The organism is Stappia sp. (genome assembly GCF_048261845.1).
Lineage (GTDB): Bacteria > Pseudomonadota > Alphaproteobacteria > Rhizobiales > Stappiaceae > Stappia.
Genome location: NZ_JBLXFR010000013.1, coordinates 1 through 57,671, shown reverse-complemented (window position 1 = coordinate 57,671; position 57,671 = coordinate 1). Strand labels below are relative to the sequence as shown.

Below are 57,671 nucleotides of genomic sequence, written 5' to 3'. Positions count from 1 at the left end.
ACGCTGGCGACGATCTACGTGGCGCTGATCGCCCGCATGACCCGGGCCTCGATGCTGGAAGTGCTTGGCGAGGACTATATCCGCACCGCCCGGGCCAAGGGCGTGAAGGAGAAGATCGTTCTCTTCCGCCATGCCCTGCGCAACGCGGCGGTGCCGATCCTGACCATCATCGGCACCGGCTTCGCCCTGCTGATCGGCGGCGTCGTCGTCACCGAAAGCGTCTTCAACATTCCCGGCATCGGGCGGTTGACCGTCGACGCGATCCTGGCCCGCGACTACCCCGTCATCCAGGGCATGATCCTGCTGACCAGCGGCCTCTACGTCTTCATCAACCTGCTCATCGACCTGTCCTACACGCTGTTCGACCCGAGGATCCGCTACTGATGACCAGCATGTATCCGATCCGAACCGGTCCGCGCGCCGCCAGCCGGAGGACCGCCCATGCGCTCTGACACGCAACCCGCTTCCCGCCTGCAATGGCTCTTCGGAGCCGTCGCGCTGCCGGCCAACTGGCGGCTCGGGGCCGGGCCGATGCTTGCCGCCATCGTGCTCGCGGTGATCGTCGTCGCGGCGCTGCTCGCCCCGCTCATCGTGCCGCACGACCCGATGACGATGGACGCGGTGCAGCGCCTCAAGGGGCCGAGCGAGATGTATCCGCTGGGGACCGACGCCTATGGCCGCGACGTGTTCTCGCGCGTCGTCACGGGCGGCCAGGTGTCGCTCTTCATCGGCATCGGCGCGGCGTTGGTCAGCGTCCTGATCGGCCTTGTCATCGGTCTCGTCTCCGGCTTCTTCCGCCTGGCCGACGCGATCATCATGCGGATCATGGACAGCCTGATGGCGATCCCCTCGATCCTGCTGGCCATCGCGCTGGTCGCGCTCAACGGCCCGAGCATCTGGTCGGTAATGGCGGCGATCACCATCCCCGAGATCCCGCGCGTGGTGCGGCTGGTGCGCTCGGTCGTCCTTTCGGCGCGCGAGGAGCCCTATGTGGAGGCGGCGATCGCGCTCGGCTCCTCCATGCCGAAGATCCTCTGGCAGCACCTGATGCCCAACACGCTGGCACCGCTCACGGTGCAGGGCACCTATATCTGTGCCTCGGCGATCCTGACGGAGGCGATCCTGTCCTTCCTCGGCGCCGGCGTTTCGACCGAGATCCCGACCTGGGGCAACATCATGGCCGAGGGCCGGGTCTACTTCCAATTGAAGCCGTCGCTGATCTTCTGGCCCGGTCTGCTGCTGTCGCTGTGCATCCTGTCGATCAACCTGCTTGGCGACACGGCCCGCGACCTGCTCGATCCGCGCCTGAAGAAGCGGGAGGGATGACCATGAAATTCAAGTCCCGCAACTTCGACGACGTCGCCAGCGTCCTGGACATCACCGACCTGAGCGTCCGCCTTGCCGGCAACGCGAGCGCCGATCCCGTTCTCGACAGCATCTCGCTGAGCATCCGCCAGGGCGAGACGGTGTGCCTTGTCGGCGAAAGCGGCTCCGGCAAGTCCGTGACCTCGCTGTCCGTCATGGGCCTCCTGCCGAAAGGCGCGCTGGAGGTGACGGGCGGCCGCATCGCGCTGGAGGGGCGCAACCTCCTGGAACTGGGCCCCAATGCCATGCGCGACCTGCGCGCCAGCAAGATCTCGATGATCTTCCAGGAGCCGATGACCGCGCTCAATCCGGTGATGCGGGTCGGCGACCAGATCGAGGAAGTGCTCGACACCCACGCAAAGCTTCCGGCACGGGAGAAGCGGGCCCGCGTCCTCGACATCATGGAACAGGTGCACCTGCCGGACGTGGAGCGCATCTACCGCTCCTATCCGCACCAGCTCTCCGGCGGCCAGCGCCAGCGCATCATGATCGCCATGGCGCTGATCCTGGAGCCGCAGCTGCTGATCGCCGACGAGCCGACCACCGCGCTCGACGTCACCACCCAGCAACAGATCCTGAGCCTCATTTCCGAGATGCAGGAAAAGCACGGCACGGCGGTGCTGTTCATCACCCACGACATGGGCGTGGTGGCGGAAATCGCCGACACCGTGCATGTGATGAAGCTCGGGCGGATCGTCGAGCAGGCGCCGGTGGAGACGCTGCTGCGCGAACCGCGCGAGGACTACACCCGCGACCTCCTGCGCTCCGTGCCGAGCCTGACGCCGCGCCCCGCGCGCCCCGAGCCCGATGGCGGGGCGGTGCTCACCGTCGCCTCGCTGGAGAAGATCTATGGCGGGCACGGCGTCTTTTCCCGGCGCGAGCCGACCCGGGCGGCAAGCGAGGTGAGTTTCAAGATCCCGCGCGGCCGCACGCTCGGCATCGTCGGCGAGAGCGGCTCGGGAAAATCCACCGTCGCGCGCTGCATCATGCGGCTGATCGACCCGACCGGCGGCGACGTCAAGGTCGCCGGCATCGAGATCGCGCGCCTCTCCCGGCGGGCGCTCAGGCCGCATCGCAAGCATGTGCAGATCGTCTTCCAGGACCCGTTCCGCTCGCTCAATCCGCGCTGGACCGTCGGCCGCAGCCTGATCGAGGGGCCGCTCAACACCGGCACTGACAAGCGCGCCGCACTGGCCCGGGCGGCGGAGCTGCTGGCCCTTGTCGGCCTGCCGGACGACGCGCTCGAGCGCTATCCGCACCAGTTCTCGGGTGGCCAGCGGCAGCGCATCGCCATTGCCCGGGCGATCGCCATGGAGCCGGACGTGCTGGTTGCCGACGAGGCGGTCTCCGCGCTCGATGTCTCCGTGCAGGCGCAGGTCCTGCAGCTTCTGGACGAACTGCAGGAAAAGCTCGGCATCGCCATCCTGTTCATCACCCACGACCTGCGCGTCGCCGCGCAGATCTGCGACGAGGTGGTGGTGATGCAGCATGGCCGCATCGTCGAGCACGATGCCGCCGCCGCCGTCCTTGCCAGCCCCAGGCACCCCTATACCCGCGCTCTCATCGAAGCGGCGCCCGGCCGGTCCTGGGACTTTGCCAATTTCCGAGAACTGACGACCGCGTGACCCTGTCACTTCTTTTCGTATCTGGAGAAAACCCATGCCTGTCCTGCCGCAGATCGCCACCTACGCCAGCGAACTGACCGACATCCGCCGCGACTTCCACGAGAACCCGGAAATCGGCTTCGAGGAGGTGCGCACCTCCGGCATCGTTGCCGAACTGCTGCGCAAGTGGGGTGTCGACGAGGTTCACACCGGCATCGGCAAGACCGGCGTCGTCGGCATCATCAAGGGCAAGCGCGAGAGCGCACGCTCCATCGGCCTGCGGGCCGACATGGACGCGCTGCCGATGGATGAGCTGACCAATCTTTCCTATGCCTCGAAGAACCCCGGGGCCTTCCATGGCTGCGGCCATGACAGCCACACCACGATGCTGCTCGGGGCGGCGCGCTATCTTGCCGAGACGCGCGACTTCGCCGGCCGGGTGGTGCTGATCTTCCAGCCGGCCGAGGAGGGACTTGGCGGCGCCCGCGCGATGCTCGAGGACGGACTGTTCGAGAAGTTCCCCTGCGACGAGATCTACGGCATGCACAACAATCCGATGGCCGATCCCGAGACCTTCGGCGTCAAGCCGGGCCCGGCGATGGCGGGCGCCACCTTCTTCGACATCACCATCAACGGTGTCGGCAGCCATGGCGCCATGCCGCACCATTCCCGCGACCCGATCGTCATCGCCACCGCTCTCGTGCAGAACCTGCAGACCGTTGTCAGCCGCAACGTGCCGGCAACCGAACCGGCGGTGCTGTCTGTGACCCAGGTCCATTCCGGCTCGGCCTACAATGTCGTTCCGGACAAGGCGGTGATCTCCGGCACGATCCGCTATTTCTCCGACGAGATGCGCGACCTGATCCATCACCGCGTCGAAAAGCTCTGCGCCGGCCTTGCCCAGTCCTACGAGGTGGAGATCGTGCCGGACCTGCGCCCGATCTTCGACGTGCTGATGAACGACGCCGACCTTGCCGAGGCCTACCGGGAGGCCGCCGGCGAGATCGTCGGTCTTGAGAAGGCGACCGTGACCGAGGAACTGGCCACCGGCAGCGAGGACTTCGCCGACATGCTGAAGGTCGTCCCCGGCGCCTATTGCACGCTCGGCCACAAGGGCGACGTGCCGGTGCACAATCCCGGCTTCCTGCTCGACGACGACATGCTGCCGGTCGGTGCCAGCATCATGGCGCGCATTGCCGAGAAGCGCCTTTCCCTTTGACCGTGCCACGAATTTCGCGAAACACCTTTCAGGAACCGTCCCATGAACTATCTCGACCTGCCGTTTGACACCGATACGATGCTTGCCGGGCTGAAACCCTGGGTCGAGTGCGAGAGCCCGACCTTCGATGCCGCCGCCGTCGACCGGATGATGGACCTTGCCGCCTATGACCTTGCCGCCGTCGGCGCGGAGATCGAGCGCATCCCCGGTCGCATGGGCTTTGGCGGCTCGCTGCGCGCGCGCCTGCCGCACAAGGATTTCGGCAAGCCGGGCATTCTCGTCTCGGGCCATCTCGACACGGTGCATCCGGTCGGCACGCTGGCGAAGAACCCCTGGCGGATCGAGAAAGGGCGCTGCTACGGCCCCGGCATCCAGGACATGAAGGGCGGCAACTTCGTGACCGTCGAGGTGCTGCGCCAGCTGACGCTGGCCGGCATCGAAACGCCGCTGCCGGTCACAGTGCTGTTCACGCCCGACGAGGAGGTCGGCACCCCTTCGACGCGCGAACTGATCGAGATGGAGGCCCGCAAGAACAAGGTCGTGCTGGTGCCCGAGCCCGCCCATCACGATGGCTCGGCGGTGACCGGGCGCTTTGCCATTGCCCGTTTCAACATCCGCACATCGGGCCGCCCGAGCCATGCCGGCTGGGCGCTGAAGGACGGCCGCTCGGCGATTGCCGCCATGGCCCGCAAGATCCTCGAGATCGAGGCGATGACCACGGAGGACTGCACCTTCTCCGTCGGCGTCATTCATGCCGGCCAATGGGTCAACTGCGTCTCGTCCTTCTGCGATGCGGAGGTGCTGTCCATGGCCAAGCGCCAGCACGACCTCGATGAGGGCGTCAAGCGGATGCTGGCGCTGAGCGGCGAGGAGAACGACGTGGTCATCGAGGTGACGCGCGGCGTGACACGGCCGGTCTGGGAGCCGGACGAGGGCACGCTCGCCGTCTACGAGACGGCGCGCGGCATTGCCGGGGAGATCGGCTTCGACCTCACCCATTGCAGCGCCGGCGGCGGCTCGGACGGCAACTTCACCGGCGCGCTCGGCATCCCGACGCTGGATTCCATCGGCGTGCGCGGGGCGGGGCTGCATACGCTCAACGAGCATATCGAGATCGCCAGCCTGACCGAGCGGGCAAAGCTCATTGCCGGGCTGATGCTGCGGTTGAAGTAGGACGGCAAGAGCGACAAGGGGACTGGCGGAGAGGGATGTTTCCTCTCCCGCTCCTTGCTCGCTCGTCATCGCGGCAAGCGGCGGGCTGTCTCCCGCCAATTGCCTCGATGGCGGTTCGAGCGATGGGGTGTATTTTAGTTACATGGATTTGCGCAATTTAATACTTTTGTTTCTCTTATAGTTACTTGATTTTGTTTTTTCGGAATCATATATAAGCGTAATGTTGAAAAGCATCAAAAAATATTTATTTGGGCTCGACCGGGAAGCACATGTGTTTCCCGGAGTAGAGCCGTATTGAACAAGGCTTCAAGACGTTCTTGCTCCGGGTTCCTTCCATGGTTCCTCGTGCCGCGTCGTCGGCGATCTCCCCGGAGAGTAAGATGTCCAGAAGAATTCAGCTCCTCGCCTGTTTTCATTGCGGAGAACAGGTGCCGCGAGCCGCAGCGCGTTGCCTCAACTGTCAGCGTCCCGTGCAGCCTGCTAACAGGACCCTTTACGCGCGCATGGCAGAGCCCGCCACCATGACATCCGGCAGGACCGGACATGAGGTGTCGAGCCGAAAATGACCATGCGCAAAGATGCGGTGCTCCGTGTGGTCTGGCCAGGCCTGAGCACGGCGGTTTTCGTTGCGGGCCATTTGCTGCTTCGGCGCATTCCGGACATGTTCGATCTGGCTTCGCCTTCCCAGCTGCTGCATGTGCTGATAGGCGGCGGAGCCTATTTCTCCGCTGCCTGGCTCGGCGGGCGTCTCGTGGGCCTGGCGCTGGAGCGGACCAGTTCCCGCCGGCGCCAGGTGCCCAAGCTTCTACCGGAACTGATCTCCGTGGCGTTGTTCCTGGGCGCCAGCATTGCAACCGTGATGCTGGTGGTCGGGCAAAGCCTGAGCGGGGCGCTTGCCGGGTCCGGTCTGGTCATCGCGGTCCTCGGGTTTGCCTTGCGAAACACGCTTGCAGATGTCTTCTCCGGCATCGCCGTGGGCATCGAGGCCCCGTATCGCATTGCCGACTGGGTGGCCATAGACGACCAGACCAATGGACGGGTAATCGAGATCGGTTGGCGCACGACGCGGTTGTCGACGCGCGACAACACCTATGTGATCTTGCCGAACAGCCAGATCGCGCGACAGAAACTGGTGAACTACAGCGCTCCGAACCGGACCTACAGGGCGCGGGTGCAGGTCGTGCTCGATCACGGGATTTCGGTGGCCGACGCGAAGTCGCTCCTGACCGCGGCTGCGGCGCATTCGCCGATCATCGTCGCCACTCCCGAACCTGACGTGCGGGTTGCATCCTACGATGCCGACGGCATTCGCTACCATGTGCGGTTCTGGGTGCCGAGCTTTGCCGACGACGTGGATTGCAGGGATGCCGTGTTCAGCCAGATCGACAGCGCGCTGCGTGCCAGGGGGCTGCCCCTGCCGGTGGGCGGTCTGCGGGTATTCCCTGCCGATGCCGGAGGCGGGCGAGAGCTGCGAGCCGCGTGCTCCGGATCGGGCGTTGGAGGGCCTTCTTGAGGTCCTGCGAACGGCCTGCCGGGCGATTGCGTTCCGTGTCGCAGGCGCTTCGATGACGTGTTGTGAACGGTCGCCAGCCAAGGCGCGCCCCGGCTGGCGATGCAGTCAATTCAGCATTCGAGGCAAGGCCAGGGCCAGGATCGGCAGCGCGAGAATGAATGCAACGCGCACGAATTCCATCGCCAGGAACGGCATCACGCCCCTGAACGCCTCGGCGATGGGCGTGCCTTTCGACATGGATCCGATGATGAAGACGTTGAGGCCGACGGGCGGGGTTATCAGCCCGAGTTCGATGACGATGAGCGTCAGGATGCCGAACCAGATCTTCAACTCGTCCGATGTCATGCCGAACGGCGAGTCGCCCGCATCCACGTAGGGTCCGCCGTTCAGGGCGACGAGCGTCGGCCAGAGAAAGGGAATGACGATCAGGATCATGGACAGGGATTCCATGAAACAGCCGAGTATGATCAGGATGCCGAGCATGATGACAAGGACGAGCATCGGGTCGAGCCCGCTGTCGCCGACCATCGTCGCGACGGCAGACGGCAGTCCGGCCCGCGCAAAGAACGTCTTGAGCACCTCGGCTCCGAAAAGAACGAAAAAGATCATCCCCGTCGTCGTGGCCGTGTCGAGAACCGATGCCCGAATACCGTCTCGTGCAAGGCCGGTGCCCCGTGTCGCCTGTCGCCAGAGGCCGAAGGCCAGGATCAGGAAAACGCCAATGCTGGCCGCCGGCGTCGGCGTGAAGACGCCCAGTCCGAGACCGAAGATGATGACGAGGAAGATGGTCGAGACGGGCAGCATCGAGCGGATCGCCGCGCGGCGCTCGTCCCTGGGCATCGGGATGCCTTTCGGCGCCAGCTCCGGATTGATGCGCACCTGCAGCGCAATGACGAACACAAAGCCGAGAATGGCAAGGATGCCCGGAATGACCGCAGCCTGAAACATCGAGATGATGGATCCCTCGACCATGATGGCATAGACCACCAGCGCCACGGACGGTGGAATGAGGATGCCCAGTGTGCCGCCCGCCGCAAGCGCCCCCATCGACAGCCGCGGCGCATAATTCAGTCGCTGAAGCTCGGGCAAGGCCACCTTGCCCATGGTGGCCGCCGTGGCCAGCGACGAGCCGCACACGGCACCGAAGGCACCGCAGGCGCCGACCGCCGCCATGGCAACGCCCCCGCGGAACCGGCCGACAATGGCCTCCATCCCGCGGAAGAGATCGCCGCTGAGCCGGGCATGGGAGGCAAGGTAGCCCATGAGCACGAAAAGCGGCACGATCGAAAGGTCGTAGTTCGACAGGTTCGACCAGAGAAGCGACTTGAACTGTTTGAGGTACGGTTCGAAGCGCAGATATGGGTGAAATATGCTCAAGACCCAGTTGCCGCCGATCCCGATGATGATCATGGACAGTCCGACCGGAATGCGGATCGCCATCAGCAGAAACATGATCAGGAGTCCCGCCAGACCGATGATTTCACGCTCAAACATCGGTTTCACCCGTGATCTCGAGAGTTCCCGCCACCTGTGCGAAGCAGATGGCCGCCCAAAGCGCGAGCGCGAAGAAGCCGGGAATGAAGAACGGCCACTCCGTCCAGCCCAGAACCCGGCTGACGGCGCCATCGGCGCGGTTGTCGAGCATCGCAAGCGGTAGCCAGTACAGCAGGAAAAGCGCTGTCAGGCCCATTCCCGCGGCCCAGGTTCTGTCCATGGTTCGCCGGGCTGCCTGGGGAAGCCGCGCGGTGAAGAACTCGACCGCCACGTGCCCCATCCTGAGCTGGCAGTAGGGGAAGAAAAGAATGATGGCAGGGGCAACGAGCAGGGTGACGATGTCCTCGAAGCCCGGAAGACCCGACACGGAACCGCCCCACAGCCGGGCGATCTTGTCGAGCGCGAACCCTGCGGAGTTGACTGTGGTGACGGTCACGATGGCGAACAGGATGATGCCCCCGAGCATCGCCATGCCTTCTGCTGCACGCGTGATGAGCGACGTTGTTGTCATGGATATGATCTCCGCAGGGCGACCGATGCCGGCCGCCCTGGTTTGTTGCGCTCAGTTTTGCGGCATGGCTGCATTGACCGAGGCTTGGGCCGCCGAGACCAGAGCGGCGCCGTCGATGCCTTTTCCCTTCATTTCCTCGATCCAGCGATCGACGACCACCTGCGCGGCTTCGTCGAACCTGGCCGCCTCGTCTTCGCTCAGCTCGATGCGCTCGGCTCCGGCCGCATCGAGAGCCTCGATGCCCCGGTTCTCCATGTCCTCCCAGGCGGCGCCATATGTGCGGCCGGCCTCGACGCCCGAGTTCGCATCGATGATGGCCTTCAGATCATCGGGCAGGCTGTCGTAGCGGTCCTGGTTCATCGCCATCATGAAGACGGTCGTGCCAAACCGGCGGCCGCCCGGCATGTCCGAGACGAACTTGTCCATCTCCTGCAGGTTGATGACAGGCACGATCTCGTATGTGGTCAGGGCGCCGTCGACGACGCCCTTTGACATCGCCTGCGGAAGATCGGGAACCGGCATGCCGACGGGCTCGGCGCCCCATTCCTCGAGCAGCCAGGCGCCGGTACGGCTCGGCGTCCGCAGCTTCAGACCCTTCACGTCCTCGAACGACCTGACCGGACGCGTTGCCGAGTGGATCAGGTTGCCGTCATGGGCGTGCAGGAAGATGATTTTCAGGTTCCGGAAATCCTCTTCGAGAAGGTCGAAGCTCTTGTTCAGGGCGACCGACGTGGCTTCGGCGGACCCGCGATGCACCAGCGGCAGTTCGAAGACCTCGGAGCGAGGGAAGACGCCGGGCGTGTAGCCGAGCGCGGTCCAGACGACATCGGCGACACCGTCGCGGGCCTGCGTGTAAAGGTCGGTCGCCTTGCCCCCCATCGACATCGACGGGAAAATCTCGAAGGCAATGCGTCCGTCGCTTTCCTTGGCGACCTTGTCGGCCCAGGGCTGGATCATGCGCACATGCGCATCGCCGGTGGCGGGCAGGAAATGATGGATGGTCAGCGTCACGTCCTGCGCGGCTGCGGCTGTGGGAATCATCGCGACGACTGCGGCGCATTTCATCCAGGTCTTGAGTGCGTTCCAGTTCATATTGCGGCCCTCTGTTGCCATTTGTTTTTTCAGTGCTCGATGATCTCTTACGGATCTGCCTTTAGGCTTGGAGAAAACATGGCGCGACAACTGATGTATTTGGATCAGCTTTTCACTCGCGTTGCGTTTTCTCGAGATAGTTCTGCATCGCAAGCGCATTTTCGCTCGCGTCGATGAGCCTTTCGACGATGTCGTTCAGTCCGGCGAACTCGTCTGATGTGAGAGGCCCGAATTCGATGTCGTTGACCTGCCGCTGCACGACAGACAGTCGTTCAAGCTCGGTCCACCCCTCGTGGGTAACCGCGACATTCACGCGGCGCCGGTCGTCGGAACTGGTCGTCTTGCGGACCAGGCCCTTCTTTTCGAGCACCTTGACGATGCGGGTCACGAAGGTCCCGGAGACATGCAGGTGGTCGGCAACGGTGGCGATATTGACCGGCCCGAGCGACGCCAGATGCGCGATCGAGATCAGAACAGAGTATTCGACCCCGGCAAGACCAATGAAGCGGCCGTGACCGTTTCTGATCGACTCATGTCGGGCAAGAAACGCGAACAGGTTGTGTACAAGTTTCCGAAATTCAGCATCGCTTCCTCCCACAAGGAGTTCTGGCCGACTGATAGTAAGGGCAACTTCTTCGGGTGCCTTTGACTTGGTATTCATATCCATTTTCCTGTCGTCGAATGTCAGACGCCTTGATGCCGCGCGGTCGCGGCAAAAGTGCCCGAGATCATTGGGACCCCGCGTTTGAGGAGCCGCGAGTGCGGCAGGACCAGATATGAAGGACTTTGTTCGCGTCATAAAGATCATTCTTGACATAGCGAACTTAGTACGTCAATTAAGTTTTGTGATAAAGAACGTCGTTGTGGCGTTTGCAGAGTCCGAAACGGGGAGAACGGTTGTGGCCTTTATCAAGAATGGCGCCGATCACATTGAATCACTGAGGGATGGCCGCGCGGTCTATATCGACGGCGAGAGGGTGGCCGATGTGACCACGCACCCGGCATTCAGGAACTCGGTCCGCTCCGCCGCCGCGCTCTACGATTTCCAGGCAAGCCCCGAGAATGTTCAGGCCATGACATTCGATCCCGACGGGACGGGCGAGCGGCGTGTCAACCGCGCATGGTCCATTCCGCGTTCGCATGAAGAGATGATCGAGCGCCGCCAGGCACTGACCGCCTGGGCCGAATTGAGCTTCGGATACATGGGCAGGTCGCCCGACCACCTTGCATCGGCCCTTCTGGGCCAGCGCATCGGGCTGGATGTCTTCGCCCAGGGCGGCGAAGCGCGCGCCAGGGCATTCAAGGATTACTACGACTACATCACCCGCGAAGACCACTACCTGTCCTACGTCATCATCAATCCGCAGGCAGACCGGTCGAAGGACTGGGGGGAGCAGGCGGCGGATCTTGTTGCGCGTGTCGTCGACGAGGACGGCGAAGGTCTCACGATCCGCGGCGCAAAGATGATGGGCACCAGCACCGTCATGGCCAACGAGATTTTCGTCGCCAACCTTCAGCCGCTGCGGCCGGGCGAGGAGAACCTGGCGTTCTGCTGCGCACTCCCCATGAATGCCAGGGGTCTCAAGGTTCTGTCGCGCAAGTCCTACGAAGCGGCTTCGCCGAGCAAGTTCGACAACCCGCTCTCGTCCTCCTTCGACGAGAACGATGCGCTGGTCTACTTCGATGACGTGAAGGTGCCCTGGGACCGCGTCTTCGTGCATGGCGACGTCAATCTGGCCCGCGCGCATTTCCATGATACGCCCGGCCATGTCTATCAGAACTACCAGGCGCAGATCCGGCTGGTCACCAAGCTGAAATTCCTGCTGGGGATCGCACGCAAGGTGACGGAGACGATTGGCACGACCAGGATCCCGCCGGTGACCGAGAAGCTCGGCATCCTTGCCGCTCGTGTCGGCATGGTCGAGGCAGCGCTTTTCGGGATGGAGGCGTCGGGCCATCTGGTCAACGGTTACTGGGTACCGAACCGCCATCAACTCTACGCGGCGCAATGCGTCACACAGGCGCTCTATCCGGAGTTCGTCGCCGCGATCCGCGACCTCGCGGGCGGCGCCCTGATCATGCTGCCGTCCTCCGCGCGGGACTTCGCCAATCCGGAAATCCGCGCCATCATCGAGAAAACGCAGATTTCGGGTGCCTACGAGCCCGAAGGCAAGGTCAAGCTGCTCAAGGCGGCCTGGGACGCGATCGGGTCCGAGTTCGGCTCGCGGCACATCCAGTACGAGATGTTCTACGCCGGCGCGCAGTTCGTGACCGCCGGGCACAGCTTCCGCACATATGACTGGAAGCAGTCGGAATCCCTTGTCGACACGCTGCTCGACAGCTACGCACTCGACACCGCGCTCCCCGCGCCGCACGCGCAGGCCGTATGATGCGTGTCGGTATCCTCAATATCGGGCTCGTGGTGACCGGTGACCTGTCCGCGCCCCTGGCCGAAGCCGACACGTTGATCCTCAATGACGGGCGCATCGAATGCCTCGGCGCCGACGTCAGCGATGTCCGGCAATGCGACCTCGTCATCGATGCCAAGGGCACGACCGCTGCACCGGGCCTGATCGACAGTCACGTCCACATCACCTTCGGCGACTTCACGCCGCGCCAGAACATGGTCGGCTATCTGTCGAGCTATGTTCAAGGCGGGGTGACCACGTCGATCTCCGCCTCCGAAGTGCACGTGCCCGGTCGCCCGACAGACCGTATCGGGCTCAAGGCGCTGGCGCTTGCCGCACGCGGAAGCTACGAAAACTATCGCCCTGGCGGCATGCGGGTCCATGCCGGCTCGATCATCCTCGATCCCGCGCTCGAACTGTCCGACATGGCGGACCTCGCCCGGGACGGGCTGTGGCTCGCGAAGGCCGGGTTCGGCGCGTTCGATGACGCTTATGGGTATGCGCCATACATCAAGGCGGCCAAAGACGCCGGGATGATCACCACCGTCCACACGGGCGGGTCGTCCATACCTGGCTCGGGCGCAATTTCAGGCGATCACATCCTGGCGCTCGACCCCCATGTTTCGTTCCACGTCAACGGCGGGCCGACGGCGATGCCGGACGCGGATTTCAAGCGGCTGGCGACCCAGTGCGACGCCGCGCTGCAAATCTGCACCGCCGGAAATCTTCGCACCGCGCTTCTCTGCCTCGATGAAATGCGCAAGGCGGATCAGTTGCACCGTCTGCTCATTGCCACCGATACGCCGACGGGCAGCGGCGTCATGCCGCTCGGGATGCTTTACACGATCTCGCATCTGAGTGCGCTTGGCGGACTGCCGCCCGAGGAGGCGATCGCCTGCGCCACCGGCAACAACGCGCGGGTCTACGGCCTTGATACCGGGGTGCTGGCCGTCGGCAAGGCGGCCGATGTGATCCTGCTCGATGCCCCCGACGGGGGGACACAGTCCACCGCGCTTGCGGCGATCGCGCATGGCGACATCGCCGCGATCGGGGCCGTCATCACCGACGGTGTCCCGCGCATGGTCGGACGAAGCCGCAACACGCCGGCGACCACCAGAAAGGTGACGGTCGAGCGGACCACGATCCTTCAGGATTTCTCCGCAACCCCGCATTGAGCCAGCCCCGTATCGGGTCTGGCGACCCGTCGGCAACACCATCAGAACACCACCAGGGAGGATGACCAGATGACCCTCAAGATCCGCAAGATCCACACCAGTACGGAAACAACCTTCATCGAGGGCGGCAGGGAGGCGGCCCGGCCCCAGCGCTTCTATACGGCGGCCGCCGTGCTTCAAAATCCCTGGGCCGGACGCGGGTTCGTCGAGGACCTGCAGCCGGACATCCAGGCGATCGCACCGGCGCTGGGCGCTCTGCTGACGGACGAGATTCTCAAGCTTGCCGGTCACGCCGACAATGTCGAGGCGTACGGCAAGGCCGTGGTCGTCGGCTTGAACGGTGAAATCGAACACGGGAGCGGCCTGATCCACACCCTGCGTTTTGGCAACAACTATCGCAAGGCGATGAAAGCCCGCAGTTTTCTGGCCTCGACGAACATCCGGGCCGCAGCCGGCTGCCAGGTCTCCATGCCCCTGGCCAACAAGCATGACGAAGGCCAGCGAGCGCATTTCATGACGGTCCAGTTCACGGTCGCCGATGCACCGAATGCCGATGAAATCCTTGTTGCCCTCGGTGCTGCCGACAGCGGCCGCCCGCATCACCGGATCGGCGACCGCTACCAGGACCTCGAACTTATCGGTGATGTTGACATAACGTGAGAGATATCAAGATGATGCATGATCTTACATATCTTCGCCGTGCCTTCGGAACCTTTGCGACCGGCGTCACTGTGATCACGACCCGGTCCGGCGACGGGACGCCTCGCGGATTTACGGCCAACTCCTTCAGCTCGGTCTCTCTGGAGCCTGCGCTCCTGTCGGTGTGCGTCGCGAAATCCGCCTGCAGCGCAGACGTCTTCCATTCAGCACCAGGGTTTGGCGTCAACATCCTGTCCGCCGACCAGCGCGAGTTGTCGCAGCTGTTCGCCTCGAAAGACCCCGGGAAGTTCCGGGAGAGTGCCTGGCAAGACGGGCCGGCCGGCAATCCGATCCTCGACGGCGTGGCGGCCTGGTTCGACTGCACCACCGACAAGAGGATCGATGCAGGCGACCATTTCATGTTGCTCGGCCGCATCGAAGGGTTTGACCGGCGCGATTGCGGACTGCTCGGCTATGCAATGGGCGGCTACATCGATATCGGGAGTTCCCGGCACGCTGCCGGTGGCGCATCGTGAAAAGCAGGGTGGACACGAGACGCGCGCCGCTGCTCGCAGGCTTCATGTGCGATACCCGTGATGCTGAGGTGCCGGATGCGAACCCCATCAAGGTCACGAACCCTTTCGATGGCTCTCTGGTGGGGTTTGCGCCCGATCTGGGCGCGGACGAGCTGAAGGCGCGGATCGACGCGCTCTGCAGCGGACAGACGGGCTGGGCCGCGCGCACAGCCGGCGACAGGGCAGGGCGGTTGAAGGCCTGGCACGCTGCGGTTCTGGAGCGCGAAGAGGAACTGGCGCGCCTCGTCACACTCGAAGCCGGGAAACCGCTGGCCGAGGCGCGCGCTGAAGTTCGCTATGCGGCGGCCTATATCGAGTGGTTCGCCGAAGAGGCGCGCCGGACATATGGCGAGGTCATACCTGGCCCCTGGCCCGGCGCGCGGCTCATGACCGTTCGCCAGCCGGTCGGCGTGGTCGCCGCGATCACGCCCTGGAATTTTCCGCTGGCGATGATCACCCGCAAGGTGGCACCGGCCCTGGCCGCCGGTTGCAGCGTGGTGCTGAAGCCTGCCGAGGAGACGCCGCTATCGGCCATGGCGCTTCAGGAACTCGCCCTCGAAGCGGGAATTCCCGGCACGGTCTACACGACCTTCACCAGCCGCGACGCTGCGATGTTCGGCGACATCGTGTGCGACAGCCCGAGGATCGCCAAGCTGACCTTCACCGGATCGACGCGCATCGGCAGTCTGCTGCTCGGGAAATGCGCTCCGACGGTCAAGCGGGTGAGCTTGGAACTGGGCGGAAATGCCCCCTTCATCGTCTTCGACGACGCAGATCTCGATGCGGCGGTGGACGGGTTCGTGAAGGCCAAGTTCCGCAATGCCGGCCAGACCTGCGTCAGTCCCAATCGCCTGCTGGTGCAAAGCGGCGCAAGCAGCCGGTTTCTGGAACGGCTCATGGCGCGCCTTGCCGGGCTGCGTCTCGGCAATGGCCTTGCGGAGGGCACGGATCTCGGCCCGCTGATTGCCGGTTCGGCGCGGTCGCGTCTGGAGGCCTTGATCGAGGACGCCAGAGCGCTTGGCGCGCAAATCCTGCGGCCGTGCGAGGGAGAAACGGCAACGGTCATGGGTCCGGCCATCGTGCTCGGGGCGACGCCCGACATGCGGGTGGTGCGCGAGGAGATTTTCGGGCCGCTGATCCCGCTGCTGACCTTCGCCGGGGAGGCGGAGGCGCTCCAGATGGCGAATGCCACGGATGCCGGTCTTGCAGCCTATGTCTACACGCGCGACCAGGCTCGGGTCTGGCGGATGAGCGAGGGCATCGAGGCCGGAATGATCGGCATCAACACGGGCGCGATTTCGACGGAGGTGGCTCCGTTCGGCGGTGTCAAGCAATCCGGTCTTGGGCGCGAAGGCGGCCGTCAGGGAATGGATGACTACCTCGAGATCAAATATCTCGCGGTCTCGCACTAGCCGTTTTCTCAAGGCATGAATTTCAAGGAACCGGGGCTCTGCCCCGGTTTTTCTTTTGGGCCGGCCTCCCGGCACCGGCGCAGCCTCCCTGAACGACGTTCAGGGCGCGTCCGCGCGCGCAGTGCTGCCCGTGTGGGCCTCAATGCGAGATCGTCGGCGCTATATGTCATTGAGATTATTGGTCGGAGTGGCAGGATTTGAACCTGCGACCCCCTCGTCCCGAACGAGGTGCGCTACCAGGCTGCGCTACACTCCGAATCCATGTGCCGAAAGACCGCAAGGCGGTGGCGGCGAGCGTTTGACCGGGTCGGGTGTCCGGCGCTCGTCGATGGCGTGGCGGGTTCATATCACCACGATGGGGGCTCCGCAACCCCGTCATTGCATCGCTTTTTCATGTGCCTGTGGATGAGCTTGCCGGCGTGGCCGGATTGCGCCGGCACCTGATGCCCGATCCTGGCAGCGAGGTGACCCGATTGTTGAAACATGCGCTCGTGAGGGGCAACGCCTGCTTGCGCGGAACGAGCGCTCTCGCTATACAGGCCGCCTGTAAATTGGGGCGTCGCCAAGTGGTAAGGCAGCGGCTTTTGGTGCCGCCATTCGCAGGTTCGAATCCTGCCGCCCCAGCCAGCCCCGTCCAGCCGACCCCATCCAGTCCGCCCGATCCGGCTTGCCCCAACCGGCCTGCCCGATCCGGCCTGCCCGATCCGGCCTGCAAGACGCGCCGGGACCCTGGCGCATGGCAGACGGTGTCCGCCTGCAAGAAGTTCATCCCCTTTGAGGCTCGGGCGATCCTGCCAAGTGAGGGATGCATGCCCTGGGTCCAAAATTCGCAAGCACAACGGACGACCTTGCGACCATGCCTGTGCGATTGTGCCGAGGGCATGAAGCCACAGGTCCGGAAGGGCCGAAGGTGCGCCAAGCGGGCCGTCGACCCTTGGAACCGGGACGAGGGTCCCGCCTGGCGCGATCTTGCCGGAAACAGGATCGTGCACCCTGTTTCCGGCTTGTGAGCAGCCGTTGGCCGCGGTCCGGTTACTCGACGAGTTCGACCTCGCCGATCCGCCAGCTCTTGTCGAAGAACGGCTGTAGCGGGCTGTAGAGACGCAGGCACACGAACCAGCCCTTTTCAGGCATTGTCTGGATCCAGTTGCCTCGGCCAACACCGTCCGGCTGGGTCGGCGAGAAGTAGATCGTGGTCGAGCCGTCCTCATTGGCTTCCGCCGCCGGCGAAGGGTAGCTCTGGCTGCCGGCACGCGGGTATCTTTGCGGCGTGTCGAGCATCGAGCGGGTCATGTTGTCATAGACCGTCAGCGACCAGAAATTCTCCTCCGGGATGCCCTTCGGCAGGGTGACCTTGTAGGTCTTGGACCCGTCGAAATAGTTCCTGTCGGCATCCTTCGCCGCAATGAGGTACTGCGAGCCGACGCCCGTCAGTCGCATGGCCATCGCGGGCGTGATTCCGGTCACGCCGTAGAAGAATGCGGTGCGCGCGTCCATCTGCCGATAACCGGTCGGCGGGTAGGGCTTGGCGCCTTCCGACGTGATCTGGGGGATCGGCGTCTCGAACTTGTATCCGCTCTCGAAGAGCATGTTGAACCAGGACGAGTCCGGATAGTGGAACCAGTCCGGGTCACGAGGGTTCAGCAGCACGTTGCGCGATGCGGCATTCGCCACAGCCACCGCGTCCGTCATGATCTTCTTGAGGCGCTCGTCGGGTGCGAAGGGCTGCCCCTTCACGATGCCAAGCGCCGCGATCGGGCCCATCAGCTCGACATCAAGCGCGGTCGCGGGCTCGTCCTGAATCACCTCGTTCAGAAGCTCGAAATAGCTCCAATCGCTGGGCGGAAGCGTATTCATCACCTTCCCGGTCCCCTCGTGGAAGACGGTCGCCGGCGGTTCGGCGACCTTGCCGAGCCGGATGCCGCCTTCAAGAAATCTCGCGATCGAAGTGCCGACGCCGCCCGGTTCGTAGGGATAGACCTTGGTGGCGGATTTGATCACGTCGACGCTGGGTTTCGGGTCGCTCCCGTCCTTGAGGAACGAGCGGCCAAACCAGAGGATTCCGGTCGTCTCCGCATGGGCGATGAAGTAGCCGCCTTCCGGCAACGGGCCGTCATAGCCGGGGGGAACGATGAGGTACTTGCCGCCGAGACCGCGGTCGGGACCCGGGGCGCCCATGTCGGTCACCCAGCGAAACCAGGCGTCCTGCACGATGCCGAGGAAACCGGGGGGCGATTCGATCACCACCGGGCCGTCGCTCAGATCGAGCCAGCCCATGACGTAGATCGTGTCCGCGTTCGGCGTCAGGAACAGCGACTTCGCGTCCATCAGTTCGGAAAAGACCATCACCTCGTTCTTGCCGACGCCCACGTCCACCATTCCGCGGCGCAGGGCGCGGATGCTGACGCCGCGCATTGCGTCCGTGTAGGCGCGATAGGCATAGGTGAAGTCGAGTTGATCGTAGAGCGCCTGCGAGGTCGCGTCGGTCGGCACACCGTCTTTGAACTCGAACGTGCCGCGCGACGTTTCCACCACGTCGGGCGTCACGACAGACGCCGGGATCGAGGTGTCTGATCGAGCTTGGAGCGGGGAAAGCAGCAGGCAGACCGTGGCAATAGCGAGAAATGGTGGCTTGGACATGGGTCTTCTACCTATGGGTGGTGTTGATGATGAACAAATTCCGTCGTGAACTGGCTTTTGAAATGCCGTGAAAGCTTACATGGTTTTGATTTGATTGCATTATTTTTTTGGGGAAAGCTTCGGCCATTCTGGGTGTTTTCGCAGAGGCGGGGCCCGGGCAAGAAAAACCGCCCATCCGCGTGCAGGCGCGAATGGGCGGCATCTTCAGTGAAACCCTCTGGACTATGCCTGTATCAATTTCCTGCTGCCGCCAGGCCTATGATTTTGACGCTCAGGCGCCGGAAAAACGTTGGGCGCGATCGCGAAAAGCGGCGACCGGCCGAAAGATTGTCGCAAGCCCGTTTCGAGGCGCCAACCGGGTTTCCGGCGGGATGTCCGCCGGAAAAATGGGCCGGATCGGGTTTAGGGACCCGGCCCAGTTGGGTCACGTGCGATCCGAAGCCTGAAAGCAAGCCCGGATAGTCCGCATGTGTCTCGCATCACCTGTCCGGCGGGGCGAACCGCCGGTTCGATACGGCGGCGCCGTTCGAAAAGGTGCCGCGAGGGCACTCCTGAAACACCTGCTGCGCACCTCGTGCGCGAGGCGTGAAAGGCTTCACGCCGGAAAGGCTGCTCCGGATCGTCCTTGCGGACATCCGCTCGTCAACTGGGAAGGGTCAAACCGGCTCCGGTCGTGCTCCGGGCACGCATATTTGTGCCTGGCAAACCTGCCTCGTCCCCCCCGGGCCATCTGATTTTACGATACAACACCAGTCAGCGTTATCTGTCCGTGATTTTGCCGCTCAACTTTTGGGCAATGGGCTGTCGCGGGGAACGTGCGGCAGTGCCGCAACGGCGTGCGCAACAGATCGGGGACCGGCCGGCAGAGCGGTTCGGGAGAAGGATGCGGATGCGCGAGGAAACGCGCCAGACCTTGCGGCTGGCCGGCGACGCGATCGCCTCGGACGGACAGTCCGCGGGCCGCGATGAGCGGGTGCTTGCCTTTCTTGCCTATCTGGGCGAGGGGGCCGGCGGGATACCTGCGGGCGACCGCGATCTCGCCGCTCTGTTGTCCGTTGCCTCCCTGCTCGACCGGCTGTTCGAACTGCCGGTGCCGGATGCACCCGGCCTGTTCTGTTTTGGCGCCCAGGTCACAGCGTCAGCTCTCGGTGCGCTGTCGCGGGCGCGCGGGTCCGTCTCCGGAATGGGCGGAACGCGGATTGCAGCGTTCCGCGCCTGCGTGGCGGAGGCGGCGGAGTTCGCGAGCCAGTTCGAATGCGAAAACGAGACACGCGCCGGACGTGCCGGCGGGGCCGACAGCGCACTGCCGGCGGTACCGCTCGACGGATTGGCCGGTGCGGTGTCCGGCCCCGATGCGGATGCGGCGAGTACGGATGCGGCGGCGTACGGGGAGGCGGTTGCCTGCGACCTCGGGCGTGGCATTGATGTCGCTTTGCCTGCAGGCCTTGTGTGGCGGCGCCGTGAGGGCGATGCGGCCGCAGACATTCCCTTCGCGCCGGGCCTCGGCGTTGCCGCCGGCCGGGATGCGGCGTCCGCCCTTCGGCATGCGCTGTTCGAGTGGATCGAGCGCGACGCGGTCGCCCTGTGGTGGCGTGGCGGCCGGCCGGCGCGCGGTTTTCCGCAGGAGGTGTTGGCCGAAGCCGCGATCTCGCGGCAGCTGGCGGCCTGGCGTTGCGGTCGCACGCAGCGACGGACATGGTTTCTCGACCTGACCACCGACCTCGGCATTCCCGTGGCAGCGGCCCTTTCGGTGGACGCTTCCGGCGGCCGTTTCGCCTATGGCTTCGCGGCGCGGGGCACGCCGGCGGAAGCCCTGTCCGCAGCCTTGCGGGAACTGATGCAGATCGAACTGGCAGACAGGCTGGTCGAGGCCAAGCGCGCGGAGGCCGGGGAGGCCGGCCTCAACGACACGGACCGGATCCATCTGGCCCGTCGCGACCAGGTGCGGCACGACTGGCCGATCCTGCAACCGGTCGGGATCGCCGTCGGGAATCCGGTTGCGGGGCAGGCGAGGGACCGAGAGGACCGCGGCGCGGAGCCGCTTGCCGCCCTGCTGCATGCGGGATTTCCCGTACTGTCAATCGACCTCACCCGTGCCAGTCTGGGAATAAACGTGACGCGGGTACTCATTCCGGGCTTGCAACCTGACCCGGGTCGTATCATCACAACAAGGCTCGCGCGCCAGCGCGATGCACATGATGCGATCCGGGGCGGGAGCACATATCCGCCGCTTTATTGAATTTTTCAAACCCTTTGAAACGCAAATCTTTTCTTCCGGGGCAAGAGGGACGGCCTGCTAAGGCTTTGATGCGCAAGGGGGTTGGGGCAAGGTGGACGATATCGGGAACCAGGGCAGGTTCGGCTCCGGGCCGGCCGGACCCGTTTCACGGGTGCGCCTGCACGCCTCGCTTCTCGGAGTTCCCCGCTTCGAGGTTGACGGCCGGCCGGTTTCCTTCCGCTCGCGCAAGGCGGAGGGCCTGCTCGCCAGGTTGTGCCTGACCGGCGACGGCCGCCTGTCGCGCGAGATGGCGGCGAACCTCTTCTGGGAAGACAGTTCCGAGCATCACGCCCGCTCTTCCTTGCGCCAGACCTTGTTGATTTTGCGTCGCAATCTGATGGCCGCCGGCTTCGACGGGCTCGACAGCGACAAGATCAATATCAGCCTCGATCTGTCCCGCGTTGAAACGGATGTGGAGGCGTTGCTGGCACCCGGCGGCACGGTTGCCCGCCGGCTGCTGCGCGAAAAGCGGCTGTCAGAACGCCTGTTCGAGGGCGGCGAAACGCTGGCCGAGCCGTTCACCGCCTGGCTGCGGGTGCGCCGGCAACAGCTTCACGACCAGCTGCGCGGCATCCTCGAGCCGATGATTCGGCTTGGAGCCGGCGACTGGCGGTCCATGGAGGACGCGGCGCTGGCATTGCTCAATCTCGATCCGACGCATGAGCCGGCCTGCCGGGCCTTCATGACTTCAAGGGCGGCGAGCGGGGATTTTACCGCGGCGCTCAGGGCCTACGAGGAGCTTTGGAACATTCTGGAGGAAGAGTTCGACTCCCAGCCCTCGAGCGAGACGCAGGCACTCGTCGTCGACATCAAGCTCGGCAATTTCTCCGAGTGGCTGAGGCGGGAGCAGACACGGCTCGCCGACGTGGCAAGGCCGGGAGGCAAGGCGCGCGCAGCGGACGATGTGCGCGAAGGGGCGAGGGCGGCGGCGGCCGTCCGGCCCGCCAACCCGGTGATCGTGGTCGACCAGATCCTGCAGATCACGGAGGACGACGACGATGTGCGTCTTGCGAAAGTGTTCCGCCACGACCTGATCTCGCGGCTCGTCAGGTTCCGGGAATGGGCGGTGGCCGACGACGTGACGGAGGAGCTGTCGCTCTCGGCGGCTCCGATCTACCGCGTTTCGATCAGCGCCATGCGCTCGCAGCATGCGGTGTCCTACTCGGTGACGGTGAAGAACTCGCGCACCAAGGCGTATGTCTGGGGCCGCAATTCGGATGTCGGGATCTCGGAGCTGTTCTCGCGCCAGTCGATCCTGGTCGCGGAAATCGCGCAGGCGATGAATGTCAATATTTCGGCCGAGCGCCTTGCCAACCTGTCGCGCATGCCCGATGCCTCGCTCGACCAGTATGACCGCCTGCTGCTGGGCCAACGGCTCCATTACACCTGGAAGATCGAGAAATCTCATCGCGCGGAGGAGATCCTGTCGGGACTGATCGAGGACAACCCGCGTTTCGGTCCGGCCTATTCAAGCCTCGCGCAGATACTCAACTCGCGCCACATCGTCTTCCCCGGCCAGCTCCAGACGCCGGAGACGCTCGAACGGTCGGCCAGTCTCGCCCGGACGGCAATGGCACTGGATCCGTTCGATTCGCGAGCCTATCTGTGCTCGGCATGGACACATGCCCTGCAACGCCGTCTCGGACAGGCGGAGGCGCAACACCGGCAGGCGCTGGAGCTCAATGCGAACGATCCCTGGACGGCCCTGTCGGCGGCGCACGGCCTTGCCTATTACGGCCATCGCGAAGAGGCGCTCGGCATAGCCTATCGTCAGCGTGACCATGGCCTGCTGACGTCGCCGCTGCACTGGAGCTATTTCGTCGGGATCACATGCCTGTGCGGGGACTACGATGCGTCCATCACGGCCTTTCGCTATCTGAGCGACGGTTATCTGGGCGTCGAGGTCTGGTATATCGCGGCGCTGGCGCTGACGGGCGAGACAGAGGAGGCCCGGGCCCAGGCCCGGAGCTTCAAGCAGCGCATCAGCGATCGTTGGGTGGCATCACAGAAGCCTGGCGACGAGGACATCGCGCGATGGATCTGCAGCTGCTTCACCATTGGATCCCAGCGAACGTGGGATGACATCTATCTGGGGCTTTCGCGGGCTGGCATCACGTTGCCCGACGAATTTTCCCCCCGGGCCATCGCCTCGCGCTGACGGTATCGGCGATCGCGGGGTGACGCCCGGGGGCTGTCGTCAGGTGCACACGGCGATCGTGTAGTCCGCGACCCTGTGAAGAAGGAAGTCGCTGTTGGAAAGCGAATCGCCATCGTCGTAAAAACCGGGAAGCGGATAGGGGCCGGTCGCCCCGTCACCGGTCGAGTATTTTTCAAGCGACTGTTCGATCATGCGGCGTGGCGGCAGCCTCAGCAGCAGGACCTCCTCCGAGGGCTGGACGACCTGAAGCGCCTTGAGATGATCGGGGATGGTCGCAATCCCCGACAGCTCCGTCTTCAACGCCGCAAGCGTTTCCGGCCATGGTCTTGTTCCCCTGGCGTAGTCGGCCACGAGTTGCCCCAGTGCCTTGTGATCGTGAATGTCGATCTTTGCCAGTTCATCAGTCATGTTTTGCCCCGCAACGGTTTGAGTGGAAGACGCGCCGCATGAACCTTCTCCGGCCCGCTGCCGGTGTCTTGTGATGTCTTTTGCACTGCCCGCTCTCCACCGGCCTCGACGGCGAGCGGCAGTGTTCGGCGCACGAAAATTCTGGGCCGAAAAGATTCCCGACAGATAAATTAGGGGATTTTCAGATTGGGGCGTCAATAACATTATTTAAAAATTTTAGACTATAATAGCTGCGTAATCGGCGGCATTGAAATTGCTATATGCAAGATATTGTCTTCATGAAAATACTATACTTCGTGTATTTATGGAAATTGTTGAAATTGTTACTTTGCGGAAGGGTTTGGGCCGACGACAGGCGCCGGGAGGCGCCGCATCGTCCTGTTTCAAGCAGACCGGGAAGGCCGCAACCCGGCATCCGGCCGCGATGTCAGGTTGCGCGCGGACAGCATGCGCGCCATTGCCGGACGCGGGGTGTCGTGGCGGCGATGGCCGGCTGCGGAGGCGGCGGGAGACCGGTCAGCCGTGCTCCTGTCCGGTGCCTGCTATCCGGCCTGTCGGCGCGTCTCGTTCCGGTTCGGCCCCGGCATTCATGCGCTGGCGCGCGTGCGCGACCTCCGCGATATGGGCTTCCAGCGCCGGGTCCTTGTCCATCAGGCTCCTGAATTCCGAGCGCGACAGGACGAGCAGGTTGCAATAGCCGAGCGCCCGCACATCCGCGGTGCGCGGTTCTCCGGTGACAAGCGCGATCTCGCCGAACACGTCGCCGCGGCCGAGCCGGATGCGCATCGTGTCGGTGGAGACCTCGACCGCGCCCGAGGAAATGAAATACGCGGTGTCGCCGCGCTCGCCCTTGCGGATAAGGCTGTCGCCGGGCACGGCGAAACGCGGCCGCATGAGCCGCGCGATGGCGCGGATCCGGTCCTCAGGCAGGTCGCGGAAGAGGGGCAGCTGGGCGGTCAGCTCCTCGGTGCGCATGCCCATGTCGAGATGCGGGCGGCGGTCCGCCTCGTCGCGGCCGGCATGGACCTCCTGGGCAAGGTTCGAATAGAGCTCCGAACCGATCAGGTTCTGGGCCTGCAGCGCCCGATAGCCGTCCTCCTCGAGCCTCAGCGCCGCCTTCAGCAGGAACCGCTGGTCGAGGCTGTCGGCATAGTCGGGATATTGCAAGCGCAGCGCTTCCAGGGCCGTGGTCGTGGATTCGCGCCGCAGGAGCAGGATTTCGGTGAGGATCTCGGCCACGCGCTTGCCGAGCAGTGGCTCGATCTTGTCGTCGGTGAAGGCGATCAGCTCGTCGAGCACGATGCGGCTCAGCAGGAGCATCTCATAGCGGTCGGCCAGCAGGCGGGCCAGCCAGCCTTCGTATTTGAGGTGGCGCTGGCACCATTGCGCCAGCCGCATGGTGCGCGGGAAGGCGAGCGATTCGCGCGCTGCCCGGTTGTATTCAAGCCGCCCGCCGGCGCGTGCCCGGTCGCCGATGCGGCCGATCTTGGCCAGCAGGTCCTCGGCCGTGTGGATCGAGGCGGTGCGCTCGCGAAGATGGCGCAGCACGATTTCGCGCTCGCGGTTGGAGATCGAGACGAGGCCGACCGTGACTCGGTCGCGATCGAGGATTTCCTGCGAGGCGCTTGCAGCGCCCGAGGCAACGCTTTGCCGGTCCCGGTAGCGCCGGTCGGTCTCTTCCGCCGCCGCCGGGGCGATGTTGTATTCGCTCGCCACCCGGGCAACGCCCTCGCGCACCTTGGCCAGCGCCAGCGCCAGCACCTGCGAGCGCATCGCATTGTCGAGCGGCGTCAGCTTGTCGAGCCCGAAGACCTTGATCAGCGGTTTCAGGGTGGTGCCGTAGACGAGCAGCGTGAACAGGACGAAACCGGTGGCAAGCACGGCGACGAAGCGTTGCACCTGCGGGTCGATGGCGGCGTTCTCGGTCACGCCGAGGGCCAGGGTCAGGGTGATCGCGCCGCGCATGCCGCCCCACAGGATGACGGTCTTGAACGGGGTGCTGACGGGCTGCGACAGGCGCAGCCAGCTCATCAGCGGCAGTGCGCCGAACAGCACCACCGCACGGGCGACCAGCGCTGCGGCGATGACGATGGCGAGCAGGCCGAGATCCTCCCAGCCGACATCCACCAGCAGCTTGGGGATCAGGATCGAGGCGAGCATGAAGATCAGCGAGGAAGCCCAGAACGCGATCTGCTCCCAGACATCGTTGAGATAGGTCCAGCCGTCCGGCGTCACCCGGGAGGGGCCGGCGAGATTGATCAGGATGCCGGCGGCGACAACCGCGACGACGCCTGAAACGTCGACGAAGTTCTCCGCCACGATATAGACGAGATAGGGCATGGCGACGGACAGCGTCACCTGGGCGAGGCGGAAGTCGCGCACCAGCGGCAACAGGCGCACCATCGCCTGGCCGCCGAGGTAGCCGAGCGCCATCCCGCCCGAAAAACTCCACAGGAACAGTTCGACGCCGCCGGTCAGCGTCGGGGCCTCGCCGCCGGTCAGTGCGTCCAGCAGGATGACGAAGAGGGCGATCGCGGCGGCGTCGTTGAGCAGGCTTTCCCCCTCGACCAGGCGTCCGAGGCGGGCGGGTGCGCCGATGTCGCGGAAGATGGCGACGACGGCGACCGGATCGGTGGTGGCGACGATCGCGCCAAGCAGCAGGCAGGCGATCAGCGACACGCCGGCGAAGGGCTCCAGCGCCAACCCGATAAAGGCGGTGGCGACAAGCACCGCGACCACCGCCATGACGAAGATGACGCCGGCATCGTCCACCATGCGGCGGATGTCCAGCGTCAGCGTCGTCTGGAACAGGAGCACCGGCAGGAACAGGTGGAGGATGCCTTGCGAGTTCAGCGGCAGGTTCACGAACACCGCGGCGATGTCGTTGAAGGCATCGGTGCGCGGCGTGTAGAGCAGCCACGCGGAAACCACGCCGATGCCGATGCCCACAAGGGCAAGCAGCACCGAGGAGGTGACCTTGAGCCGCCGCGCGAGCGGCTGGATCAGGGAAATGACGACGAGCAGGCCGGCGATGGCGGCGATGAACAGGGGCGCTTGCATGACCCGTCTATCTTGGCACATTTCGGCAAATGCGCGACGGTCTTGCGGCACTTCGCCGATATTCGGTGTTGATTACGTGGTCTTGCCGGAACGAGAGCGTCACCAAGCCTCAGGTCACAGGTGCCGGTGCGCCCGCCCGGCGTTCGGACAGCGCGATGCCGGCCAGCACCAGGCACAACGCCGCGGCGTGATAGAGATGGAAGGGCTCGCCAAGCAGCACGACCGCCAGCAGCGAGGAAAAGATCGGCACCAGGTTGATGAAGACGCCCGCCCGGCCAGGTCCGATCAGCTCGATGCCGCGCATGAAGAAGATCTGTGCCAGGAACGAGGGGAATATCGTGATGTAGGCGACGACCAGCCAGCCTTTCGGGGTTGGCCACTGCACCGTGCCTTGCACGAACTCGAAGGCCAGGACGGGCACGGAGACGATGGCCGCGATCACCGACAAGACGGTGAAAAAGACCATGCCGGGGACCGCCGGCCGGTTGCGCAGGAGCACCGCGTAGAGCGAATAGAGAATGCAGGCGACGATCATCAACCCGTCACCCGGATTGACCTTGAGCTCCGCCAGACGGGCGAAGTCGCCCTGGCTGGCGATGAAGACAACGCCGGTCATCGTCACCAGCACCCCGATCGCCTGCAGGGGACGGATCGGAATGCGCAGGATAACGAGCGCGCCGAGCAGCACGAACATCGGCATGGAGCCTTGCAGGATGCCCATGTTGAGGGCGGTGGTGCTGTGCGCGGCGATGTAGAAGAGCGCGTTGAAGGCGGTCAGTCCGATGGTGCCCATCAGGACCATCATCGGCAGGTGCTTCTTCAGCAACGGCCATGCGGCCCTGACCTGGTGGCCGTAAAACGCCACCATCAACGCCGACACGAAGACCCAGCGCAGGAACACGACGGCCATGGGCGACACCTCGCCGATGGCGAGCCGGCCTGCGATGGTGTTGCCGCCGAAGAACAGGGCGGTCAGCGCCAGCAGCAGGATCGGCCGGGCGTAGAACCGCGCGGCGAGGGTGGAGCCTGGTTGCGACATGGGGCGATCGGTTCACCTGCCGGGCGAGGACATTCTCCGGCGGCCGGGTGCCGGTTCGGGTCGCTGTCCGGTCTTGCTGGGGGTCTCGGTTCGCGGCGCGTCGGCAGCGCCGGTTCATCGACGGAAATGACTTTCCTATCGTATGACCAATAGTGCAAACGGATGCAACCCGTCAGCGCGCGCAAGGGGATTGCGTGTGACGCAGGGCTGGCGGCTGTGAGGGGCATCGCCCGGGGTCAGACTGCGGCCTTTCGAACTTGCGACTGCCGACGCTCGATTTTGGCGAGCAGCACGAGGCTGACGGCCAGGAGCAGCGCGCCGTTGGCCGGATGAAAGGCGAGGAAGCGGGGGGCATCGCCGGCGGCGAGTGCCACCTGCACCAGGTAGAAAAGGGCGGCAAGACACGCCCACCAGCCGAAGCCACGCAGCCGGGGTATCGCGAGCGCGCCGCCGGCAAGGCAAAGGACAGGCAGGGAGATGGCTGATCCAAGTCCGGCATGCACGGCCCAGTCGCCAGCTTCGCCGAACAGTGCGAGCCCGGCGGTAAGGAACTGCGCGAAAAGGGCAGCGGGTAGAAGCCGGCCGAACAAGGTGAACCACGCGGGCGTGCCACGCCCGAGATCGGTCAGGGTGTCGTGGATGGTGCCGGTCATGGTTCAGGCCTCCGCGAGCACGGGACGGGATTCCGCCCGCCAGACAACAAGGTCTGCCGCATAGCTCCGCGCGGCCGCATCCAACTGCTCTTCCGAGAGGTTGTCGGCGTCGTGCAGAACAAAGTGGGGCGACCAGGCGAGGCCGCAGCGATTGGCTGTGGCGCGCAGTGGCGCCAGCATCTCCGGGATCGGAAACAGGTTGCGACCGCCATCGCGATAGGCATCTGCCTCGCCGCCCGTGGTGACCGCGACCATCAGGCGCTTGCCGGCGAGGGCGGCACCTTCCGTGTCCGGCAGCAGATACATCATGCGGGTGAGAACGGCTGCCTGCCAGGACTGCAGGAGCGGGGGCGGCGTGTACCAGTACAGCGGAAACTGAAGGACGATCTGGCGGGCGTCGATGAGCCGTGCGGCCTCGGCCTCTCCGTCGCGCGCCATGTCGAGCCCGGCCGGGAACCGGGCCTGCATGTCAACCACCTCGGTGCCGGGTACGGCTTCCGCTGCCCCGATGAGTGCCGCATTGGCGCGGGAACGAGATAGGTCCGGGTGAAAAAGCAGGATCAATGTCTGGGTCATCGTCGCCTCCATTGCGATGGCAAGGAAGGTGAGGGCGATCAAGAAATTACTCCAATCGATAGGTGGTATAGTCTATTATAAATTTCATGAATTTGAGAAGTATTGACCTGAACCTGTTGGTGATCCTGGACGCTTTGCTCGACGAGGCCCATGTCAGCCGCGCCGCAAAGCGGCTCGGCCTGACGCAGCCTGCTGTCTCGGCGGCACTGCAAAGATGCCGGGGGGTGTTCGGCGACGAATTGCTTGAGCGGGGACGCGGCACCATGCGTCGTACCGAGCGGGCGGAAGCCTTGCGGGCGCCGTTGAAAACCCTGCTTGTCGGGGTTAACCGGCTGGTCGATCCGCCCCCGACACCGCTTGCCGAGCTGCGCCAGACGCTGAGGATCGTCATGGCCGACTATCCGGCGGTCCAGCTGATGCCGCCGCTGATGGAGCATCTGGGTCGCACCGCACCGGGGATCGATCTCGTGCTGCAGCCCTGGCAGGGGGCGGATGCGGCGCGCGCCGGTTTGGTCGCCGGGACAAGCGACCTTGCGCTTTCCGTTTTTCTGCCGACCGAAGACGAGTTGCAGCGGCGGGAACTGCTCCATGAGCACTATGTGGTGGCGATGCGCCAGGATCACCCGGCGACACGGGATTTCAACCTGAAGACCTGGCTTTCCCATCCGCATGTGCTCGTCTCGGGGCGCGGCGATACGCGCGGACCGCTCGATGCGGTACTGGCAGGACATGGACTGTGCCGGCGGATCGGCGTTGTCGTTCCGACCTTCCAGATCGTGCCCGGCCTGCTTGCCCACTCCAACCTGATCGCGATGTTGCCCTCGCGCTGCGTCCCTGACACGGCCGGCCTCGCAACCTTCGCGCCGCCCGTGCCCGTACCCGGTTTCCCCATGCATGTCGCCTGGCATCGTCGCCGCGACGACGACGTCGGGTTGCGCTACGTGGCGGGCCTGATGGTGGATATCCTGTCAAAGGACAGCGGCAATTGTCTCCCCCATGGATCAAGTCTTTTCGATTTGTGACAGATTGACCGGGTGAGGGGGCTTCGCTTTGATGGGCGACACCCGATCCGGCCCGGGGTCGCCATGACGATCCGGCCGGTTTTCGCAAAAAGGTTCAGGACGGTGGCGGCGAAATGCCCGCCCGTCCGCTTGCCAGGATTGAACGAAGGAGCGCCGACCCCATGGAGCGTATCGAGATTGCCGGCCTGAAGGTCGCCACGGAACTGCGGGATTTCGTCGAGCAGGAGGCGTTGCCCGGCACCGGGGTCTCGCCTGATGCCTTCTGGCAGGGACTGTCCGGCATCGTTCACGATCTGGCGCCGGAAAACCGTGCGCTGCTGGAAAAGCGCGATGCCCTGCAGGCGAAGATCGATGCCTGGCACCGGGCTCATCCCGGCCCGGTCGACCTGCCCGCCTACAAGGCGTTCCTGAAGGAGATCGGCTACCTGGTCGAGGAAGGCGGAGCCTTTGCCGTGACCACGGCCAATGTCGACCCGGAAATCGCCTCGATCTCCGGCCCGCAGCTTGTCGTGCCGATCACCAATGCACGCTACGCGCTGAACGCGGCCAACGCGCGCTGGGGCTCGCTCTATGACGCGCTCTACGGCACGGATGCGATGGGCAGCCGGCCCGGAGGGGGCGGCTACGATCCGGCGCGCGGCGCCGAGGTCGTCGCCCATGCAAGGCGGCTGATGAACGACCGGGTGCCGCTTTCGGGCGACTGGGCGGCTGTCACCGGGCTTTCGGTGGAAGGCGGCCGGCTCGTTGTCACGGGCGAGGGCGGCGTGTCGCTGTCGCTTGCCGACCCGGCCCAGTTCGCCGGCTATCGCGGCGAGGCGGGCACTCCCGATGCGGTGCTCTTCGTGAAGAACGGCATGCATATCGAGGTTTCGATCGACCGGGCCCATGCGATCGGTCGCGAGGATCCGGCCGGTATCGCCGACATCGTGCTGGAATCCGCCGTCTCAACGATCATGGATTGCGAGGATTCGGTCGCGGCCGTCGATGCCGAGGACAAGGTCGTCGCCTATCGCAACTGGCTCGGACTGCTGAAGGGCGACCTCACCGCGAGCTTCGACAAGGGCGGCCGCACCATGGTGCGCCGCATGGAAGGCGACCGCGACTACGTGACCCCGGCCGGCGGCGCGCTGCGCCTGCATGGCCGCTCGCTGATGCTGGTGCGCAATGTCGGCCACCTGATGACCAATCCGGCCATCCTCGACCGCGACGGCAACGAGGTGCCGGAGGGCATTCTGGACGGCATGATGACGGCGCTGATCGCCATGCACGACATCGGCACGGGCGGCGCGAATGGCGGCGGCCGGCGGATGAACTCGCGCGCCGGCTCGCTCTACATCGTCAAGCCGAAGATGCACGGCCCCGAAGAGGTCGCCTTCGCCAACAAGCTGTTCGGACGTATCGAGGACGCGCTGGGCCTGTCGCCCGACACGCTGAAGATGGGCATCATGGACGAGGAGCGGCGGACCACCGTCAACCTCAAGGAATGCATCCGCGCGGCCTCGTCCCGCGTGTGCTTCATCAACACCGGTTTCCTCGACCGCACCGGCGACGAGATGCACACCTCGATGGAGGCCGGGCCGATGATCCGCAAGGGGGACATGAAGCAGGCCGCCTGGATCGCCGCCTACGAGAACTGGAATGTCGACGTCGGTCTTGAATGCGGCCTGCCGGGCCACGCCCAGATCGGCAAGGGCATGTGGGCGATGCCGGACCTGATGCAGGCGATGCTGGAGCAGAAGATCGGCCATCCGAAGGCCGGCGCGACGACCGCCTGGGTGCCTTCGCCGACGGCGGCGACGCTGCACGCGTTGCACTATCATGTGGTCGATGTCGCCGCCCGCCAGCAGGAATTGAAGGCGCGTGGCCGCGCCAGCCTCGACGACATCCTGTCGATCCCGGTCGCCGAGCGGCCGAACTGGTCGGCGCAGGAAATCCAGGCCGAACTCGACAACAACGCGCAAGGGATTCTCGGCTATGTCGTGCGCTGGGTCGACCAGGGCGTCGGCTGCTCCAAGGTGCCGGACATCAACGATGTCGGCCTGATGGAGGACCGCGCGACGCTGCGGATTTCCTCCCAGCACATCGCCAACTGGCTGCGCCACGGCGTCTGCACGGACGCCCAGGTGATGGAGACGATGAAGCGCATGGCGGCCGTCGTCGACGGGCAGAATGCCGGAGACCCGCTCTACACGCCGATGGCCGAGAACTTCGATGCTTCGGTCGCCTTCCAGGCTGCCTGCGACCTGGTGTTCAAGGGGCGCGAACAGCCCTCCGGCTACACCGAGCCCGTCCTGCATGCCCGCCGGCTGGAGGCGAAGGCGCTGGCCGGCACCTGAGTCCCGCCGGCGGCGGCTCTCACGAGACCCTATCGGCCTCAGGGCCGGTAGGGTTGCCCGACCGTCCCGGCGGTCCGGCGCGTCTCGATGTCGCTGAAGATCATCTCCTTGAGCCGCTCCTGCTCGGTGTCGTTGTAGACGAACCGCCAGCCGCTCTCCTCGCTGTGCCGCCAGCGCTGCTCGGCCCGCAATTCCAGCCCGTATGCGGTGACCGCGATACGGACGCTGAGCGCGAGTTTCGGCAGGTCGGAGCACCGGATGCGGCATCCGGTAAGGCTCAGATCCGTCAGCTTCGCGGGCATCGGGCCCCGCATCGTCACCACCATGACGGGTATGGAGCCGTGCGCCCGCGGTGCCCGTCGTCGCTCCGGCTGTGTTGTTGACGCGGACCTGTGGCGGCTTCTTGACGACAGGGTGGCCACCTCCTGTGTCTCCTGTTTTCGCCTGGTTGAAAACACTCCCCCCGGAGTTCGGCCAAGGATCTTTCCATGATGCATCGGCAAATGCGACATGGAGAACCTTGCCGATTTCCGATGATGAAGACCGGGCCCTCGGGAAGGCAATGTCACTCTGGGCGTGAATGACGGCTTTTTGCGGTTTTCCATTGGAAAAGCCGTAAATCTTCCCTTGCGTCAGATGGGTGTTGCCTGACAGGGCCGTTCGCGAGCGGAGCGTGAGGGGATCAGGCCGGTGCCGGACGGTCCGCGGGAAGCGTGATTCGCGCCTCGAGACCGCCTTGCGGCCGGTTGGCGAGGTCCAGCGTGCCGCCATGGGCATGGACGATGGAGCGGGCGATCGACAGGCCAAGGCCGATCCCGCCGGTTTCCTCGGACCGCGATTCCTCGATCCGCACGAACGGCTCGAAGACGTCCTTGAGGCGGTCCTCGGGAATGCCCGGACCGTGGTCGGAAACGGCGATGCGCACCGCGCCGGCATCTGCCTGAAGCGAGAGTTCCGCCGTGCCGCCATAGCGCACTGCGTTGTCGATCAGGTTGCGCAGGGCCCGTTTCAGACTGAGGGGGCGGCAGGAAACAACGATGCGCGCCGTGGGCGGGTCGAAGGCAACCGGCCTGCCCATGTCGCGGTAATCCTCGGCGATTGCGTCGATGAAGCCGCCCAGATCCGTGCGCGCGGCGTCCTCGCGGGAGGCCTCGTCACGGGCGAAGGCGAGCGTTGCCTCGACCATGCCCTGCATCTCGTCGAGCGTCTCGATCACCTTCTCGCGGTTTTCCTCGTCGTCGATGAACTCGGCGCGAATCCGGAGCGAGGTGATCGGCGTGCGGAGGTCGTGGCTGATCGCTCCGAGCATGCGGGTGCGGTCGCGCACGAAACGGGTGAGGCGATCCTGCATCACGTTGAAGGCGTGGATCGTGCCGCGCACCTCCGAAGGGCCGGTCTCGGCCAGCGGTTCGACATCCTCGCCCCGGCCGAGCCGGTCGGCCGCCGCAGCAAGCTCGCGCAAGGGGCGGGTCAGGCGCCGCACGGTCAGCGCGATGATCGCGATGATCGCGGCAGCCATCAGCGCGACGGCGACCAGCACGGGCAGCAGCGTGTTGCGCGGCACGCGAAAGCGGCTCGTTCCGTTGAGCCAGCGGCCGTCGGAGAGGCTGACGGCCAGGGTCAGGGAGACCGGCGCATCGCGCCAGCGGTCATGTCCGTGCTGTCGGCTGCCTTTCGCCCGGCTGACGTCATCGTCATCGTGATCGCCGACATCGATACGCCACCTCGAGGGAGCTTCGCGCAGTGGCGGACGAGGCGAGACGTCGACGCGAATGTCCCGTTCCCTCCCCAGTTCCTCCGACATCATCCCGGCAATGCGCCGGTCCGTGTTGCCCCCGCCGGTACTGTCAAGCGCCGGCGTCTCGTCGATCCAGAACCACAGGAAGCGGCTGGATATGGCGCGCAGCATTTCCGGGCGCTGGGCTTCGGTCGCATCCTCGACAAGGCGCACCAGCGAGACGGTGCGCGACACGATGGTGTTGCGGGCAAGCTCGACCAGCGCCACGCGGCGCTCGCCGGCGAAGAGCCACAGGGTCAGCACCTGCGCGACCACGAGCGCGATCAGCAGCAGCGCGATGAGCTGGCCGGCGAGCGATTGCGGCCAGGGACGGAAGCGTTTCATTCGCCGCGCTCCTCCACTTCGGCGGTGAACGTGTAGCCGCCGCCCCAGACCGTCTTGATGAGTTCGGGAGACTTCGGGTCGGGTTCGATCTTGCGCCTCAACCGGCTGACCTGGTTGTCGATCGACCGGTCGAAGACGCCGGGGCTGCGACCGGAGGTGAGATCGAGAAGCTGGTCGCGCGACAGCACCATGCGCGGGCGTTTCAGGAAGGCGATGAGCAACTGGAACTCACCGGTCGACAGCGGCACCGCAATGCCGTCCGCGCCGGTGAGCAGGCGTTTGGGCACATCGAGCCGCCATCCGGAAAAGCAGAGCGTTTCCGCCTCCACCGGATCGCGGTCCCGGGGCACCTGCGAGGAGCGGCGCAGCACGGCGCGGATCCGCGCCAGCAGTTCGCGCGGGTTGAAGGGCTTGGTCACATAGTCGTCGGCGCCGATCTCCAGCCCGACGATACGGTCGGTATCCTCGGCCATGGCGGTGAGCAGGATGACCGGCACGGTGCCGCTTTCCACGAGCGAGCGACACAGCGACAGCCCGTCCTCGCCCGGCATCATGATGTCGAGGACGATGAGGTCGACGGCCGCCGCCTTGAGGAACTTGCGTGCCTGCGCGGCACTGTCGGCGACGGACGATCGCAGCCCGTTCTTGCGCAGGTAGCGCGCCAGCGATTCGCGAATGTCGCGGTGATCGTCGACGACAAGAATGTGTGCCCCGTTCTCGCTCATGGGTTCCGCCCGGTCCTTACAGTCAGCCTCATTCTGTCTTATCGCCCGCGCACGGGAAGCGGAAACGGCAATTGTATCGAGCTGTAACAGGCCGCAAGCCCGCCACAGCTTGCGACACAAACACCCCCGGACCGGCATAGTTCTGCGACAAGCGCCCCCTATCTCGGTGTCATCGCATTTGAACCCAAGAGGAGACCTGGCGATGACCATGTTGAAGAAGATTGCCCTTGCAGCCCTTGCCGCAACGCTCGCCGGCACCACCGCGATGCCGGCTTTCGCCGACCGGAGCGGCCGCGGCGAAGGCGGCGGCAAGCAGGGCTGGCACCAGGCATCGAATGGCGGACATTCGGGCAAGCATGCCGGCAAGCGCGGCGGCCATCACGGCCATCGCGGCCAGATGGTGCGCATGTTCATGGAGCGCTTTGACACCGACCGGGACGGCAAGGTGACCCAGGAAGAGATCGACGCCAAGGCGGATGCCATGTTCGCCAATGCAGATGCCGACGGAAACGGCCGCGTCACATTGGAGGAATTCAAGGTCGCCTATGCGATGGAATTCTCCGAGCGCCGGGTGCGCGCCTTCCAGCGCCTCGACCGCGATGGCGACGGCAAGGTGTCCGAGGCCGAGTTCAACCGCCGCGCCGAGCGCATGCTGGAGCGCATGGAGCGCGCCGGCGACGATGACGACAAGCGTCGCGGCGGTCGCCGGGGTCATGGCCGGATGATGGAGCGCTTCGATGCCGACGGGGACGGCAATGTCACCGCCGACGAGGTCCGCCAGAGCCGCGCCGCGAGTTTCGCCGCCGCCGACGCGGATGGCGACAAGGCGCTGACGCTCGAGGAGTTCGCCACGATCTGGGCCGAACGGGCCGACACGCGCATGGTGCGCGGGTTCCAGCGTCTCGACCGTGACGGCGACCTCGCCGTGACGAAGGACGAGGCAACCCGCCCGCTCACCGGCCTGGTTGCCCGCATGGACCGCAACAAGGATGGCGCGCTTTCGGTCGAGGATCGCCCGCGTCGCGGCATGGGCGGCCACCACGGCAAGCGCTGGCATGGCAAGAAGCACCACGGCGAGCGCGGCGAGCGTGGCGAAGGTCGCGGCGCGCACGGCAAGCGCGGTGGCGACAACAACTGAGGGGCAGCTTCCCCGCATTTCCCTCGTCATTGACGGCAAGCCGGGCGGCGGGACCTCGTGTTCCGCCGTCCGGCTTTTCCCTGAAAAGGCCATCGCCGCCCTGTTGTGATGCCGGCAATCGGCAGAAGTGGCGAGGCGAAAAGGGGTATCCGTGCCGAGGCGCAAAAAATGCGCCCCGACATGCGAATTTTCTCTTGATTATGATGGCGGCTTGATTCATATGTCGCTTGCCCAAATTCGCACGTGCCCGTGGTCGTCCAACCGAAAGGTGGCAGCCGCTCAATAGGGCCCGGACTAGTCCGGAATAGAGCGGCAAAACGGACGGCTTAAAGCAACGACGTAAGAGGGCTTTTTTGGTCTCTGCCGGGTTTCCAAGTCCCGGGGTCACTGAAGAGGCACTTGTTACATCATTGCCGGCCGTGCGGTTCGGGGTCCCCGATCCAATCCAAGGCAGCAATCGCGGAACGGCGAGCGATTACCCGTATTCACGGGAATCCGATGCCCGACCGTTGCATATGCAGTCCGCATTCTCCCGTCTCCAAAGCGGGTGGGACGCGTTTCCGCATCTGCAAGCTTGCGACCGGAATTCGGAACATCGGGTGACTGCCATGACGGAGCGTATCAAGAACTTTCTCCGCCAGCGACGAGGCGACGGGCCTTGCGTTGTCGTCGATCTGGACATCGTCCAGGATAACTATCTCGCTTTCGAGCGGGCATTGCCGGACACCCGCGTCTTCTACGCGGTGAAGGCAAACCCGGCTCCCGAAGTGCTGGCCCTGCTCGCCAGCCTCGGCTCCTCCTTCGACTGCGCCTCCGTGGCCGAAGTCGAGATGGCGCTGGCCGCCGGCGCTGGCCCGGAGCGCATTTCCTTCGGCAATACGATCAAGAAGGAGCGCGACATCGCGCGGGCCTTCGAGCTCGGCGTTCGCCTGTTCGCGGTCGACTGCGAGGCGGAGGGCGAGAAGGTCGGCCGTGCCGCGCCGGGCGCCCAGATTTTCTGCCGCATCCTGTGCGACGGCGCCGGCGCCGACTGGCCGCTGTCCCGTAAGTTCGGCTGCGCGCCGGAGATGGCGCCGCGCGTGCTCGAGCATGGTCATCGCCTCGGCCTTGTCGCCCATGGCGTGTCGTTCCATGTCGGTTCGCAGCAGGCCAATGTCGAGGCCTGGGACGTCGCGCTGGCCTCGGCCGCGTGGATCTTCCGCGAGATGGCCGAGCGCGGCATCAACCTGTCGATGGTCAACCTCGGCGGCGGCTTCCCGGCCCGCTATCTCAAGGACGTTCCGGGCGTGCCGCGCTACGGCGAGGCGATCCTGCGCGGGCTGTCCAAGCATTTCGGCAACCGCATTCCGCAGACCATCATCGAGCCGGGCCGCGGCATGGTCGGCGATGCCGGCATGATCGAGGCGGAAGTCGTCCTGATCTCGAAGAAGTCGGATGCCGAGGACGAGATCCGCTGGGTCTACCTCGACATCGGCAAGTTCAACGGCCTGGCCGAGACCATGGACGAGGCGATCCGCTACCCGATCCGCACGGACAAGGACGGTGACCGCAAGACCCCTTGCGTGCTTGCCGGCCCGACCTGCGACAGCGTCGACGTGCTCTACGAGAAGGCTCCCTACGAGCTGCCCGTGAGCCTGTCGATCGGCGACAAGGTGCTGATCGAGGCCTGCGGCGCCTACACGACCACCTACTCGGCGGTTGCCTTCAACGGTTTCGAGCCGCTGCGCTCCTACGTCATCTGACGGTCACCCTTGATCACCCATAGATAGTTCCGGGCCGGCCGGTCGCGAAAGCGGCCGGCCGGCGTTATGCTCCCGCGTGGCGCCTGTCATCATGCACGCCCCATGCAGACCTTTCCCAGACAGAAGGACACCCGCCATGACCGAAGCGAAGACGCCGGCGGCACGCAGGAAGACCACAAGGGCCAAGGCTGCCGCGAAGCCGGCCGCCGCCCCGGCACCTGCCGCCACCGCCAAGTCCTGGCCCGTGCACGGCACGATCTCCGGCCCCATCGTGATGATCGGCTTCGGGTCCATCGGCAAGGGCACGCTGCCCCTGATCGAGCGGCATTTCCGCTTCGACGCCTCCCGCGTCACCGTCATCGACCCGGTCGATGCCGACCGCAAGCTGGTCGACGATCGCGGCTACAGGTTCGAGAAGGTCGCGATCACCCCGGAAAACTACCGCGAGGTGCTGTCTCCGCTGCTGACCGAGGGGGAGGGGCAGGGCTTCTGCGTCAACCTTTCCGTCGACACGTCCTCGCTGGATCTGATGAAGCTCTGCCGCGAACTGGGCGTGCTTTACATCGACACGGTCGTCGAGCCGTGGCTCGGCTTCTATTTCGACGAGAACGCGGACAACGCCTCGCGCACCAACTACGCGCTGCGCGAGACCGTGCGCCGGGAGAAGAAGAAGAACCCCGGCGGCACGACGGCGGTCTCCTGCTGCGGCGCCAATCCCGGCATGGTCTCCTGGTTCGTCAAGCAGGGGCTGGTCGACATCGCCCGCGACACGGGAACGAAGTTCGAGGAGCCGAACAGCCGCAAGGGCTGGGCGAAGCTGATGAAGAAGGTCGGCGTCAAGGGCGTGCATATCGCCGAGCGCGACACGCAGCGCGCCCGCAAGCCCAAGCCCATGGGCGCCTTCTGGAACACCTGGTCGGTCGAGGGCTTCCTTTCCGAAGGCTTCCAGCCGTCGGAACTCGGCTGGGGCACGCACGAGAAGTGGATGCCCAAGAACGCCCGCAAGCACAAGAAGGGCTGCAAGGCAGCGATCTACCTGGAGCAGCCGGGAGCCAACACGCGCGTGCGCACCTGGTGCCCGACGCCGGGCGCCCAGTACGGCTTCCTCGTCACCCACAACGAGTCCATCTCCATCGCCGACTATTTCACGGTGAAAGAGGACGGCAAGGTCGTCTACCGGCCGACCTGCCACTATGCCTATCACCCGGCCAACGATGCGGTGCTGTCGCTGCACGAACTGTTCGGCGCCGCCGGCAAGATGCAGGAGACGCTGCACGTGCTGGCCGAGGACGAGATCATCGACGGCATCGACGAGCTTGGCGTGCTGCTCTACGGCCACGAAAAGAACGCCTACTGGTTCGGCTCGCAGCTCTCCATCGAGGAAACCCGCGAGATCGCGCCCTACCAGAACGCCACCGGCCTGCAGGTGACCTCGGCCGTGCTGGCCGGCATGGTCTGGGCGCTGGAGAACCCGAGCGAGGGCATCGTCGAGGCCGACGAGATGGACTATCGCCGCTGCCTCGAGGTGCAGCGCCCCTATCTCGGTCCGGTGAAGGGCTACTACACCGACTGGACGCCGCTTGACGGCCGGCCGGGCTTCTTCGCCGAGGATATCGACGAGAGCGATCCCTGGCAGTTCCGCAACATCCTGGTGCGCTGAGCCGGGTCGTTTGCGCAACACGCGCTGCCGAAACGCGTTGACGGAGCGCCTCCGCCCTTCTCCCGGGCTGACCCTGGGGAAGGTGGAGGCGCTTCCGTGCTCGACGCGGCGTCGCGGAATGGATACTAAGGCCGGAGAATTGCCGTGATGTGGGGACACACGAAGATCATGAAGCCGACCAATCCCGTTTTCACCGGTCTCCCGACCACGATCTTCGAGACCATGTCGCGGCTTGCCATCGCCCATGGCGCGATCAATCTCGGTCAGGGCTTTCCCGACGTGGACGGTCCTTCGGACGTGCGCCAGTTGGCTGCCGACGCGCTGATGGCCGGCCCCAACCAGTATCCGCCGATGCTCGGCCTGCCGGAACTGCGACAGGCGGTGGCCGCCTCGACCAAGCGCTTCTACGATCTGGATGTCGACTGGCAGAGCGAGGTGATGGTCACCTCGGGGGCGACGGAGGCGCTCGCCGACGTGCTGCTGGCGCTGCTCGAGCCCGGCGACGAGGTGATCCTCATCGAGCCGCTCTACGACTGCTACCTGCCGCTGGTGAAGCGGGCCGGCGGCATTCCGGTGCGCCTGCGCGTGACGCCGCCGCAGTGGCGGCTCGATCTCAACGCGCTTGCCGACGCCTTTACCGAGAACACCAAGGCGATCCTCATCAACAACCCGATGAACCCGGCCGGCAAGGTGTTCCAGGAAGAGGAACTCGCGGCGATTGCGCGGCTGTGCAACGAGCACGGCGTCTATGCCATCTGCGACGAGGTCTACGAGCACCTTTTGTTCGACGGCCGCAGGCACATGCCGCTGATCGCGTTTCCCGGCATGCGCGAGCGCGCGGTGCGCATCGGCTCGGCCGGCAAGACCTTCTCGCTGACCGGCTGGAAGATCGGCTATGTCACGGCGGCGCCGAACCTGCTCGACCCGATCGCCAAGGCGCACCAGTTCGTCACCTTCACGACGCCGCCAAACCTGCAAAGGGCCGTTGCCTACGGGCTTGGCAAGGACGACGGCTACTTCGCCGGTCTGCGCGACGAGATGCAGGCCAAGCGCGACCGCTTCGCCGGCGGGCTTGCCGCCCTCGGATTTGAGGTGCTGCCCTGCGAGGGCACCTATTTCCTCACCTGCGATGTCTCGACGCTGGGGCTGGATGGCACCGACGTCGACATCTGCCGGCAGCTTGTCGAGGAGGCCGGCATTGCCGCCGTTCCGGTCTCCGCCTTCTATGTCGCCGACGCGCCGACCAATTTCGTCCGCTTCTGCTTCTGCAAGAAGGACGAGGTGCTCGACGGCGCGCTGGAGCGCCTCGGAACGTTTCTGGCCGCGCGCACCGCAGCGGCGGGAACGCTGGCGGCATCCTCCGACGGCATGCACGCGGCAGAGGGAGTGTGACGGTGGACAATCCGGTTCTGGTCGAGGTGCTGCGCGGCGATGCGGTCGAGAGCCGCCATCGCGGCGCCATCGCCATCGTGGATGCCACGGGTCGCAAGGTCGCGGGCCTCGGCGACACGGCCCGGCCGGTCTTTCCGCGCTCCGCGGTGAAGGTGCTGCAGGCGCTGCCGCTGGTCGAATCGGGAGCTGCCGACGCGCTTGATCTCGATCCGGCCGAACTGGCGCTGGCCTGCGCCTCGCACAATGGCGAGGAAATCCATGTCAACGCCGCGCGGGTGATGCTGCTGAAAGCGGGGCTGGAGGAAGACGCGCTGGAATGCGGCAGCCAGTGGCCCTCGCGCATGCACGATGTCGCCGCTATCCACCGGGCCGACACCACCCCGTGCCCGTTGCACAACAACTGTTCCGGCAAGCATGCCGGCTTCCTCGGGCTTGCCCGCACCCTTGGCGCGCCGACGCGCGGTTATGTCGAGCCCGACCCTCCGGTGCAGATCGAGGTGCGCGCCGCCATCGAGGAGATGGCCGGCGTTTCATTGAAGGACATGGCGCGCGGCACCGACGGCTGTTCGATCCCCACCTATGCGATGCCGCTCGAGGCGACGGCTTTTGCCTTCGCCCGGTTGGGCACCGGCGAGGGCCTCTCCCCCTTGCGGGCCGAGGCGGTTGAACGCCTTTACGATGCCTGCGTCGGCAATGCCTTCATGATCGCCGGCACCGAACGGTTCTGCACCCAGGTGATGCGGACGTTCCAGGGACGCGTCTTCGTCAAGACCGGTGCCGAGGGTGTCTTCACCTGCTCGATCCCGGAAAAGGGCATCGGCATCGCCCTGAAATGCGAGGACGGGGCGACCCGCGCGGCGGAAACCATGATGGCGGCCGTCATCGACGCGCTGATCGACATGGACGAGGACGAGACCGCCGGCCTTGCGCCCTGGCTGGCGCCGCGGCTGACGAACTGGACCGGCCGCCATGTCGGCGACATCCGCGCCGTCGCGGATGCCTTTGCACCCTTGAGGGGCGTTGCCGGCTGAGGCGCCGCCGCCTTACCGCACCATGTTTCCCTGAATGGCGAGATGGGAGAAGGCGTCGGCCGCGCCCGGTGCCGTGAGGTCGCCGGTTGTCGCCTCCTTCCAGCGGTGGCCGACAATGGCGCCGCGCGTCGCGCCGGCATAAAGGTTGCCCGAGATCAGCGCCGGCCCGGCGCCTTCGACCACGGTGACGGCGGTGCCGATCGGGCAGTCGCGAATGACGTTGGAGGTCGCCGCGACATCGCGCAGATAGGGTCCCCAGCCCATGTGCAGCCCGATACGCGCGGCCCTTTCCACCACGTTTCCGGTGAGCGCCGTGTCGGCCTCGACCGCGATGCCGATGCCGAAGCCCTGCACCTCGGCCGGGTAGGGGCCGGTGTCGACGATGTTGCGCACCACGTTTCCGGAACAGGTCGCGAGCCGCCCGCCATCGAGGAAATTGGCGATCGAGATGCCGATGGCGCCGCCGTCGACCAGGTTGCCGGCGATCACCGCGCCCTGGAAGGCGAATTCCGAGTAGATCGCCGTCTCGCCGGAGCGCAGGCACGAATTGCCCTCGATGACGATGTTGGAACCGGCATTGGAGCGGATCGCGGAAAAGGCGCAGTCGGTGACACGGTTGCCGCGCACGACCACGCCATGGGCACGGAAGATGTTGATGCCGTTGCCGTTCTGCCCCGTTCCACCGTCACGCGCGGCGATCCGTTCGACCCGGTTGCCGGTGACGATGGTGCCGTCCTCGCCCTCCGACCAGCGATAGACGAGGATCCCCGCATTGGCGCAGTCGCGAACGTGATTGTCGGTGATCGACAGGCCGCGCGCCTCGATGGAACGCAGGCCCGCGCCGCGCGCACCGGAAATGATGTTGCCGGTGATGCGGCCGGTACAGCGGTCGAGCGCCAGTCCCGTCTTGGAACTGCCGGAAATGGTGCAGCCCTCGATCAGGAGGTCGTCGACATCGGCGAAATGCATCAGCGCCGGGGTGTACTCGCCAAGCAGCTTGTTGTCGCCGTCGAAATGGATGCCCTCCATGCCGACCGACTTGGCGCCTTCGGCGAAGACGAGATGGCCGCCGCCCTGATAGTCGAAGCGTGTCTGCCCCGGCAGGCCGACGAGCCTTGCGCCCGACGGCAGGCGGAGATTGGCGACGGTGTAGCGGCCGCCCGGCAGGAAGAGGGCCCGCCCGCGGCTTGCCGCTGCGTCGATCGCCTGCTGCATCAGGGCGCTCTGGTCGTCGGCGGCGCCCGGGCGGATGCCGAACTCGGCCGCATCGATCGTGCCGCGCAGGTCGGCGACGCGCACGGCGGCGGCAGCGGGGCGAAGCCCTGACGGAGAGGAAACGAGACCGGCAAGCGCCAGGCCGCCACTGGCCAGCCCGCCGAACAGCGCCCGGCGCGTCAGCCGTGGCGCGGTCGGCAGGATCAGTTTCGACGTTTGCCAGTCCCGTTTCATGCCCATCCACTCTCCCGATCAGGAGAGGGACGCAAAGGGCATGCCGCTGCCCGCGTCCCGAAACGGGACGGCGATGCGGCATTGTCAGGAAATCGAAACCAGGGTCGGCAGCATCGAGACGATCAGCAGGAAGGCCATCGTGATGTTGAAGACGGTGAGCCGCCGCCCGGCAGACAGGAAGCTGCGAAGCCCGTGACCGGATATCGCCCAGAGCCCGATGGAGGGAATGTTGACGGCGGCGAAAATGGCGATCAGCAACAACAGCCCGGAGACGGGAGCCTCGGGTGGCAGATAGGATACGGTGACGATCAGCGCGACTGTCCAGGCTTTCGGATTGAGCAGTTGCAGGGCAGACGCCTGAAGGAACGTGAAGGGCGTTTCCATTCCGTCGGCGGAATGGGAACCGATGCTGCGACTTCCGGCAATCCTCCAGGCGAGCCAGACGATATAGGCGGCGCACGCAAGGCGCAGGCCGGTGGTCAGCACGGGCTGGCTGTGCAGCAGCTGGCCAAGTCCAAGACCGACGGCAAGAACCATCGACAGGAACCCGAAGCTGATCCCAAGGATCAGGGGAAGAGTGCGCAGAAGGCCGAAGTTGGCGCCCGACGCAAGAAGCAGGAAGTTTCCCGGTCCGGGCGACACGGACATGACGAAGGCGAACCCTGCAAGGGCCAGGATTGTTTCAGGCGACACGGTGGATCTCCGGTTGATGAACACATGCCGTCGAGATGCGCGGCATGTTCGGTATCCGGATATGCCTCAGGAAACACGGTGCGATCACTGCCGAAAGAGCCGGAAAACTTTGCCGATCGTCCTGGTTCGTGACATTCATGCCGTATGGACGTTCTCGCCGACATCTGTTCCCGGCTGCGGTTGCAGGCCGGGGTGTACTTCCGGGCCCGCCTTGCGGCGCCGTTCGCGGTGGGCCTGCCGAAAGAGGAGCGTCACATCCGCTTCCATCTTCTGCTCGCCGGGAGCGCCTTCGTCTCGCGGGCCGGCGAGGCCCCGGTGCGTTTGCGGGAGGGAGATCTGGCTCTGGTGCCGGAAGGCGCGGCGCAGGTGCTTTCCTCCGGCGTGGAGCCCGGTTCCGGTGTGCCGCTGTCGGAGGTTCTTGCCCGTCACCCGGTCGCCGACGGAGTGCTGACCACGGGTGAGGGACGTTGTGACGTTGAACTGCTCTGCGGCTACCTGCGTTTCGAAGAAGCCCTTCACCATCCCGCGTTCGCCTGCCTGCCGCCGGTGCTTGTCCTCAACAGGGGGAATCCTGGATGCGGACCCGCGTTGAGCCTGCTGGCCGGGGAGGCGCGCCGGGCGGACCCGGGAGGATCTTTCGTCCTGCACCGGGTGATCGAGATTCTTCTCGTCCAGTGTCTGCGCGAGGTCTGGACGGGCCAGGATCAGGATCAGGATCAGGGGCAGCGGGTCGCGTTTGCTGCGGCGTTGCGGGATCCCAGGCTGGCGCGTGCCCTTGAGGCGATTCACGCGCAGCCGCATCTGGACTGGACCCTGGAAAGGCTGGCGCGCCATTCGGGTTTGTCGCGCTCTGTTCTTTCGCAGCGGTTTCGCGCGGCTGCCGGCATGGGGCCGATCGCCTATCTTGCGCTGTGGCGCATGACCCTTGCACGGGACCTGCTGGATCAGGACCGGCTGGACATGGCCGAGATTGCAGAACGTTGCGGCTATACGTCCGTGCCGGCCTTCACGAGGCGGTTCACGGCAATGCTTGGCATGGGACCCGGCGCATGGCGTAGGCGCGCTCGGGATGGCGACGTCACGACGCCTTCCAGATGATCCGCTGGATGGAGGCCTTGCGCAGCTGGTCGTCCGGCGGCAACCGGTCGAACGGTCCCTGATACTGGGAGATGGCGTAGACCAGCGTCACCCGCTCGCTGCCGCGCGCCTTGCAGATGGCCATGCCGCGCCACAGGTTGCGGCCGATGCGGCAATCGCCGCGCGACGTGCCGACCTCGGCGAAGGTCATGCCGATGCGCTCGCCGTTCGGTCCCTGCAGGTGATGGGTGACGCCGTGCACCTCGCGGATGCGGCCCTTGTCGCCCTTGTAGACATGCAGCACCTGGAAGCCGTCGGAATTGAAGGCGCCGATCGCCCATTCGGTCCGGTCCTCGGTGGCCGCCTGGAAGCCCTCCGTGGTGAACCCGGGAAGCGCCGCCTCGACGGCCTTCTCCGAATAGGGCGTGTCGTCCGTCAGTCCGCCCGCACCGGTTTCGGTGATCTGCACCAGCGTCACGTTGGAGGTGCGCACCGCGGTCACCGGGCCGCCATCGACAGTCGGCGAGCAGGATGCGGCGATCGTGGCGGCGACAAGCAGGGAGGGAAGGAGGCGGGCGTGCACTGTCATCTTGTCTCTGGGTTCCTTGGTGGCCGGACAGCCATGTCGAACGACGGGAACGGCATCTTGCGTCGAGCCCAATAGCATTCCCGGGACGGGGGAGAAAGCCCGCGGGACAAATCCGGGCAAGGCGCGGAGCGTGCTCTGTGAATCACTTTTTTACCTGTCAATTAAATCCATGGCTATAATACCGAAAGAGGACAACCTGAGATTTAGGTGGATTGTCCTCGCGTTGTGTCGCGCAGCGACTGAGGAAACACCCGAACGGCACTGAATCCGCGCTCTGTCCCCCATTTTGTTTCGTTGCAGTAAAAACTATTGGTAACAGAGGGTTGCAGAAGTCATGCCTTCCGTGGTGAGATTATGAGGGGATGGCTTTACGGCGCCTGCCTGAATCGGCGGAATTCGAACGATTGGTGAGTGAAGCCGTATGGCCGGCAAAGGGAGACTGGTGGGTTGGTGCGTTGGTGAAGCGTGCGGCCTAACGGTTTTCAACAGGGGTGGGGGCACCGAGTACGGAGAAGCGCATCCGGGTTTTTGCGCGACCATGCAAGCCGGCTTCGGCCGGCCTTGCGAAAAGCGCCCTGGATCTTGCGAAAGTTGCGGACAAGACGACAACCGAAGATGGCGAGCCGACCGAGGTTGGGTGCCGGGCAGGACGAAAGGCAGGACAGATGGCCGACCCGATGGAGATGCAGTCTAAGGCTTCGGCGATCGCCGAAGCACAGACGAGCAAGCATGTACTCGACATTGTCGAGGCACAGCTCAGGCGACTGGGCGCGACACATATTCTCGTCACCGGCCTGCCGATGCCGAACCGGCCGATCAACGGCCTCGTGCATCGCTTCCGCTGGGCGGACGATCGCGCCGGCGGGATCGAGCGTGCCGAGATCGATGTCGAGGACAGCGCCTTGATGCTCGGCCTGATGCGCAACCGGGCGTTCCTTTGGGATGTCACGGCGGGCGATGTGAGTCATTCCGAGCTGTTTGCCTCGCTTGGCGCCGACACCCGCGTCGTCGTTGCGCCGGTGACCGAGACGCATCCCTTCCAGGCGCTGGTGCTTGGCGGCGGCGTTCATCTGGAGGCAAGCTCGGTCGATCTCTCCAACCTGGAGCTGATCTGCAACGCCGCCTTCCGCCGGCTGATCGATCTCGGCGTGCTGTCTGTGCAGCGCCCGGGCGACCTGTCGGCGCGCGAGCGCCGGGTGCTGGAGCTGACCGCGCTCGGCAAGACGGCGAGCGACATTGCCGGCCTGCTGGAGATTTCCCAGCGCACGGTGCATGCGCATCTGCAGAATGCCAGCGCCAAGCTGAATGCCTCGAACAAGACCCACACCGTGGTCGAGGCGCTGCGCTACGGCCAGATCCGGCTCTAGAACACGCACCTGGCTAGGGAACGGCAGCAAGGCCGGCCGGGAACACCAGAACGGGCGCGGGCGGCGAGAGCGGCCCGCGCCCTTCGTGTTTTCGGGGGAAGACGGCGAGGGCGCTTCCGGAGGCAGGGCCGTTTGCGCTAGGCTGTGATTCCGGCGCGGCCCGCGCCGCCTCCCTCCATTCGGGGAAGCATCACGCATGCAGGGCGCGTGATTTCACAGGTCAACCGACTGTACGAGTGACGGCACAAGGAGGGACTGCGCGATCCGCTCGTGACAGGAGGTATCGACATGCATCTGTCCGCCCCTCTCTATCGCCTGAAACGCGAGGCCCGGCTTCTCTCCCGGCAGCAAACAATTCCCCTTCATGCGGCGCTCGACCGGATCGCCGCGCGCGAGGGCTTTCGTAACTGGAGCCTGCTGGCACGCCAGGCGGCCGCCGTTTCGCCGGCGGCGCGGCTCTTCGCCCGCCTTTCGCCCGGAGATCTGCTGCTGGTCGGTGCGCGGCCCGGTGAGGGCAAGACGCTGCTGGCGCTGGAACTTGGCCTCGAGGCGATGAAGGCGGGCGGGCGCTGCGTCCTCTTCACGCTGGAATATGTCGAGCGGGATGTCGCCGCCCGGTTCGATGCCCTTGGCGCCGATGTCGGCGGCTTTGGCGGGCGCTTTCAACTGGACGCCTCGGACGACATCTGCGCGGCCCACATCATCGGGCGGCTCGCGGCAATGCCCTCCGGCACGCTGGCGGTCATCGACTACCTGCAGATCCTCGACCAGCGCCGTGAGACGCCCGATCTCGAGACACAGATGCGCGAACTCTCCGCTTTCGCGCGCCGCTCGGGGGCGATCCTCGTCTTCGTTTCGCAGATCGACCGCTCTTACGACCCGGCGAGAAAGCCGCTGCCGGACCTTGCCGACATCCGCCTGCCGAACCCGCTCGACCTTCACGTGTTCAGCAAGACCTGTTTTCTAAATGCAGGCGAAGTCCGGTTCGCGGAAGCGGGATAGAGGAGAAGGCAGGTGCATTTTCCTTGATTTTCGCGAGAAAATATGAAGCATATAAATCATTGTTATATAAGTTTATGGAGGGTTCGATGAAGCTAATAATCTTTGCGTTCTTGGTACTGATGCTTCCCGTCTCTGCCATGGCGGGAAATGCGGTCTTGAAGAAGGGTGGAAAGTCTTACACCTTGAATTGCTCGAATTCGGGTTGCTTCATTAGTGAACGCGTTTCTTTCTTCAAGTCGGGACCCCAGAAGCGACTTGGAGCCGGAGGCGCCGCGAATTTCGAGAAGTGGATGAAGAAGCTCAAAAGCGACGGCTATAAATAGTCATCCCGAATGAAGAAGATGGCGTCGCTGTGTCTGCAAGGACGCAGTTGAACGCAGTTTGAGCTGTGATTGTTGGGAAGGCGGGCGGGAGTGTTATCCTCCCGCCTTTCCCCTCACGCCACGTTGCGGCGGCGGCCGGCGATGAGGTCCAGCACCGAGCGGGCGGCGTCGAGCACGTTGGAGCCCGGACCGAATACCGCCGCGACGCCGGCATCCTTGAGGAACTGGTAGTCCTGGCGCGGAATGACGCCGCCGACGATGACGATGATGTCGGACCCGCCGCGCGCCTTCAGAGCCTCGACCAGTTGCGGGGCGAGCGTCTTGTGGCCGGCGGCAAGCGACGACATGCCGATCACATGCACCTTGTTCTTCACCGCAAGCTCGGCCGCCTCTTCCGGGGTCTGGAACAGCGGTCCGGCGATCACGTCGAAGCCGATGTCGCCGAAGGCGGAGGCGATCACCTTGGCGCCCCGGTCATGGCCGTCCTGGCCGAGCTTGGCGACCAGAAGGCGCGGCGTCTCGCCGATGGAACGGGAGAACTCGTCGAGGCGCTGGACCAGCGTCTCGTATTCCGGCTCGCCGTCATAGGCCGGCCCGTAGACGTCGCTGACCACTTCGGGAACGGCGGCATGGTCGCCAAAGGCCTCGCGCAGGGCGTCGGAAATTTCGCCGAGCGTCGCGCGCGCGCGCGCCGCCTCCACCGCCGCTTCCAAAATGTTGCCCTGACCCGAACGGGCGACCTCGCGAAGCGCGGCCAGCGTCTCCTCGGCCCGCTGCGGGTCGCGCTGGCGCCGGGTCCGCTCGATGCGGGCGATCTGGGACAGGCGCACGGCCTTGTTGTCGATGTCGAGGATGTCGATGTCGTCCTCGGTCTCCAGCCGGTACTTGTTGACGCCGACAATGACCTCGTCGGCCCGGTCGACCGCGGCCTGCCGGCGGGTGGCGGCCTCCTCGATCAGGCGCTTGGGCAAGCCGTCATTGACGGCCTTGGTCATGCCGCCCATCGCCTCGACTTCCTCGATCAGGGCCCAGGCCTTTTCGGCAAGCTCGTTGGTCAGGCTCTCCACGTAGTAGGAGCCGGCGAGCGGATCGACGACGCGGGTGACGCCGGTCTCGTGCTGCAGGATGAGCTGGGTGTTGCGGGCGATGCGGGCGGAAAACTCCGTCGGCAGGGCGATGGCCTCGTCGAAGGAGTTGGTGTGCAGCGACTGGGTGCCGCCGAGGGCCGCCGACATCGCCTCGAAGGCGGTGCGCACGATGTTGTTGTAGGGATCCTGCTCGGCAAGCGATACGCCGGATGTCTGGCAGTGGGTCCGCAGCATCAGGGAGGAGGCCTTCTTCGGCTGGAATTCCTTCATGATGCGCGACCACAGGAGGCGCGCGGCGCGCAGCTTGGCGGCCTCCATGAAGAAGTTCATGCCGATGGCGAAGAAGAAGGAGAGGCGCCCGGCGAAGGCGTCGACGTCGAGCCCCTTGTTCAGGGCGGCGCGCACGTATTCGCGCCCGTCCGCCAGCGTGAAGGCCAGCTCCTGCACCAGCGTCGCCCCGGCTTCCTGCATGTGGTAGCCGGAGATGGAGATGGAGTTGAACTTCGGCATCTCCTTCGCCGTGTACTCGATGATGTCGGCGATGATCCGCATCGAGGGCTCGGGCGGGTAGATATAGGTGTTGCGGACCATGAACTCCTTGAGGATGTCGTTCTGGATGGTCCCGGAGAGCTGGGCGCGCGGCACGCCCTGCTCCTCGCCCGCGACGATGAAATTGGCGAGGATCGGGATCACGGCGCCGTTCATGGTCATGGAGACGGAGATCTTCTCCAGCGGGATGCCGTCGAACAGGATCTTCATGTCCTCGACGCTGTCGATGGCGACGCCCGCCTTGCCGACATCGCCCTCGACGCGCGGATGGTCGCTGTCATAGCCGCGATGGGTGGCAAGGTCGAAGGCGACCGAGACGCCCTGCTGGCCGGCGGCGAGCGCCTTGCGGTAGAAGGCGTTGGAGGCCTCGGCCGTCGAGAAGCCTGCATACTGGCGGATGGTCCAGGGGCGGCCGGCATACATGGTCGCGCGGGGGCCGCGCAGGAAGGGCTCGAAACCGGGCAGCGTGCCGAGGTGCCCGATCCCTTCCAGGTCCTCTTCGGTGTAGAGCGGCTTGACCGGGATGCCCTCCGGCGTCTGCCAGACGAGGCCCTCGGGGTCGCCGCCCTTGAGCTCCTTCGAGGCCAGGTCCATCCAGTCGCGAACGGTCTTCTTCTCGGCCATGATCCCGCTCCTATTCGAATTCCATGATGATTTCGTCGACGGCGAGACTGTCGCCCGGCTTGGCGGCGATGGTCTTGACCACGCCCTTGCGCTCGGCCTTCAGCACGTTCTCCATCTTCATCGCTTCCACCGTGGCGAGCGTCTGGCCCGCCTCGACGGTCTGGCCTTCCTCCACCGCGATGGAGACCACAAGACCCGGCATCGGGCAGAGCAGCATCTTCGAGGTATCGGCCGGGATCTTCTCCGGCATCAGCCGTGCCGCCAGCGTCTGGCGCGGCGTCAGGCAGGAGAGCGTCACGTCGGCGCCGCGGCGGCGCATGCGGAAGCCCTTGTTGGTGCGCTCGATCTTGATCGCCACGGGACGTCCGTCGACGGTTGCCTCGATCAAGGCCGCACCCGGCCGCCAGCCGCTGAGCGAAACGTCAAGACTGCCGGAAAGCGCCAGCCCGCCCTCCGCCTCGCGCGGGGCGACGACATAGCCGTCCTCGCCTTGCGGCTCGACGCGGACCGGATATTCGGCCTTGTCGACAAGCACGGTCCAGTCCGGGCTGATGACACGGCGGTGATTGTCCATCGCTCCCGATATATGGGTCGCGCGCGTCTCGGAGAAATGGGTGCAGGCGGCCGCCACCGCGACCAGCGCCTCCAGATCCGCGCCCTCCGGCGCAACGCCGGCGAAACCGTCCGGATATTCCTCGGCGATGAAGGCGGTGGTGATCGCCCCGCTGCGGAAGCGGGCATGATCCATCACGGCGGAGAGGAAGGGCAGGTTGTGGCCGATGCCCTCCACCTCGAACCGGTCGAGCGCGTCCGCCATCGCGTCGATCGCCTCGATGCGCTTCGGTGCCCAGGTGCACAGCTTGGCGATCATCGGGTCGTAGAACATCGAGATCTCGCCGCCCTCGAAGACGCCGGTATCGTTGCGCACGATCATGCCGTCGGCATTCGTGCCTTCCTGCGGCGGCCGGTAGCGGGTGAGACGACCGATGGAGGGCAGGAAGTTGCGATAGGGATCCTCGGCATAGAGCCGGCTTTCCATCGCCCAGCCGTTCAGCTTCACGTCCTCCTGCGCGATCGACAGCGTCTCGCCGGCGGCGACGCGGATCATCTGCTCGACGAGGTCGATGCCGGTGATCAGTTCCGTGACCGGGTGTTCCACCTGCAGGCGGGTGTTCATTTCCAGGAAGTAGAAATTGCGGTCGCCGTCGACGATGAACTCGACCGTGCCGGCGGAGGCGTAGTTGACGGCCTTCGACAGCGCCACGGCCTGCTCGCCCATGGCCTTGCGTGTCGCCTCGTCGAGGAAGGGCGAGGGGGCCTCCTCGATGACCTTCTGGTTGCGGCGCTGGATCGAGCATTCGCGCTCGCCGAGATAGATCGCATTGCCGTGGCTGTCGGCCAGAACCTGGATCTCGATATGGCGCGGCTGGGTGACGAACTTCTCGATGAAGATGCGGTCGTCGCCGAAGGAATTGGCCGCCTCGTTCTTGGAGGACTGGAAACCCTCGCGCGTCTCCGCCTCGTTCCAGGCGATGCGCATGCCCTTGCCGCCGCCGCCGGCGGACGCCTTGATCATCACCGGATAGCCGACTTCCGCGGCGATCTTCACCGCCTCGTCCGCATCGGCGATCAGGCCCATGTATCCCGGCACGGTGGAAACGCCGGCTTCCGCCGCCAGTTTCTTCGAGGTGATCTTGTCGCCCATCGCCTCGATGGCCGAGGCCGGCGGGCCGATGAAGGCAACGCCTTCCTTCGCCAGCCGTTCGGCGAATTCGGCGCGCTCGGACAGGAAGCCGTAGCCCGGATGCACCGCATCGGCGCCGGAAGTGCGGATCGCGTCCATGATCTTGTCGATGACGATGTAGGACTGGTTCGCCGGCGGCGGGCCGATATGGATTGCCTCGTCGGCCATCTTCACATGCAGGGCGTCGCGGTCGGCGTCGGAATAGACCGCGACCGTGGCGATGCCCATCTTCTTCGCGGTCTTGATGACCCGGCAGGCGATCTCGCCGCGATTGGCGATCAGGATTTTCTTGATCATTTTCTCTGTCCTGTCCGGCCTCACAGCGGAATGTTGTCGTGCTTCTTCCAGGGATTGGAGAGCTGCTTGTTGCGCAGCGTCGCCAGCGCCCTCGCGACCCGCCGCCGGGTCGAGTGCGGCATGATCACGTCGTCGATGAAGCCTTTTTCCGCCGCCACGAACGGGTTGGCGAAACGGTCCTCGTATTCCTTGGTGCGCGCCGCGATCTTCTCCGCATCGCCAAGCTCCGAGCGGTAGAGGATCTCCGTCGCGCCCTTGGCGCCCATCACCGCGATCTCGGCCGTCGGCCAGGCGTAGTTGATGTCGCCGCGAATGTGCTTCGAGGACATCACGTCATAGGCGCCGCCATAGGCCTTGCGGGTGATGACGGTGACCTTCGGCACGGTCGCCTCGCCATAGGCGAAGAGCAGCTTGGCGCCGTGCTTGATGACGCCGCCATATTCCTGCGTCGTGCCGGGCAGGAAGCCGGGCACGTCGACGAAGGTCAGGATCGGGATGTTGAAGCAGTCGCAGAAGCGCACGAAGCGCGCGGCCTTGCGCGAGGAGTTGATGTCGAGCACGCCCGCCAGCACCATCGGCTGGTTGGCGACGACGCCGACCGTCTGGCCCTCGATGCGGATGAAGCCGGTGACGATGTTGCCCGCATAGGCCTCCTGGATCTCGAAGAAGTCGCCTTCGTCGGCGACCTTCACGATCAGCTCCTTCATGTCGTAGGGCTTGTTCGGATTGTCCGGGATCAACGTGTCGAGCGAGTTGTCGACGCGGGCCGGATCATCGAAGAACGGCCGGACGGGGGGCTTCTCGCGGTTGTTGGCGGGCAGGAAGTCGATGAAGCGGCGCAGCGCGATCAGCGCTTCCACGTCATTGTCGAAGGCCCCGTCCGCGACCGAGGACTTGCTTGTGTGGGTCTTGGCGCCGCCAAGCTCCTCGGCCGTCACCACCTCGTTGGTCACCGTCTTCACCACATCGGGGCCGGTGACGAACATGTAGGACGTGTCGCGGACCATGAAGATGAAGTCGGTCATCGCCGGCGAATAGACCGCGCCGCCCGCGCAAGGGCCCATGATCATCGAGATCTGCGGCACCACGCCCGAGGCCATGATGTTGCGCTGGAACACGTCCGCATAGCCGGCGAGCGAGGCGACGCCTTCCTGGATGCGGGCGCCGCCACTGTCGTTGAGGCCGATCACCGGGGCGCCGTTCTTCATCGCCATGTCCATGATCTTGCAGATCTTCTGGGCATGGGTCTCGGACAGGGAGCCGCCGAAGACGGTGAAGTCCTGCGAGAACACATAGACCATGCGCCCGTTCACCGTGCCCCAGCCGGTGATGACGCCGTCGCCCGGCATCGAGGTGTCCTGCATGCCGAAATCCACGCAGCGATGCGTGACGAACATGTCGTATTCCTCGAACGAACCTTCGTCGAGGAAGACCTCGATGCGCTCGCGCGCCGTCAGCTTGCCCTTGGCGTGCTGCGCCTCGATGCGGCGGGTGCCGCCGGCCAGGCGCGCGGCGGCGCGGCGGGTTTCCAGTTCCTGCAAAATTTCCTGCATGGCCGGCCTTTCGGGCTCTGGTGGCGTTTCGTGGTGTCGCGATCAGCGGGCGCGGTGGCGCACCAGCGCAACGGCAATGGCCGCGGCGAGCGCCGACTTCACGATACCGCCAATGATGAAGGGATAAAGCCCCATGGCAAGGATCGGCTTGTCGAAGCCGATGAGGGTGCCGAGCCAGACGAGGCCGGGAACGAAGACAACGGCCTGCGCCAGAAGCGAGGCGGGCAGGGCGCGCCACAGGCTGCGGGTCCAGCCGCGCGCGGCGAAGACGCCGGCAAGCCAGGCCGAGGCGACGAAGCCGAGGAGATAGCCGCCGGTCGGGCCCATCATGTAGGCAAGGCCGATGCCCTTGGCCGGCGTGCCGGTGAAGACCGGAAGGCCGGCGGCGCCTTGCGCCAGATACAGGATGACGGAAAGCGCGCCGAGACGCGGCCCCAGCGTGAAGCCGAGCACCAGCAGCGCCAGCGTCTGCAGCGTCATCGGCACCGGATAGAAGGGCACGCTGACCTTGGCCGACGCCGTCAGCAGCAGCGAGCCGGCGAAGGCAAGCACGAGACCGCGCGCCATGCGGCGGGCGGGGGTGGATGCGGTGGCCGTGTCGAACATGGCGGTTCCTCCTGATCGTCCTGTTTGCCAGCGCCTCATGTTGCGCTGCAATGGCAGCCTGTTGGCTACTCCTTTTCCCGCCGTCACGGGAGTGTTGAAAAAGCCGCAAAGCGAATTTAATCTGTTTGCAAATTCGATTTTGCAAATTTGCAAACTCGCCCACGCTACCGGAACCGGACGCGCATGAAGAAGCTGTTTCTCGGACGCCAGATCCGCAGTCTGCGCGAGAACGCGCAACTGACGCAACGCGATTTCGCCGAGCGGCTCGGCCTGTCGACCAGCTATGTCAACCAGCTGGAAAACAACCAGCGGCCGGTCTCCGCCCCGGTGCTCCTGTCGCTCGGCGAGCATTTCGGCCTCGACCTAGCCTCCCTTTCGGTCGACGACAACGACCGGCTGATCGCAGCCTTGCAGGAAGTCTTCGCCGATCCGGTCTTCGCCGGATCGCGGCCGGGCTTGCAGGATTTCAAGATGGTCAGCCAGAACGCGCCGGACTTTGCCCACGCGCTGGTGCGCCTCCACCAGGCTTACCGGCAGATGGGCGAGCAGCTTGCCCGGTTCGACGACCGGCTGGTGCGGGACGAGGGGTTGGCGCGGCCGACCCCTTACGAGGAGGTCCGCGACTTCTTCCATTTTGAGAACAACTATGTCCACGACCTGGACCTGGCCGCCGAGGAACTGTCAACGCGCTTGTCGCGAACCGGCCGGCTCTTCGCGCGGGATCTCGCCCAGCATCTGGAGGAGCACCACGGCATTACGGTGGAGCGGCGGCGCGGCGAGGCCGGCGAAGGGGTGATCCGCCGCTTCGATCCCGCCACCCGTCGGCTGGCGCTGAACGAGGCCCTGCCGGAATCGACGATCGTCTTCCAGCTTGCCCACCAGGTCGCGTTGATGGAGGCGGGCGGCATTGTCGATACGGTGCTCGCCCGGGCCCGCTTCCAGTCCGCTGACGGGGCGCAGGTCGCACGCATCGGCCTTGCCAATGCCTTCGCCGGTGCGCTGGTCCTGCCCTATCGCGCCTTTCTGGCGACCGCGCAGGAGACGCGCCACGACCTCGACCTGATCGCCGACCGCTTCGGCGCGAGCCTCGAGCAGGTGGCGCATCGGCTCTCCACCCTGCAAAGGCCGCGACTGAAGGGGATTCCGTTCTTCTTCGCGCGGGTCGACCGGGCGGGCAACATCACCAAGCGCCACTCTGCGACCAAGCTGCAATTCGCCCGCTTCGGCGCCGCCTGCCCCCTGTGGAACGTGCATCGCGCCTTCGAGAGCCACGGCACGATCATCCGCCAGCTTGCCGAAACGCCGGACGGCTCGCGCTACATCTCGCTCGCCGCCCATGTGATCAAGAAAACCGGTGGCTATAGCGGCCCGGTGCTGCACTATGCCATCGCGCTCGGCACGGAGATCGCCCATGCCCGCGACATCGTCTATTGCGACGATCTCGACCTTGCCCGCGAGGCCGCCTTCGAGCCGATCGGCGTGTCCTGCCGCATCTGCGAGCGGCTCACCTGCCCGCAGCGCTCGGTGCCGCCGCTCAACCGGGCGATCTCCATCGACAGCAACGACCGCCGGCTGATCCCTTACGAGATCCGTTGAACCGAGGGTGGTGCGCGCCTCGTCCGGGTTACCCTGCGGTCACGTCTTTTGTCGGATTTCGCGGATTTGGCCCTCCCGGCCAATGCCCGGCCGCGCTAAGATTGGGCGGACACCCCGCCTCCCTGTTGCCGCCGGCAGGACGCAGATGCTCTCCACCCAGCCGGCAAGGACCTGCCCGCCGATGCCGGATATTTTCGCACGATCCTCACCTGCCTCGCCTTGCCTGAAGCCGGCTCCGGGACATGCCCCGGGGCAGGGGCCGGTGCCCTGGTTGGCCTCCTTCGCCGCCCGGCGCGGGGAGACGGCATGAGTGCGCCCGCCACAGAGCGGCCGCTGGCGCTGGCGCTGGGCGGGTTGCTGGCGCTTGCCGCCGCCATGGGGATCGGCCGTTTCGCGCTGACCCCGGTGCTGCCCTACATGAGCGAGGCAATCCCCTTGAGCGCCTCCGAGGGCGGGCTGATCGCCTCGGCCAATTTCCTCGGCTATCTGGTCGGCGCGCTGGGCGCGGCCGCGCTTCCCCCTTCGCGGCTGGCATCCGGCTTCCTCGTCGCCCTTGCGGCGAGCGCCGCGACCTCCGCCGCAATGGCGATCGACGGCGGCCTTGGCTGGCTGGCGCTGGTGCGCTTTGCCGGCGGGGTGGCGAGCGCCGGCGTGCTGGTCTTTTCCTCAACGCTGGTGCTGGAGCGGCTGGCGAAGGCCGGGCGGGGCGGGCTTGCCAGCCTGCATTTTTCCGGCGTCGGCATCGGCATTGCCCTCTCGGCGCTGACCGTCGGCTGGCTCGCCGGCGAGGGGAGCGGCTGGCAGGGGCTCTGGCTTGCCTGCGGTATTGTTTCGGCGCTGCTCTGCGCCGGGGCCGCCCTTCTCATCCGCCCGAGCGGCGCGCGGGCAGGGGTGGGGGCCACCGCCTCAAATCCCGCCGCAAGCCCGGCGGCAAGCCCCTCTCGGCCCCGCGCC

General features: G+C 65.4%; 45 protein-coding genes and 2 tRNA genes (1 of these 47 running past the window's edge). 26 read left to right on the top strand and 21 right to left on the bottom strand.

All coding sequences use genetic code 11. From position 1 onward, the window contains the following. From ACN0T5_RS07905 to ACN0T5_RS07880, 6 genes are all read left to right on the top strand, one after another. The coding region annotated (locus ACN0T5_RS07905; RefSeq protein WP_417768074.1) for an ABC transporter permease crosses the window boundary (this coding region is incomplete at its 5' end): on the top strand, positions 1 to 384 show 384 of its 907 nt. The annotated region extends 523 nt beyond the left edge of the window. Positions 385 to 441: 57 nt separating this feature from the next. Further along, positions 442 to 1,326 (top strand): ABC transporter permease, encoded by an 885-nt coding sequence (locus tag ACN0T5_RS07900; RefSeq protein ID WP_417768073.1) that lies wholly within the window; start codon positions 442 to 444, stop codon positions 1,324 to 1,326. Positions 1,327 to 1,328: 2 nt separating this feature from the next. Then, positions 1,329 to 2,990: an ABC transporter ATP-binding protein gene (locus ACN0T5_RS07895; RefSeq protein WP_417768072.1), complete on the top strand. Its 1,662-nt coding sequence runs from the start codon at positions 1,329 to 1,331 to the stop codon at positions 2,988 to 2,990. Positions 2,991 to 3,024: 34 nt separating this feature from the next. After that, positions 3,025 to 4,188, top strand: coding sequence for a M20 aminoacylase family protein (locus tag ACN0T5_RS07890; protein WP_417768071.1), 1,164 nt, complete (start codon positions 3,025 to 3,027; stop codon positions 4,186 to 4,188). A gap of 42 nt (positions 4,189 to 4,230) precedes the next feature. After that, positions 4,231 to 5,361: a M20/M25/M40 family metallo-hydrolase gene (locus tag ACN0T5_RS07885; protein ID WP_417768070.1), complete on the top strand. Its 1,131-nt coding sequence runs from the start codon at positions 4,231 to 4,233 to the stop codon at positions 5,359 to 5,361. Positions 5,362 to 5,923: 562 nt separating this feature from the next. Then, a complete protein-coding gene (locus ACN0T5_RS07880; RefSeq protein ID WP_417768069.1) occupies positions 5,924 to 6,874 on the top strand; it encodes a mechanosensitive ion channel family protein in 951 nt (316 codons plus the stop codon). Between the two features lie 105 nt (positions 6,875 to 6,979). On the opposite strand, the gene ACN0T5_RS07875 is transcribed toward ACN0T5_RS07880, so the two are convergent. The 4 genes from ACN0T5_RS07875 to ACN0T5_RS07860 all read right to left on the bottom strand — a co-directional run bounded on the left by ACN0T5_RS07875 (position 6,980) and on the right by ACN0T5_RS07860 (position 10,632). Further along, a complete protein-coding gene (locus ACN0T5_RS07875) occupies positions 6,980 to 8,368 on the bottom strand; it encodes a TRAP transporter large permease (RefSeq protein ID WP_417768068.1) in 1,389 nt (462 codons plus the stop codon). Continuing rightward, a complete protein-coding gene (locus ACN0T5_RS07870; RefSeq protein WP_417768067.1) occupies positions 8,361 to 8,879 on the bottom strand; it encodes a TRAP transporter small permease in 519 nt (172 codons plus the stop codon). Before ACN0T5_RS07870 ends, ACN0T5_RS07875 begins: the two co-directional genes overlap by 8 nt. Before the next feature lie 51 nt (positions 8,880 to 8,930). After that, a complete protein-coding gene (locus ACN0T5_RS07865) occupies positions 8,931 to 9,971 on the bottom strand; it encodes a TRAP transporter substrate-binding protein (RefSeq protein ID WP_417768066.1) in 1,041 nt (346 codons plus the stop codon). Positions 9,972 to 10,083: 112 nt separating this feature from the next. Continuing rightward, positions 10,084 to 10,632 (bottom strand): MarR family winged helix-turn-helix transcriptional regulator, encoded by a 549-nt coding sequence (locus ACN0T5_RS07860; protein WP_417768065.1) that lies wholly within the window; start codon positions 10,630 to 10,632, stop codon positions 10,084 to 10,086. A 238-nt stretch (positions 10,633 to 10,870) separates the two neighbouring features. Between ACN0T5_RS07860 and ACN0T5_RS07855 the strand changes: the two genes are divergently transcribed. From ACN0T5_RS07855 to ACN0T5_RS07835, 5 genes are all read left to right on the top strand, one after another. Next, complete coding sequence (locus ACN0T5_RS07855; RefSeq protein WP_417768064.1) at positions 10,871 to 12,361, top strand: 4-hydroxyphenylacetate 3-hydroxylase family protein; 1,491 nt, start codon at positions 10,871 to 10,873, stop codon at positions 12,359 to 12,361. Next, on the top strand, positions 12,361 to 13,554 hold the full coding sequence (locus ACN0T5_RS07850) for an amidohydrolase family protein (protein ID WP_417768063.1): 1,194 nt from the start codon (positions 12,361 to 12,363) through the stop codon (positions 13,552 to 13,554). The genes ACN0T5_RS07855 and ACN0T5_RS07850 overlap by 1 nt, the downstream gene beginning before the upstream one ends. A gap of 69 nt (positions 13,555 to 13,623) precedes the next feature. Then, positions 13,624 to 14,214, top strand: a complete 591-nt coding sequence (locus ACN0T5_RS07845) for an amino acid synthesis family protein (RefSeq protein WP_417768062.1) — start codon at positions 13,624 to 13,626, stop codon at positions 14,212 to 14,214. Positions 14,215 to 14,225: 11 nt separating this feature from the next. Further along, positions 14,226 to 14,729, top strand: coding sequence for a flavin reductase family protein (locus ACN0T5_RS07840; RefSeq protein WP_417768061.1), 504 nt, complete (start codon positions 14,226 to 14,228; stop codon positions 14,727 to 14,729). An 8-nt stretch (positions 14,730 to 14,737) separates the two neighbouring features. Continuing rightward, complete coding sequence (locus tag ACN0T5_RS07835) at positions 14,738 to 16,180, top strand: NAD-dependent succinate-semialdehyde dehydrogenase (RefSeq protein WP_417768060.1); 1,443 nt, start codon at positions 14,738 to 14,740, stop codon at positions 16,178 to 16,180. Positions 16,181 to 16,359: 179 nt separating this feature from the next. On the opposite strand, the gene ACN0T5_RS07830 is transcribed toward ACN0T5_RS07835, so the two are convergent. Next, positions 16,360 to 16,436, bottom strand: a tRNA-Pro gene (locus ACN0T5_RS07830). 296 nt (positions 16,437 to 16,732) lie between these two features. Between ACN0T5_RS07830 and ACN0T5_RS07825 the strand changes: the two genes are divergently transcribed. Beyond that, positions 16,733 to 16,807: transfer RNA gene (locus ACN0T5_RS07825), tRNA-Gln, on the top strand. 405 nt (positions 16,808 to 17,212) lie between these two features. Here the strand turns inward: ACN0T5_RS07825 and ACN0T5_RS07820 are convergent. Further along, positions 17,213 to 18,820, bottom strand: coding sequence for a DUF1254 domain-containing protein (locus ACN0T5_RS07820; protein ID WP_417768059.1), 1,608 nt, complete (start codon positions 18,818 to 18,820; stop codon positions 17,213 to 17,215). Positions 18,821 to 19,709: 889 nt separating this feature from the next. Here ACN0T5_RS07820 and ACN0T5_RS07815 point away from each other — a divergent pair. Further along, positions 19,710 to 21,059 (top strand): YcaO-like family protein, encoded by a 1,350-nt coding sequence (locus ACN0T5_RS07815; RefSeq protein WP_417768058.1) that lies wholly within the window; start codon positions 19,710 to 19,712, stop codon positions 21,057 to 21,059. Between the two features lie 91 nt (positions 21,060 to 21,150). Further along, positions 21,151 to 23,256, top strand: coding sequence for a BTAD domain-containing putative transcriptional regulator (locus ACN0T5_RS07810; protein WP_417768057.1), 2,106 nt, complete (start codon positions 21,151 to 21,153; stop codon positions 23,254 to 23,256). Positions 23,257 to 23,295: 39 nt separating this feature from the next. Here the strand turns inward: ACN0T5_RS07810 and ACN0T5_RS07805 are convergent, their stop codons facing one another. From ACN0T5_RS07805 to ACN0T5_RS07785, 5 genes are all read right to left on the bottom strand, one after another. After that, entirely contained in the window at positions 23,296 to 23,664 is a 369-nt protein-coding gene (locus ACN0T5_RS07805; RefSeq protein WP_417768056.1) for a hypothetical protein, read from the bottom strand. A gap of 516 nt (positions 23,665 to 24,180) precedes the next feature. Next, positions 24,181 to 26,724 (bottom strand): cation:proton antiporter, encoded by a 2,544-nt coding sequence (locus ACN0T5_RS07800; protein WP_417768055.1) that lies wholly within the window; start codon positions 26,722 to 26,724, stop codon positions 24,181 to 24,183. Positions 26,725 to 26,833: 109 nt separating this feature from the next. After that, positions 26,834 to 27,763, bottom strand: coding sequence for a DMT family transporter (locus tag ACN0T5_RS07795; protein WP_417768054.1), 930 nt, complete (start codon positions 27,761 to 27,763; stop codon positions 26,834 to 26,836). A gap of 236 nt (positions 27,764 to 27,999) precedes the next feature. After that, complete coding sequence (locus tag ACN0T5_RS07790) at positions 28,000 to 28,416, bottom strand: DUF6220 domain-containing protein (protein ID WP_417768053.1); 417 nt, start codon at positions 28,414 to 28,416, stop codon at positions 28,000 to 28,002. 3 nt (positions 28,417 to 28,419) lie between these two features. Continuing rightward, entirely contained in the window at positions 28,420 to 29,034 is a 615-nt protein-coding gene (locus ACN0T5_RS07785; RefSeq protein ID WP_417768052.1) for an NAD(P)H-dependent oxidoreductase, read from the bottom strand. A 44-nt stretch (positions 29,035 to 29,078) separates the two neighbouring features. On the opposite strand from ACN0T5_RS07785, the gene ACN0T5_RS07780 reads away from it, so the two are divergent. Both ACN0T5_RS07780 and ACN0T5_RS07775 read left to right on the top strand, forming a co-directional pair. Next, positions 29,079 to 30,014: a LysR substrate-binding domain-containing protein gene (locus tag ACN0T5_RS07780; RefSeq protein WP_417768051.1), complete on the top strand. Its 936-nt coding sequence runs from the start codon at positions 29,079 to 29,081 to the stop codon at positions 30,012 to 30,014. A 161-nt stretch (positions 30,015 to 30,175) separates the two neighbouring features. Then, complete coding sequence (locus tag ACN0T5_RS07775; protein ID WP_417768050.1) at positions 30,176 to 32,350, top strand: malate synthase G; 2,175 nt, start codon at positions 30,176 to 30,178, stop codon at positions 32,348 to 32,350. 38 nt (positions 32,351 to 32,388) lie between these two features. Here ACN0T5_RS07775 and ACN0T5_RS07770 read toward each other — a convergent pair whose 3' ends face one another. The 3 genes from ACN0T5_RS07770 to ACN0T5_RS07760 all read right to left on the bottom strand — a co-directional run bounded on the left by ACN0T5_RS07770 (position 32,389) and on the right by ACN0T5_RS07760 (position 35,197). Continuing rightward, positions 32,389 to 32,847: a PilZ domain-containing protein gene (locus tag ACN0T5_RS07770; protein WP_417768101.1), complete on the bottom strand. Its 459-nt coding sequence runs from the start codon at positions 32,845 to 32,847 to the stop codon at positions 32,389 to 32,391. A 185-nt stretch (positions 32,848 to 33,032) separates the two neighbouring features. Continuing rightward, the gene (locus ACN0T5_RS07765; protein ID WP_417768049.1) at positions 33,033 to 34,472 is read right to left on the bottom strand and encodes an ATP-binding protein; all 1,440 of its coding nucleotides are present in this window, start codon (positions 34,470 to 34,472) and stop codon (positions 33,033 to 33,035) included. Further along, positions 34,469 to 35,197 (bottom strand): response regulator, encoded by a 729-nt coding sequence (locus tag ACN0T5_RS07760; RefSeq protein WP_417768048.1) that lies wholly within the window; start codon positions 35,195 to 35,197, stop codon positions 34,469 to 34,471. Before ACN0T5_RS07760 ends, ACN0T5_RS07765 begins: the two co-directional genes overlap by 4 nt. Positions 35,198 to 35,399: 202 nt before the next feature. Between ACN0T5_RS07760 and ACN0T5_RS07755 the strand changes: the two genes are divergently transcribed. The 5 genes from ACN0T5_RS07755 (at position 35,400) to ACN0T5_RS07735 (ending at position 42,160) form a co-directional block, all read left to right on the top strand. Next, positions 35,400 to 36,335, top strand: coding sequence for an EF-hand domain-containing protein (locus ACN0T5_RS07755; RefSeq protein ID WP_417768047.1), 936 nt, complete (start codon positions 35,400 to 35,402; stop codon positions 36,333 to 36,335). Between the two features lie 608 nt (positions 36,336 to 36,943). Beyond that, positions 36,944 to 38,077: a type III PLP-dependent enzyme gene (locus ACN0T5_RS07750; protein WP_417768046.1), complete on the top strand. Its 1,134-nt coding sequence runs from the start codon at positions 36,944 to 36,946 to the stop codon at positions 38,075 to 38,077. Between the two features lie 274 nt (positions 38,078 to 38,351). Then, on the top strand, positions 38,352 to 39,737 hold the full coding sequence (locus ACN0T5_RS07745; protein ID WP_417768100.1) for a homospermidine synthase: 1,386 nt from the start codon (positions 38,352 to 38,354) through the stop codon (positions 39,735 to 39,737). Between the two features lie 168 nt (positions 39,738 to 39,905). After that, positions 39,906 to 41,129 carry an aminotransferase gene (locus ACN0T5_RS07740; protein ID WP_417768099.1) on the top strand — a complete coding sequence of 408 codons (1,224 nt, stop codon included), beginning with the start codon at positions 39,906 to 39,908 and terminating at the stop codon, positions 41,127 to 41,129. 2 nt (positions 41,130 to 41,131) lie between these two features. After that, positions 41,132 to 42,160 carry an asparaginase gene (locus ACN0T5_RS07735; protein ID WP_417768045.1) on the top strand — a complete coding sequence of 343 codons (1,029 nt, stop codon included), beginning with the start codon at positions 41,132 to 41,134 and terminating at the stop codon, positions 42,158 to 42,160. Positions 42,161 to 42,172: 12 nt separating this feature from the next. On the opposite strand, the gene ACN0T5_RS07730 is transcribed toward ACN0T5_RS07735, so the two are convergent. Together ACN0T5_RS07730 and ACN0T5_RS07725 are read right to left on the bottom strand one after the other, a co-directional pair. Further along, positions 42,173 to 43,609 (bottom strand): TIGR03808 family TAT-translocated repetitive protein, encoded by a 1,437-nt coding sequence (locus ACN0T5_RS07730; RefSeq protein WP_417768098.1) that lies wholly within the window; start codon positions 43,607 to 43,609, stop codon positions 42,173 to 42,175. Between the two features lie 84 nt (positions 43,610 to 43,693). Beyond that, positions 43,694 to 44,302 carry a LysE family translocator gene (locus ACN0T5_RS07725; protein ID WP_417768044.1) on the bottom strand — a complete coding sequence of 203 codons (609 nt, stop codon included), beginning with the start codon at positions 44,300 to 44,302 and terminating at the stop codon, positions 43,694 to 43,696. A 144-nt stretch (positions 44,303 to 44,446) separates the two neighbouring features. Here ACN0T5_RS07725 and ACN0T5_RS07720 point away from each other — a divergent pair, with 144 nt between their 5' ends. Continuing rightward, on the top strand, positions 44,447 to 45,400 hold the full coding sequence (locus ACN0T5_RS07720; protein WP_417768043.1) for an AraC family transcriptional regulator: 954 nt from the start codon (positions 44,447 to 44,449) through the stop codon (positions 45,398 to 45,400). Here the strand turns inward: ACN0T5_RS07720 and ACN0T5_RS07715 are convergent. Next, the gene (locus ACN0T5_RS07715) at positions 45,381 to 45,968 is read right to left on the bottom strand and encodes a DUF1131 family protein (protein WP_417768042.1); all 588 of its coding nucleotides are present in this window, start codon (positions 45,966 to 45,968) and stop codon (positions 45,381 to 45,383) included. The two genes, ACN0T5_RS07720 and ACN0T5_RS07715, sit on opposite strands and share 20 nt — an antisense overlap. 665 nt (positions 45,969 to 46,633) lie before the next feature. Here ACN0T5_RS07715 and ACN0T5_RS07710 point away from each other — a divergent pair. Further along, positions 46,634 to 47,335, top strand: coding sequence for a LuxR C-terminal-related transcriptional regulator (locus ACN0T5_RS07710; RefSeq protein ID WP_417768041.1), 702 nt, complete (start codon positions 46,634 to 46,636; stop codon positions 47,333 to 47,335). Positions 47,336 to 47,623: 288 nt separating this feature from the next. After that, on the top strand, positions 47,624 to 48,337 hold the full coding sequence (locus ACN0T5_RS07705; protein WP_417768040.1) for a DNA helicase: 714 nt from the start codon (positions 47,624 to 47,626) through the stop codon (positions 48,335 to 48,337). Between the two features lie 436 nt (positions 48,338 to 48,773). Here ACN0T5_RS07705 and scpA read toward each other — a convergent pair whose 3' ends face one another. The 4 genes from scpA to ACN0T5_RS07685 are packed head-to-tail and all read right to left on the bottom strand — an operon-like array spanning position 48,774 to position 55,121. Beyond that, positions 48,774 to 50,921, bottom strand: a complete 2,148-nt coding sequence (scpA, locus tag ACN0T5_RS07700) for a methylmalonyl-CoA mutase (RefSeq protein WP_417768039.1) — start codon at positions 50,919 to 50,921, stop codon at positions 48,774 to 48,776. A gap of 10 nt (positions 50,922 to 50,931) precedes the next feature. Further along, positions 50,932 to 52,962: an acetyl-CoA carboxylase biotin carboxylase subunit gene (locus tag ACN0T5_RS07695; protein ID WP_417768038.1), complete on the bottom strand. Its 2,031-nt coding sequence runs from the start codon at positions 52,960 to 52,962 to the stop codon at positions 50,932 to 50,934. Positions 52,963 to 52,982: 20 nt separating this feature from the next. Beyond that, a complete protein-coding gene (locus ACN0T5_RS07690; protein WP_417768037.1) occupies positions 52,983 to 54,515 on the bottom strand; it encodes an acyl-CoA carboxylase subunit beta in 1,533 nt (510 codons plus the stop codon). 42 nt (positions 54,516 to 54,557) lie between these two features. Next, the gene (locus ACN0T5_RS07685) at positions 54,558 to 55,121 is read right to left on the bottom strand and encodes a biotin transporter BioY (RefSeq protein WP_417768036.1); all 564 of its coding nucleotides are present in this window, start codon (positions 55,119 to 55,121) and stop codon (positions 54,558 to 54,560) included. A 183-nt stretch (positions 55,122 to 55,304) separates the two neighbouring features. On the opposite strand from ACN0T5_RS07685, the gene ACN0T5_RS07680 reads away from it, so the two are divergent. Together ACN0T5_RS07680 and ACN0T5_RS07675 are read left to right on the top strand one after the other, a co-directional pair. Further along, the gene (locus tag ACN0T5_RS07680; RefSeq protein WP_417768035.1) at positions 55,305 to 56,717 is read left to right on the top strand and encodes a helix-turn-helix domain-containing protein; all 1,413 of its coding nucleotides are present in this window, start codon (positions 55,305 to 55,307) and stop codon (positions 56,715 to 56,717) included. A 306-nt stretch (positions 56,718 to 57,023) separates the two neighbouring features. Beyond that, positions 57,024 to 57,671: YbfB/YjiJ family MFS transporter (locus ACN0T5_RS07675; protein ID WP_417768034.1), on the top strand; the 648-nt coding region annotated here is incomplete at its 3' end.

What these genes read in the sequence shown, in the direction of transcription:
- ACN0T5_RS07820 (WP_417768059.1), bottom strand. Translation starts at nt 18,820, where the DNA reads ATGTCCAAGCCACCATTTCTCGCTATTGCCACGGTCTGCCTGCTGCTT.
- ACN0T5_RS07720 (WP_417768043.1), top strand. Translation starts at nt 44,447, where the DNA reads ATGGACGTTCTCGCCGACATCTGTTCCCGGCTGCGGTTGCAGGCCGGG.
- ACN0T5_RS07850 (WP_417768063.1), top strand. Translation starts at nt 12,361, where the DNA reads ATGCGTGTCGGTATCCTCAATATCGGGCTCGTGGTGACCGGTGACCTG.
- ACN0T5_RS07865 (WP_417768066.1), bottom strand. Translation starts at nt 9,971, where the DNA reads ATGAACTGGAACGCACTCAAGACCTGGATGAAATGCGCCGCAGTCGTC.
- ACN0T5_RS07740 (WP_417768099.1), top strand. Translation starts at nt 39,906, where the DNA reads ATGAAGCCGACCAATCCCGTTTTCACCGGTCTCCCGACCACGATCTTC.
- ACN0T5_RS07755 (WP_417768047.1), top strand. Translation starts at nt 35,400, where the DNA reads ATGACCATGTTGAAGAAGATTGCCCTTGCAGCCCTTGCCGCAACGCTC.
- ACN0T5_RS07875 (WP_417768068.1), bottom strand. Translation starts at nt 8,368, where the DNA reads ATGTTTGAGCGTGAAATCATCGGTCTGGCGGGACTCCTGATCATGTTT.
- ACN0T5_RS07690 (WP_417768037.1), bottom strand. Translation starts at nt 54,515, where the DNA reads ATGCAGGAAATTTTGCAGGAACTGGAAACCCGCCGCGCCGCCGCGCGC.
- ACN0T5_RS07800 (WP_417768055.1), bottom strand. Translation starts at nt 26,724, where the DNA reads ATGCAAGCGCCCCTGTTCATCGCCGCCATCGCCGGCCTGCTCGTCGTC.
- ACN0T5_RS07760 (WP_417768048.1), bottom strand. Translation starts at nt 35,197, where the DNA reads ATGAGCGAGAACGGGGCACACATTCTTGTCGTCGACGATCACCGCGAC.
- ACN0T5_RS07900 (WP_417768073.1), top strand. Translation starts at nt 442, where the DNA reads ATGCGCTCTGACACGCAACCCGCTTCCCGCCTGCAATGGCTCTTCGGA.
- ACN0T5_RS07890 (WP_417768071.1), top strand. Translation starts at nt 3,025, where the DNA reads ATGCCTGTCCTGCCGCAGATCGCCACCTACGCCAGCGAACTGACCGAC.
- ACN0T5_RS07705 (WP_417768040.1), top strand. Translation starts at nt 47,624, where the DNA reads ATGCATCTGTCCGCCCCTCTCTATCGCCTGAAACGCGAGGCCCGGCTT.
- ACN0T5_RS07710 (WP_417768041.1), top strand. Translation starts at nt 46,634, where the DNA reads ATGGCCGACCCGATGGAGATGCAGTCTAAGGCTTCGGCGATCGCCGAA.
- ACN0T5_RS07840 (WP_417768061.1), top strand. Translation starts at nt 14,226, where the DNA reads ATGATGCATGATCTTACATATCTTCGCCGTGCCTTCGGAACCTTTGCG.
- ACN0T5_RS07885 (WP_417768070.1), top strand. Translation starts at nt 4,231, where the DNA reads ATGAACTATCTCGACCTGCCGTTTGACACCGATACGATGCTTGCCGGG.
- ACN0T5_RS07860 (WP_417768065.1), bottom strand. Translation starts at nt 10,632, where the DNA reads ATGAATACCAAGTCAAAGGCACCCGAAGAAGTTGCCCTTACTATCAGT.
- ACN0T5_RS07815 (WP_417768058.1), top strand. Translation starts at nt 19,710, where the DNA reads ATGCGCGAGGAAACGCGCCAGACCTTGCGGCTGGCCGGCGACGCGATC.
- ACN0T5_RS07775 (WP_417768050.1), top strand. Translation starts at nt 30,176, where the DNA reads ATGGAGCGTATCGAGATTGCCGGCCTGAAGGTCGCCACGGAACTGCGG.
- scpA (WP_417768039.1), bottom strand. Translation starts at nt 50,921, where the DNA reads ATGGCCGAGAAGAAGACCGTTCGCGACTGGATGGACCTGGCCTCGAAG.
- ACN0T5_RS07870 (WP_417768067.1), bottom strand. Translation starts at nt 8,879, where the DNA reads ATGACAACAACGTCGCTCATCACGCGTGCAGCAGAAGGCATGGCGATG.
- ACN0T5_RS07780 (WP_417768051.1), top strand. Translation starts at nt 29,079, where the DNA reads ATGAATTTGAGAAGTATTGACCTGAACCTGTTGGTGATCCTGGACGCT.
- ACN0T5_RS07795 (WP_417768054.1), bottom strand. Translation starts at nt 27,763, where the DNA reads ATGTCGCAACCAGGCTCCACCCTCGCCGCGCGGTTCTACGCCCGGCCG.
- ACN0T5_RS07880 (WP_417768069.1), top strand. Translation starts at nt 5,924, where the DNA reads ATGACCATGCGCAAAGATGCGGTGCTCCGTGTGGTCTGGCCAGGCCTG.
- ACN0T5_RS07745 (WP_417768100.1), top strand. Translation starts at nt 38,352, where the DNA reads ATGATCGGCTTCGGGTCCATCGGCAAGGGCACGCTGCCCCTGATCGAG.
- ACN0T5_RS07730 (WP_417768098.1), bottom strand. Translation starts at nt 43,609, where the DNA reads ATGAAACGGGACTGGCAAACGTCGAAACTGATCCTGCCGACCGCGCCA.
- ACN0T5_RS07765 (WP_417768049.1), bottom strand. Translation starts at nt 34,472, where the DNA reads ATGAAACGCTTCCGTCCCTGGCCGCAATCGCTCGCCGGCCAGCTCATC.
- ACN0T5_RS07790 (WP_417768053.1), bottom strand. Translation starts at nt 28,416, where the DNA reads ATGACCGGCACCATCCACGACACCCTGACCGATCTCGGGCGTGGCACG.
- ACN0T5_RS07750 (WP_417768046.1), top strand. Translation starts at nt 36,944, where the DNA reads ATGACGGAGCGTATCAAGAACTTTCTCCGCCAGCGACGAGGCGACGGG.
- ACN0T5_RS07770 (WP_417768101.1), bottom strand. Translation starts at nt 32,847, where the DNA reads ATGCATCATGGAAAGATCCTTGGCCGAACTCCGGGGGGAGTGTTTTCA.
- ACN0T5_RS07685 (WP_417768036.1), bottom strand. Translation starts at nt 55,121, where the DNA reads ATGTTCGACACGGCCACCGCATCCACCCCCGCCCGCCGCATGGCGCGC.
- ACN0T5_RS07805 (WP_417768056.1), bottom strand. Translation starts at nt 23,664, where the DNA reads ATGACTGATGAACTGGCAAAGATCGACATTCACGATCACAAGGCACTG.
- ACN0T5_RS07695 (WP_417768038.1), bottom strand. Translation starts at nt 52,962, where the DNA reads ATGATCAAGAAAATCCTGATCGCCAATCGCGGCGAGATCGCCTGCCGG.
- ACN0T5_RS07845 (WP_417768062.1), top strand. Translation starts at nt 13,624, where the DNA reads ATGACCCTCAAGATCCGCAAGATCCACACCAGTACGGAAACAACCTTC.
- ACN0T5_RS07715 (WP_417768042.1), bottom strand. Translation starts at nt 45,968, where the DNA reads ATGACAGTGCACGCCCGCCTCCTTCCCTCCCTGCTTGTCGCCGCCACG.
- ACN0T5_RS07895 (WP_417768072.1), top strand. Translation starts at nt 1,329, where the DNA reads ATGAAATTCAAGTCCCGCAACTTCGACGACGTCGCCAGCGTCCTGGAC.
- ACN0T5_RS07680 (WP_417768035.1), top strand. Translation starts at nt 55,305, where the DNA reads ATGAAGAAGCTGTTTCTCGGACGCCAGATCCGCAGTCTGCGCGAGAAC.